At 72.0% G+C, this 57,671-nt stretch carries 34 protein-coding genes and 1 pseudogene (1 of these 35 running past the window's edge); 15 read left to right on the top strand and 20 right to left on the bottom strand.

The genetic code is table 11. The features are described 5' to 3' along the window. Positions 1–1,301, top strand: the 3' portion of a protein-coding gene (locus tag AWX74_RS13300) for a sensor histidine kinase (protein WP_165615627.1). 451 nt of this gene lie to the left of the window's left edge; 1,301 of the gene's 1,752 nt are visible here — the last part of the coding sequence; its start codon lies off the left edge, out of view; its stop codon occupies positions 1,299–1,301. Between the two features lie 337 nt (positions 1,302–1,638). Here the strand turns inward: AWX74_RS13300 and AWX74_RS13295 are convergent, their stop codons facing one another. The 7 genes from AWX74_RS13295 to AWX74_RS13260 all read right to left on the bottom strand — a co-directional run bounded on the left by AWX74_RS13295 (position 1,639) and on the right by AWX74_RS13260 (position 7,139). Then, entirely contained in the window at positions 1,639–2,220 is a 582-nt protein-coding gene (locus AWX74_RS13295; protein WP_091276749.1) for a hypothetical protein, read from the bottom strand. A gap of 63 nt (positions 2,221–2,283) precedes the next feature. After that, on the bottom strand, positions 2,284–2,568 hold the full coding sequence (locus AWX74_RS13290) for a helix-turn-helix domain-containing protein (protein WP_226930910.1): 285 nt from the start codon (positions 2,566–2,568) through the stop codon (positions 2,284–2,286). Next, positions 2,568–3,059 carry a DUF2975 domain-containing protein gene (locus AWX74_RS13285; protein ID WP_091275945.1) on the bottom strand — a complete coding sequence of 164 codons (492 nt, stop codon included), beginning with the start codon at positions 3,057–3,059 and terminating at the stop codon, positions 2,568–2,570. The genes AWX74_RS13290 and AWX74_RS13285 overlap by 1 nt, the downstream gene beginning before the upstream one ends. 287 nt (positions 3,060–3,346) lie before the next feature. Next, positions 3,347–3,748, bottom strand: coding sequence for a hypothetical protein (locus AWX74_RS13280; RefSeq protein WP_165615595.1), 402 nt, complete (start codon positions 3,746–3,748; stop codon positions 3,347–3,349). Between the two features lie 1,344 nt (positions 3,749–5,092). Then, positions 5,093–5,530, bottom strand: coding sequence for an SsgA family sporulation/cell division regulator (locus tag AWX74_RS13270; RefSeq protein WP_054570297.1), 438 nt, complete (start codon positions 5,528–5,530; stop codon positions 5,093–5,095). A gap of 238 nt (positions 5,531–5,768) precedes the next feature. Then, on the bottom strand, positions 5,769–6,020 hold the full coding sequence (locus AWX74_RS13265) for a hypothetical protein (RefSeq protein WP_091275934.1): 252 nt from the start codon (positions 6,018–6,020) through the stop codon (positions 5,769–5,771). Positions 6,021–6,215: 195 nt separating this feature from the next. Further along, the gene (locus AWX74_RS13260; RefSeq protein WP_091275930.1) at positions 6,216–7,139 is read right to left on the bottom strand and encodes an oxygenase MpaB family protein; all 924 of its coding nucleotides are present in this window, start codon (positions 7,137–7,139) and stop codon (positions 6,216–6,218) included. Positions 7,140–7,266: 127 nt separating this feature from the next. Here AWX74_RS13260 and AWX74_RS13255 point away from each other — a divergent pair, with 127 nt between their 5' ends. Beyond that, the gene (locus tag AWX74_RS13255) at positions 7,267–9,624 is read left to right on the top strand and encodes an NAD-binding protein (RefSeq protein WP_091275927.1); all 2,358 of its coding nucleotides are present in this window, start codon (positions 7,267–7,269) and stop codon (positions 9,622–9,624) included. Between the two features lie 57 nt (positions 9,625–9,681). Here AWX74_RS13255 and AWX74_RS13250 read toward each other — a convergent pair whose 3' ends face one another. Next, on the bottom strand, positions 9,682–10,446 hold the full coding sequence (locus tag AWX74_RS13250; protein ID WP_242666240.1) for a thioesterase II family protein: 765 nt from the start codon (positions 10,444–10,446) through the stop codon (positions 9,682–9,684). Positions 10,447–10,660: 214 nt separating this feature from the next. Between AWX74_RS13250 and AWX74_RS13245 the strand changes: the two genes are divergently transcribed. From AWX74_RS13245 to AWX74_RS13235, 3 genes are all read left to right on the top strand, one after another. Further along, positions 10,661–11,401: a HEAT repeat domain-containing protein gene (locus AWX74_RS13245; protein ID WP_091275924.1), complete on the top strand. Its 741-nt coding sequence runs from the start codon at positions 10,661–10,663 to the stop codon at positions 11,399–11,401. A gap of 8 nt (positions 11,402–11,409) precedes the next feature. Beyond that, on the top strand, positions 11,410–12,453 hold the full coding sequence (locus AWX74_RS13240) for a HEAT repeat domain-containing protein (RefSeq protein ID WP_242666213.1): 1,044 nt from the start codon (positions 11,410–11,412) through the stop codon (positions 12,451–12,453). 820 nt (positions 12,454–13,273) lie between these two features. Then, positions 13,274–14,455 (top strand): amidohydrolase family protein, encoded by a 1,182-nt coding sequence (locus tag AWX74_RS13235; RefSeq protein ID WP_091275918.1) that lies wholly within the window; start codon positions 13,274–13,276, stop codon positions 14,453–14,455. A 65-nt stretch (positions 14,456–14,520) separates the two neighbouring features. Here AWX74_RS13235 and AWX74_RS13230 read toward each other — a convergent pair whose 3' ends face one another. After that, positions 14,521–17,220: a sensor histidine kinase gene (locus AWX74_RS13230; protein ID WP_091275915.1), complete on the bottom strand. Its 2,700-nt coding sequence runs from the start codon at positions 17,218–17,220 to the stop codon at positions 14,521–14,523. A gap of 570 nt (positions 17,221–17,790) precedes the next feature. Between AWX74_RS13230 and AWX74_RS13220 the strand changes: the two genes are divergently transcribed. Next, positions 17,791–18,558: an SDR family NAD(P)-dependent oxidoreductase gene (locus AWX74_RS13220; protein WP_091275907.1), complete on the top strand. Its 768-nt coding sequence runs from the start codon at positions 17,791–17,793 to the stop codon at positions 18,556–18,558. 27 nt (positions 18,559–18,585) lie between these two features. Here the strand turns inward: AWX74_RS13220 and AWX74_RS13215 are convergent, their stop codons facing one another. After that, positions 18,586–18,873: a hypothetical protein gene (locus tag AWX74_RS13215; RefSeq protein ID WP_193209684.1), complete on the bottom strand. Its 288-nt coding sequence runs from the start codon at positions 18,871–18,873 to the stop codon at positions 18,586–18,588. A gap of 158 nt (positions 18,874–19,031) precedes the next feature. On the opposite strand from AWX74_RS13215, the gene AWX74_RS13210 reads away from it, so the two are divergent. The 4 genes from AWX74_RS13210 to AWX74_RS13195 all read left to right on the top strand — a co-directional run bounded on the left by AWX74_RS13210 (position 19,032) and on the right by AWX74_RS13195 (position 24,982). Further along, positions 19,032–19,811, top strand: coding sequence for a class I SAM-dependent DNA methyltransferase (locus AWX74_RS13210; RefSeq protein WP_091275904.1), 780 nt, complete (start codon positions 19,032–19,034; stop codon positions 19,809–19,811). A 644-nt stretch (positions 19,812–20,455) separates the two neighbouring features. Beyond that, complete coding sequence (locus tag AWX74_RS13205; RefSeq protein ID WP_091275902.1) at positions 20,456–21,175, top strand: haloacid dehalogenase-like hydrolase; 720 nt, start codon at positions 20,456–20,458, stop codon at positions 21,173–21,175. Positions 21,176–21,631: 456 nt separating this feature from the next. Then, positions 21,632–24,109 (top strand): hypothetical protein, encoded by a 2,478-nt coding sequence (locus AWX74_RS13200; protein ID WP_242666212.1) that lies wholly within the window; start codon positions 21,632–21,634, stop codon positions 24,107–24,109. Positions 24,110–24,127: 18 nt separating this feature from the next. After that, complete coding sequence (locus AWX74_RS13195) at positions 24,128–24,982, top strand: hypothetical protein (RefSeq protein WP_091275900.1); 855 nt, start codon at positions 24,128–24,130, stop codon at positions 24,980–24,982. 113 nt (positions 24,983–25,095) lie between these two features. Here AWX74_RS13195 and AWX74_RS13190 read toward each other — a convergent pair whose 3' ends face one another. From AWX74_RS13190 to AWX74_RS13170, 4 genes are all read right to left on the bottom strand, one after another. Next, positions 25,096–25,611, bottom strand: coding sequence for a pyridoxamine 5'-phosphate oxidase family protein (locus tag AWX74_RS13190; RefSeq protein WP_165615597.1), 516 nt, complete (start codon positions 25,609–25,611; stop codon positions 25,096–25,098). Positions 25,612–25,708: 97 nt separating this feature from the next. Next, the gene (locus tag AWX74_RS13185; protein WP_091275897.1) at positions 25,709–26,710 is read right to left on the bottom strand and encodes an aldo/keto reductase; all 1,002 of its coding nucleotides are present in this window, start codon (positions 26,708–26,710) and stop codon (positions 25,709–25,711) included. A 149-nt stretch (positions 26,711–26,859) separates the two neighbouring features. Continuing rightward, positions 26,860–28,746 (bottom strand): TerD family protein, encoded by a 1,887-nt coding sequence (locus AWX74_RS13180; RefSeq protein ID WP_091276736.1) that lies wholly within the window; start codon positions 28,744–28,746, stop codon positions 26,860–26,862. Positions 28,747–29,241: 495 nt separating this feature from the next. Further along, on the bottom strand, positions 29,242–30,168 hold the full coding sequence (locus AWX74_RS13170; RefSeq protein ID WP_091275891.1) for an alpha/beta hydrolase: 927 nt from the start codon (positions 30,166–30,168) through the stop codon (positions 29,242–29,244). A 394-nt stretch (positions 30,169–30,562) separates the two neighbouring features. Between AWX74_RS13170 and AWX74_RS13165 the strand changes: the two genes are divergently transcribed. After that, a complete protein-coding gene (locus AWX74_RS13165) occupies positions 30,563–32,137 on the top strand; it encodes an MFS transporter (protein WP_091275890.1) in 1,575 nt (524 codons plus the stop codon). 73 nt (positions 32,138–32,210) lie between these two features. Here AWX74_RS13165 and AWX74_RS13160 read toward each other — a convergent pair. After that, positions 32,211–34,592, bottom strand: a pseudogene (locus tag AWX74_RS13160) (terpene synthase family protein). Between the two features lie 111 nt (positions 34,593–34,703). Then, positions 34,704–36,110, bottom strand: a complete 1,407-nt coding sequence (locus AWX74_RS13145; RefSeq protein ID WP_207550309.1) for a family 2B encapsulin nanocompartment shell protein — start codon at positions 36,108–36,110, stop codon at positions 34,704–34,706. Between the two features lie 1,033 nt (positions 36,111–37,143). Between AWX74_RS13145 and AWX74_RS13140 the strand changes: the two genes are divergently transcribed. From AWX74_RS13140 to AWX74_RS13130, 3 genes are all read left to right on the top strand, one after another. Then, positions 37,144–38,784: an alkaline phosphatase D family protein gene (locus tag AWX74_RS13140; RefSeq protein WP_091275884.1), complete on the top strand. Its 1,641-nt coding sequence runs from the start codon at positions 37,144–37,146 to the stop codon at positions 38,782–38,784. Positions 38,785–38,986: 202 nt separating this feature from the next. Then, complete coding sequence (locus AWX74_RS13135; protein WP_091275881.1) at positions 38,987–40,054, top strand: alpha/beta hydrolase; 1,068 nt, start codon at positions 38,987–38,989, stop codon at positions 40,052–40,054. Positions 40,055–40,190: 136 nt separating this feature from the next. After that, positions 40,191–41,975: a phosphatidylglycerol lysyltransferase domain-containing protein gene (locus AWX74_RS13130; protein ID WP_165615626.1), complete on the top strand. Its 1,785-nt coding sequence runs from the start codon at positions 40,191–40,193 to the stop codon at positions 41,973–41,975. Positions 41,976–42,052: 77 nt separating this feature from the next. On the opposite strand, the gene AWX74_RS13125 is transcribed toward AWX74_RS13130, so the two are convergent. Further along, complete coding sequence (locus tag AWX74_RS13125; protein WP_091275876.1) at positions 42,053–42,895, bottom strand: alpha/beta hydrolase; 843 nt, start codon at positions 42,893–42,895, stop codon at positions 42,053–42,055. 885 nt (positions 42,896–43,780) lie between these two features. Here AWX74_RS13125 and AWX74_RS13120 point away from each other — a divergent pair. Further along, positions 43,781–44,512 (top strand): hypothetical protein, encoded by a 732-nt coding sequence (locus tag AWX74_RS13120; protein ID WP_091275872.1) that lies wholly within the window; start codon positions 43,781–43,783, stop codon positions 44,510–44,512. Between the two features lie 121 nt (positions 44,513–44,633). Here AWX74_RS13120 and AWX74_RS13115 read toward each other — a convergent pair whose 3' ends face one another. From AWX74_RS13115 to AWX74_RS13105, 3 genes are all read right to left on the bottom strand, one after another. Further along, a complete protein-coding gene (locus tag AWX74_RS13115) occupies positions 44,634–45,440 on the bottom strand; it encodes an SAM-dependent methyltransferase (protein ID WP_226931856.1) in 807 nt (268 codons plus the stop codon). 115 nt (positions 45,441–45,555) lie between these two features. Next, complete coding sequence (locus AWX74_RS13110) at positions 45,556–47,958, bottom strand: type I polyketide synthase (protein ID WP_091275867.1); 2,403 nt, start codon at positions 47,956–47,958, stop codon at positions 45,556–45,558. A 40-nt stretch (positions 47,959–47,998) separates the two neighbouring features. Next, positions 47,999–57,671 (bottom strand): type I polyketide synthase (locus AWX74_RS13105; RefSeq protein ID WP_091276731.1); only part of this gene is annotated, 9,673 nt, incomplete at its 5' end.

The raw sequence follows: 57,671 nt of genomic DNA, 5'->3' as shown, positions 1-57,671 counted from the left end.
GGAACCTGTATCTGACCGACAAGCACGACGGCATGCCGTTCACCGCCGAGGACGAGGAGCTCGCCCTCGCCCTGGCGGCCAACGCCGGGGTGGCCATCGAGAACGCCCGGCTCTACCACGAATCGCAGCAGCGGCATCTGTGGATGACCGCCTCGGCCGAGATCACCAGGCTGTTCATGGCCGGGGCCGACGACGCGCTCGACGCGCTGGCCCAGCGTGTGCTCGAAGTCGCCGACGCCTCGTTCGTCGCGCTGGCGCTGCGCGCCGAGAACGGCCCGGACGACCACGCCCGCATCGCCGTCGCCGCCGCCGGTGCACCCGGAGCGGCCGGTTCCGGGGCCGGCAACGGCACCGGTGGCGGCACCGGTGGCGGTGGCGGTGGCGGTGGCGGCGTCGCCGGCCGGGCGGGTCGGCGCATCCCGCTGGAGCACACCCTGACCGGCCGGGTCCTCACCGAGCGCCAGGCACTACGGGTCGACAACGCCCAGCTCGACGCCCTTCCCGACGAACGCACCGCAGGTACCGGGCCGCTGATGGTCGTCCCGCTCGTCGCCGGCCTCGACCAGTGCGACGGAGCCCTGCTCGTCGGGCGTGACCATGGCGCGCCGGCCTTCACCGACACCGATCTCACCCTGGCCACCAGCTTCGCCGGCCACATCGCGATCGCCCTCGAGCTCGGCCACGCCAAGGCCGACCAGGAACGCCTGCTCGTCCTCGCCGACCGCGGACGCATCGCGCGCGACCTGCACGACCATGTCATCCAGCGGCTGTTCGCCGTCGCGCTCGGCATGCAGGACCTCGCGCAGTACGAGAACCCGTCCAACTCCGACCGCATCACCAGCTACATCGAGGACATCGACGCCACCATCAAGGACATCCGGCGCACGATCTTCGAGCTCCGCAGCGCTCACCCGACAAGGGTCGCCCGGCTGCGCGGCGCGCTGGAGGAGATCTGCGACGACATCCGGCCGGCGCTCGGCTTCACCCCGACGATCACGCTGACCGGCCCTCTGGAGTCGCTGGTGGACGACCGCCTCACCGACCATCTCATCGCCGCCGCCCGGGAGGCCCTGACCAACACCGCCCGCCACGCCCGCGCCGGCGCCGCCGAGCTGCGACTCGCCGTGCAGGGCGACAGCGTGACCCTCGACGCGATCGACGACGGCGTCGGCCTCGGCAGCTCGACCCGCCGCAGCGGCCTCGACAACCTGCGCACCCGGGCGGAGATCGTCGGCGGCAGCTTCTCCCTCTCGACCCCGCCCGGCGGCGGAACCCACCTACGCTGGACCGCGCCTCTGTGACGTCGCGCACGGCCCTGGGCGCAGCCATCCGAAGTGTTGAGGATTTTCGTCGCCCCAGACTCCCAAGCTTCGGGCGTCCGCCGCCACCACTGCTCCCGAGCAAGAATTGAGGATTTTGGCTGCTACAGCGACCGAAATCCTTACTTCTTGCGGTTTGCCAATCGGTACTGTGCCCTATTCGCCCCTATTGGCAAGAATGGCCGGCGCCGTGCGGCGGCGCGGAATCCCCGGTGGGTCGCCGCACGCGGGGTAAACCCACATTCCCGCCGAGTTCGCCAGAATCGCAGGCTCCGCCGGCATCGCCCGGAGCCAACGGAGCCTCAGACCACAGATGAGATCACGCGGCCACGATCGTTGCCGCGAAGGCGACTCGGTGATCCTTCCCCCAGGGTGGCCCCAGCGTTGCCCGTGGTCCGCGCAGCACCTCATCCGTGCGCTCGCCCAGCCCACGGACCGCTTCAGCCTCAACGGTCCTCGGGTCATAGGAATGGATCACCCAGCCGCGGTTTCGCGCCACGTCGGCGAGCACCTGTCGGTACATGACGGCGTCGGCACGGCTCTCGTACGGGACGCGTCGTTGCACGGCGATGTCGGCCGGGAAGCTGGCCGGCCAGGTCCGCAGCGAGAGCGAGACGATCGGTGCGGGCAACGCCGCGACCAGCTCGTCCAAGGCCGCCGAAGCGGCCCGGAGCGCCGAGGCTCGGACCTCGGCCACCAGGGCCGCGAGTTCGGCGTCGCGCAGCGGCTCCCCCGACCGATGGAGCTGGTGCGGACCACCGCAGTGGTGGATCGGCGCCACCGGCAGGCCTGGTTCGATCAGCTCGATCCGCCGGCGGTCCACGACCTGATGGTCCTCCGTCGCCGTGACGGCCACAGCCCAGCCGAGATGATCGGCGGTGCCCAGACGCATGGCGGTCATGGTGCCACCATGCGCGGGAACGGCCACAGCGACCTCGGACGGGCCAGATGTGCAGTGGGTGGATCAGGACTCCGGCGCGGTTGCAGCAGTGCGCAGCTCAGGCTTGCCATCCAAGTCGCGCGTCCTACATCCGCCCGGGGCGTCCTCAGGCTCCCAGCGCAGCAGGTCACCCGGCTGGCAGTCGAGCGCCTCGCAGAGCGCCGCGAGGGTCGCGAAGCGCACCGCCCTGGCGCGGCCGTTCTTGAGTACCGCCAGGTTGGCGGGAGTGATCCCGACGCGGTCCGCGAGCTCGCCCACGGACATCTTCCGCCTGGCCAGCATCACGTCGATGTCGACGGCGATCGGCATCAGATCACCGTGTCCAGCTCGGCCTGCAGCCGCGACGCCTCGACGTCACGCGCGACGGCCTGAGCAAGCAGCATCCGCAGCACGAGCACGATGAGCGCGACTCCCAGGATGGCCAGGCCGACCCCGCCCATGATGACGGTGACGCCTGGATCGTCCCGCTGGCCCGGCGCGTTGAGGCCCGTGACCACGAACCACAGGAGGGCAGCTGCCACGATCGCGGCGATCACGCCGTCCACGTACCTGAAGGCGGCGTGGGAGAACACGGTCCCGCGGCGCACCATCGTCACCAGCCGCCCCACGCAGACCAGGACGACCTGGACCGACACCATGCCCAGGATCGTGATCACGCGCAGCGGGGCCAGCGGGAGCGACCCGACCTCAGGGTCGCTCCCGCCGACCAACGCCCACAGCAGCCCCGCCTGCACGAACACGGTTCCGGCGAGCACGATCACGAGCACGGCACGCAGCGCGCGAACGGTCAGCTTTCCCATGGCCCAGCCTTCCTATCGAGCTACGATAGTATTCTATCGAATATCGATAGGCGACTGTCGCACCTGCCTGAACGGGTGCTTCGTCATCCGCGGACGCCGACCTCCGCTGGGGGGCACGTACGGCATCCACGCAGCGACGAGTTGCGGAATCGCTGCACGTGTGCGTGCCCGCGAGTCAGATCATCAATCTTCCACTGGAGCCTGCTTCTCTCGCCCGCAACCAGCCGATCAACGCCTGACCAAGTCTTTCTGGCAGGCCCTCCAGTGCCACCGGGGGAGAGCCGAGGTCATCCCGTCTCGCCAGGAGCCAGCTGCTTCGGCTTGGTCGGATCCGTCTTGGTCGGATCCGTCTTGGTCGGATCCGTCTTGGTCGGATCCGTCTTGGTCGGATCCGTCTTGGTCGGATCCGTCTTGGTCGGATCCGTCTTGGTCGGATCCGGCTTGTTCGGATCCGGCTTGTTCGGATCCGGCTTCGGCTTGGGCGGGTTCTGGTTGATGTTGATGTTGATGTTCGTGTTCTTGCTCGCGCCGCCACCAGCGGGTTGGGTGACGGGGAAGCACCCGCATACAATTTTCGATCTTGGCGCGGCCATCGCCTGGTCTTGCGCAACCATCGCGGAACCAAAAAATGCCGAAGCGGAAACCGCCGCCACAGCCAACGTACGCGCAGACCTCTTCTTTACAGCCATTACCATCCCCTTCACCGCTTGGCGGATCCGCATGATCAGGGCTGCATATAGTGTTCCCATACGAGTCAAGCAAAAACACTAGAGGAGACGAAGACGGCCTAGAGCCGAAACTGCTCGGATAATTTTCCGATCTCTGGTTGAGGTCAGATGGTTGCGGGTACCGGAAACCGCCGGATGCCCCCTGAGAAGGAATTTTCTCAAGGGCCCCGCCACTATTTCGCCGGGAAGTTGCTCTTCCTGTTCCGAGACGTCCGGCCGCGCCACGCTGCGGCAGATCTGCGAGCGGCTGGAGGACGACCCCGGCCAGGCAGGCACGGCGAGTCGGGAGACGATTCCGCCCGATGCTCCCGGGTAGGGCCGTGCCGCCGCGGTGGGTGAACGTCGTCGTCGCTGCGCTCGCCGACCTGGCGGGCCGAAACCTGGGCGAGTACCGCTTCCCGGACAGGGACGACGATGAAACCGGCCTCGAGTCGCCCGACAGCTGTGGAACGACGCGATCGACACCGAACCCATCACACCGCCGCTGCCGACACCCGGCTCTGGTTACCGGCGTGCCGTCGAGGACCCTGGAGCCAGTCGTTACAGCGACGAGCCGCCTTTCTGACCGGGAGCGCCGCGGAGTGTGATGGCCGGGGGTTCTTTGTGCCAGGGGCCTCGGAGCCGAAGAGGGTGTCGAGGACGAGATGGCACCAGTGAGGGCGGCGTTGACCGCGAGGCGAGCGCGGCGGGCGCGTGGGGAATCGAGGAAGAGCTGCTCAGGATTGCATGTTCAGTTCGGTCGCGTGGGCGGTGGGTCGATGATCGGTGTGTACCGGTGTGCGCACCGCGGGGACCGAGCTGCTGCACCAGGGGCTCGCCGGTACCGCGACCTGCACGGGCGTCGACGAGATCAGGCCGCCGCCTCCCGCCGACGACGCCCGCGACGCACTCGGGGCCCTGCGCCGCCTCAGCTTCGCCGACCACATCCCCACCCGCACCGGCCGCGTACATCAGCTCCTGCAGCGCACGGTCCGCGACGCCCTCCCCGTCGACCAGGCCCCATCCTCGCCCGCGCCGCCGCCGACGTCCTCGTGCACGTCCAGCCGCGCATCTACCCCGACGGCGCCCTCACCCTCACCCAGACCCCGCGCGCCAACACCACGACTCTGCAGACGGTCGCTGGCGACCACCTCCACCGCATGCCCTGTCACCCAGGAAACAGCCTCGGCGACACCGGCATCAAACATGCAGATCCGCCGAACATCGGCGCCGACACGCTGCCGGCGCCGGACCTCTGTGCCCCAGATGTCCGTCCAGACAAGGCCCGGACGTCCGGTTGCCGGCGGGTAGATCAGCCGCCGCGGGTCAGCTGCGGCTGCGGCCACGCAGGACGCGCAGCTCCAGGTCGTGCTCGATCACCGCGTCCTCCGCCGAGACGGGCAGCAGGTCGTAGGTGTGGTTGACGAAGTCGTTCACCCGGTTGGCGGGAAGCTCGATCAGCGCGTGCCCGCCGGGGCTGGAAAGCTCGACGAGCAGCACCCGGCGGCGGTCCCGCACCATCGGCCGGACCCGGACGTCGCCCAGGCCCGCGCAGCGGCGGGAGCCGTCGACGAAGAGCCGACGGGCGAACGTCCACACGACGGCCCGCTGGTCGGTGACCCACATGCTCATGGTGATCGCGATCGGATCTGTCGGGTCGTAGCGCAGGCTTGTCGGCAGCGGTACCCGCTCACCGCTCTCGGCCAGGTACGTGGCGTTGAACTCCCAGGTCACGGCGTCTGACACGATCGGACGGCGGCTCATCAGGCCCTCCCACCCCTGGCGGCTGGCGTTGTGTGAAGACACACGACTCTGTCGTTACAGAACGGTGTCATCCAGGGCGGCCGGCATCATCCGGCCTTTGTCGCCGGGGTGAAGTACGAACGACCCGACCTGGCGGGACGCCGCCGTCAGGCCGCCCGCCCCGCCCCACCACGGCCGGGCCACCGCGTGACCTACCGCCTGGCTGCCGTCGCCTGCGGCCGGGCCGCCACCGCGGGGCTCAGTCGTCGCCGGCCCAGCGGCGGTTCTCCTCATCCCAGTCCTCATTGCGGCGGTCGAGCTCGTCCCGCCAGTTCTCGGCCGCCGCCGCGGTCGGGTACGGGCCGAGGCGCCGGTGCCCGGGGGCGTCCGGCGGGTTCTCCGCCCGCTGGTGCTGCATGCACCACCACCACCCGGACGGATTCCACGCCGAGCTGTCCACCCGCTCGCCCGCACGCCTGCCAGATGCCTGCCGCCGCAGCCAGTTCAGCATGGTCGATCACCTACCCAGCCCATCATGCGCCTATCCGAGCAGGCCCGGAAAGATCGTCGCGGGTGTGGCGGGAGCCCGGCGTACTTCTCAGGAGGACGTCCTGGCACGGGTGTGGCTGCCCGCCGAGGACGGCCCGCCAGGTCCGGGGGGCAGGCGCGTCCGTGAGGGGGACGCGCCTGCCCACCGATGAGGATGTCAGGCTGCCGGCTCCGCCTCGCCAGCTGCCCCGCCAGCCGACTCGCCAGCCGTCGTGCCACGTGCGGCTGTCGCCCAGCGGATCGTCGAGACGACTCCCCTGCCGGCGAGGCGCCCCCAGGTCGCCTCGGTGACGGGTAGGTAGGGCAGCCGCAGCGGCCAGCGGGTCCACCGCGGCATCAGCCCCACCGCCGCGCCGACGAGCGCACCGTAGGGCACCCGGGCCACCGCCGGCAGCGGGGCGCGCAACAGCAGATAGCGGGCCGCCGCGCGGGCCTCGGGGGTCCCCTCCAGCTCGTCCCGGAAGCCGGCGAGCTGGTGGGCCAGCTCCGCGCGGGTGCGCGGCGGGTCGGGCACGCCGAGCCTGCTCGCGACGAGACTGGCGTCCAGGACGTAGTCGTCGCACTCCGCCGGGCTCAGTGGCGCGGCCCCGTACCGCTGGTGGGCGGTGAGGAAGCTGTCGATCTCGGCCACGTGCACCCAGCGCAGCAGATGCGGGTCGGCCGCCGAGTAGGGCCGGCCGTCCGGCGCGGTGCCGTGGACCCGCCGGTGGACCGCCTGCACCGCGGCGACGGCCTTCTCGGCATCCTGCGCCGAGCCGAACGTCGTGACGGCCAGGAAGTAACTGGTCCGCTGCAGTCGGCCCCAGGGATCCTGCCGATAGTCGGAGTGGTCCGCCACGCCCGCCATGGCCAGTGGGTGCAGAGACTGCAGCAGCAGGGCGCGCAGCCCGCCCACGAACATCGCCGTGTCGCCGTGTACCCGCCGGATCGGGCGGTCCTCACCGAACCAGCGTTCCCCCTCGGCGCGCAGGATCCGTTCCCGCCGCGCGGGGCCGCGGGTGCCGGCGACCCGGCTGAAGACCTCGCCCGCCACGCGGGTGCGCAGGGATTCGGTGCCGATCCGCGACCTAAGTGGCGCCACCCGTCCATCATGCGCCCCGGCAAGCCAGGCGGGACCAACCGTGTGGAACCGCTCAACCCGCCGGCTGCCGCCGCCTTCCCGACGGCGGATGTCAGGCCGGCCGCGGCAGCATGCTTCAGTGACGGGTATGGGGGCCACCGGATCGGCGCACGCCGACCACGTCATCGTGTGTGGGCTCAACGACCTTGGGCTGAGCATCGTCGAGCAGCTCGACGCCGCCGGCGTGCGGGCGGTCGTCGTCGACGACCACGAAGCGCCTGGGCTGCGCCGGCGGCTGGAGCGGATGGGCGTCACGCTGGTCCCCGAAAGCGGCCGGCTGTCGGAGTCGCTGCACGACGCCGGGCTCGGCACCGCGCTGGCGCTGATCACCTGCCACGACCGGGATCTGGAGAACCTGCAGATCTGTCTCGTCGCCGCCGACAGCGCGCCGCGGACCAGGATCGTCGCCAGCATCAGCAACGTCGGGCTCGGTGAGCAGCTGCAGGACGCCTTCGCCCAGGTCCGGGTCCGCAGCGTCGGCGACCTGGCCGGGCCGGGCTTCGTCGAGGCGTGCGTGCGGTCCACGGTGATCCACGCCTTCACCCTGGACGCACCAGCCGACGGCACCGGAGCCGGAGCCGGGGAGATCTTCGCGGTGGTGGACGAGGAGGCTCCCACCGAGGCGCCCTTCCGCGCCCTCTACGGCGACCTGACGCCCGTCGCGCTGCGCCGGGCCGGTGAGCGGCTGGCCGAGCTGTGCCCGCCCCGGGACGTCATCGTGGCACCCGGGGACCGTCTCGTCGTCATGGGCCGGCTCGCCGAGCTGCGCGCCGGCGGCCTGGCGGTGGACGACGTGCACGACGCCCGCGTGTTCGCCTCCTTCACCGCCGACGGCCGGCCCTCCACGGCCGCCACGCCCACCATCTCCCCCGTCGGCGCCGCCGCCGCGGCAGCGGGTGGGACGTCCGTGGAAGCGCCCGCGGGGTTGTGGTCGGGGCTGCGGGCGGCCCGGCTGCGCCGGGCCGGGCGGGTACGGCTGCGCCGGCTGCGCGAGCTGTTCGCGACCGTGCGCGCCGAGCTCGACCGGCCGTTCCGCCGGGCGCTGGCCGTCGTCACCACTGTGATGGTGGTGAGCACCGTCGTGCTGACCCTGACGTACCAGGACAACAACCCGGCCGCGCCGGAGAGCTTCGACGCTCTCGACGCGCTCTACCTCACCGTCGAGACAATGGTGACGGTCGGCTTCGGGGACTACAACTTCGGCGCGGCCGACGCCTGGCTGCAGGCCTACGGGGTCTGTCTGATGCTGTTCGGGGCGCTGTCCGTCGCCGTGGTCTACGCCTTCATCACCAACGTCATCATCAGCCGCCGCCTGGAACGGTCGTTCGGGCTCGGGCAGGCCAGCACCGTCCGCAAGCATGTGATCCTCTGCGGTCTCGGCTCGGTCGGGCTGGCGACGATGGAGGGGCTGCTGCGTGCCGGCGAGCAGATCGTCGTCATCGAGCGGGATGTGAACAACCGCTATCTGCCGGTCGCGCGGGAACGCGGGGTCCCGGTGGTGGTCGGGGATGCGACGGTGCGCTCGACGCTGCTCGAGGCGGGCGTCGCGCACGCGGCCACCATCGCGGCGATGACGAGCGACGGGCACGCCAACCTCGAGACAGTGCTGTCCGCCCGGGAGACCCGGGCCAGTGCGCACCGGCCGCGACCGGGCCGCCGTACCAGGCGCACGGAGGGCCGCAGAAGGCTGGCACTGCGGATGAACGGCACGGCCGGCGCCACCGGCGCCACCGGCGACGCCGACGGCACCGGCGACGCCGACGGCACCGCAGGCGACCCCGGCACCGCGGCCGTCCCGGGTACCACAGCCGTCCCAGGTACCGCGGACATCCCAGGTACCACAGGCGACGCCGGCGACGCCGGCGACGCCGGCGGCGAGGTGGCGGGATCCGGTGCCCAGCTGCGCATCGTCATGCGGGTCTTCGACGCCACGATGGCCGACGAGGTCGAGCGCCGGTTCGGTATCCACACGGCCCGCAGCGCGACGGCGCTGGCCGCCCCGCACTTCCTCGCCGCGGCCATGGGCCACGAGGTGATCAGCGCGTTCTACGTGGAGGGGACGCCGTTCCTGGTGGCCCGCCTGACGATCCGGGCCGGCGGCGGCCTGGTCGGCCCGGCCCTCGCGGAGCTGGCCACCGGCACCCGGGTCCTGGCGGTGACCCGGTGCCAGAGCAGCGAGGGCCCCCAGGACGAGGCCCAGGGCACGGCAGCAGGCACAACGGACACCGCGGGCAGCGCGGGCGCCGTCGGCTCATCCGGCACCGCGGGCGTGGCCGGTGCCGCCGGCTCGGCGGATGGCGGCCCCGGCCCGACGGCGGACTACCGCCCCGGGCGGCACACCCGCCTGCAGCCCGGCGACGAGCTGCTCGTCGTCGGCCCGGTGACCAGGATCATCGGCATGGTCCGGCGCAACCAGCTCGCCGGCCACACCCCGGCGCAGCCGTGACGATCAGGACACGGCGACGTTCAGGATGCGGTGAGGTTCAGGACGACTCGATGCCGCTCAGGATGCGGTGACGCCGAGCAGTCCCGTGCGGATCCGATCGGCGACGACCTCGATCTGCTCGGTGAGGTAGAAGTGCCCACCCGGGAGAACGAGCAGGTCGAAGTCGCCGGTGGTGTGCTCCCGCCAGGCCAGCGCCTCGTCCTCGGTCACCGCCGGATCGCTGGCGCCGATCGTCACCCACATCGGCACGCTGACCGTCGCGCCCGGTTCGGGGTGGTAGGTCTCGATGGCCCGGTAGTCCGCACGGGTCGCCGGCAGGATGAGCGCGAGGAGCTCCGGATCGCCCAGCAGACGGGGGTCGGTGCCCCCCAGCGCCGCGATCGAGCCGATGACGGCCTCGTCGCCGCCGAGGTGGACGCTGCCAGGACGCCCCCTGGACGGCGCCGGCCGCGCGGAGGGGAACAGGATCAGCGGCTTCGGCGCCGCGGGGTCGGCCTCCAGCCGCCGGGTCACCTCGAACGCCACGATGGATCCCATGCTGTGCCCGAGGAAGGCTGTCGGACGGTCGTCGAGCTGCGCCACCCTGGCGACGACCTCGTCCGCGAGCGCGGCGATGCTCGTCAGCGGCGGCTCACCGAGCCGGTCCTGCCGGCCCGGGTACTGCACGGCGACGACCTGGGCGACGTCGGCGAGGGCCACCGACAGCGGATGGAAGTAGGTCGAGGCGCCGCCCGCGTGGGGGAAGCAGACCAGCCGTGGGCCGGACTCGTTACCTCGGTTGAACCGCCGGATCCACCGATCCACGTCGCCGGTCAAGGTCACCACCATCTGGACGGAGACAAACAGCGACAAGGCGGGTCAGCCTGGCGCCTTCGTCATCAGACCACTCACCAGGCACCTTCGACCAGTCATCCCGCCGCGAGTGCCGGTTACCTCACGTTGCCGCCGCGGCGCGGGTGCGACGGGGCCGGTATGCACACACCGCAGTTCGCCGGTCACGAGCTTGACCTTGACACCATGTCAAGGTGTCCACTGGGTGCAGGAGGTGGTCCCGATCAACGCGACAGACGGAACCCCGCGAAGCACCCGGGTGGCCGACGCGCTGGGCGCCCGGGACTCGTCGGTCCGGCTTCAGGCGGCCCTGGCGGCCGGCTCTGATCCCGACCCCGGCGTTCTGGAGACGCTCGTCGAGCGGTGCGCGGTCGAGCCCGACTTCTTTGTGCGAGACATGCTGTCCTGGGCGCTGACCCGCCTGCCGCCGGAGGCCACGCTGCCCCGGCTCCGCCGGGAACTCGGCTCCGAGCGCCCCGCGGCCCGCAGCCAGGCGTTGCACACGCTCAGCAAGATCGGCGACAGGAGTGCGTGGGCCTGGATCACAGCCGCGTTGCTGCACGATGCCGATGACGAGGTCGCGCGGACCGCGTGGCGCGTCGCGGTCGCCCTCGCTCCCGCGGACAGCAGGAGCGGCCTGGTCGACGAACTGATCACGGAGCTCGGCCGCGGCGGCCGCGACCTGCGGCGGAGCCTGAGCCGGGCGCTCGTCGAGCTCGGCGACGTGATCGAGCCGGCTCTGGAGAAGGCCGCCGCCGGCCCCGACCCGGCCGCGGCGGCGCACGCCCGCGCCACCGGGGTTCTTCTGCGCGCCCCGGAGACCGCATTCGACGCGGCCATCGACGAGGCGAAGCGCGTGGTCGCGCTCGGCCCCGAAGGAGCCGCTGCCACCGCCGGCACGAAGGCCGCCGAGGGGGCGGGAGCCACGGGGGCCGCGGATTGCTGATCGGGGACGTGGCCCGTCATTCGGGGGTGAGCACCCGGATGCTTCGGCACTACGACGCCCTCGGGCTGGTGCGACCGAGCGGCCGCACGGTCGGCGGCTATCGCGACTATTCCGACGAGGACATCCGCAGGATCTTCCACGTGGAGAGCCTGCGGTCCCTCGGACTTTCGCTCAGGCAGGTCGGACGTGCGCTGGAGGACCCGTCCTTCACGCCCTCCGCCCTGGTCAGTGACCTCGTCCGGTGGGCGGAAGACCGCCTGGAGCGGGAACAGGAGCTACTCGGGCGGCTCCGCACCATCGACGCGTCGGCACCCACCGGCTGGCGGGACGTCCTGCGCATCGTCGAGCTCATGCAGGAGCTTGCCTCGACCAGTGCCGCGCGCAGGCAGCAGGCCGTCCTGGCCCGGCCGGAGAGTGTGCCGGTGGCCGCCGAGCTGCTGGCCGGTGCGGTGCTGGCCGAGTCCGACCCCAACGTGGCGGGCGCGCTGCGCTGGGCGCTCGCCCGGTCGGGCGGCGACGGCGTGACGGCACTGGCCGCCGGCGTGCGCTCGGAGGACGTCGACATCCGGCGGCGCGCCGTGCGAGCGATCGCCGGGATGTCCGAGGCCCCGGGTGTGACCGCGGCGCTCACGGACGCCCTCGAGGACCCCGACCCGACGGTGCGCGGGCACGCCGCTCTGGCGTTGGGCCGGCGTGGTGTGACCGCGACCGTGCCGACCCTCGTCGGCATGGTGGTCGAGGGCTCCTACGACGTCGACGCAGCGGAGGCCCTGGGAACACTGGCCCGGGATCCCGAGTGCGCGGGCCGGATCATCACGGCCCTGGCCGACGAGCTCGCCGCGCACACCGCGGAGTCCGCGGTCCGGATACGCCTGGCCCAGGCCCTGGTCGAGCTACCGGGAGCGGCCGTGCGGGAGATCCTGCGCCAGCTGGCCCACGACAACGACCCTGCCGTCGCCCTCGTCGCCTCGGCCTTCGTCGGAGTTCTCGAGGCGCGGACCCCCGAGGACCGAACGCGCGGGGACAGCCCGCCCGGAAATCCCGACACCTGACCGGAAAATCCCAGCCGAAATCTCGCCGATCCAGCGCCCGAGCCACGTGCGCGCACAGGAAATCCACTCCTCAACCCAAAAAACTTTCGCGCAATACTTCCACAACTCCCGGGACGGTTCTAGAATCACAGCGGCGGGTGATGGCGCCGCAATCAGCAGGCCCAGCCGCCGACCGGGTCGGCCACCGCATTCCTGCACGGTGGCCACTCACGCCGCACCGGGGGGTAACGTGCGAACAATCAGCGGCCGGGCGTCCGCCGGCACTTGCCGGCGAAGACGTCTTCCGGCGGTCCCGGGCGGGGTCCACACAGTTCCCGCACCCGTCATCCCACCCGGCCATAGTGGCTCTGGCCTGCGCAGATCCGGGCCAGTCTGACCGGTTGGCGGGGAACGACGCGTGCCTGCCGCACGCCACGGCGAAGCCGGAGAGCCGGCGCCCAGCTGGCCGCCCGATATCCGCTGACAGTCAGCTCGCCTTGACGCGTTTTCTCGGCTCCACCCTTCCGGACATTCGGCGACGTTGAATCCGCGAACGGATCAGACCAGGCTTCCACGGCCGCATTTCCGCATTTCTACGGGATCGGGACGGCCGGGTGCGGTGACGCGTTTCCATCCATCACCGGAATAACTGTCCGGCATCTCCCGGTGCCCGTTACCAAACTCTTCTGCACCGTCAGGAGCGACGGTTCCGACGCGTCGAATTTCCCGAACACCAACGGGCCCTCGCCGCCGCGGCTTCCCTACGGCCCGGCGCCGCCAGGCGCCGCCTACCCGGTCCAGCCCATCCATCCACCTGCGTTCCCGCGGAGAGGACCTCGCCATGACCGACCACCAGCCACTGCTCACCCGCGGCGTACCGACCCCCGACAGCCCGGCTTCCGACAGCCAGGGTCCCGTCGGCTCGTCTGCCGGTGCATCCCGACGTGGTCTGCTCCTGGCCGCGACCGGGGTCCTCTCCAGCGCAGCCGTGGTGGCCGCGACCGCCGCCCCCGCCGCGGCGGCGACCGAACCGGCCGGCGGCCCGGTTCCTGTCGGCCGGTCGGCAGCGGGTCTTCCCCCGCTCATCGACGTCCACCATCACGCGATGATGCCGACGGCGGTCCGTGACTGGCTGGTCGGTCACGGCGTGATTCCCGCCTCCGGCGGCTTCCTGCCCACCCGGTGGGACGTCGAGACGACACTGAGCACCCTGGACGGCCATGGAATCCAGCTCGCGCTGCTCTCCGCCGCCGTGCCCGCGGCGTTCACCCCCACGCCGGCGCTCGCCGTCGAGCTGAGCACCGTCGTCAACAACAGCCTGAGCGAAATCGCGCACGGGCATCCGCAGCGGTTCGGCTGGCTCGCCACGATCCCGTTGCTGGACGCGGCGGACGCCGTCAGCGAGATCAACCGGGCCTACGACGACCTCGGCGCCGACGGGGTGCTGCTGACCACCCACGCCGGCACCCGCTACCTGGGCGATCCCGCCTGGGAACCGGTGCTGGCCGCGTTGGACGAGCGGTCCGCGGTGGTGCTGGTCCATCCGTACGACCTGCCCGGAGCCACACCGATCGCCGTGCCCGCCTTCCTGGTGGACTACGCGGCGGACACCGCGCGCGCGGCCATCCAGCTCGTCGTCTCCGGCGCCCTCGACCGCCACCCGCGCATCGAGTGGATCCTCGCCCACGGCGGCGGCGTCTTCCCCTACCTGGCCGGGCGTCTCGCACTCGGCCGCGCGCTCGGCTACGGGGCGGACCCGGGAACCATCCGCTCCGCCCTGCGCAGGTTCTGGTACGACACCGCCGGCCCGATGTCCCCCTATTCGACACCGAGCCTGCTCGCTGCCGCCGGCGCGGACCGGATCCTGTTCGGCTCCGACTACAACATGGTCCCCGCCGCCACCCTCGGCGACGGGATCGCGGCCCTGCGCTCCGACCCCGCATTGGACGGACGGACCCGGGCGGCGATCGCCCGTGGCAACGCGCTGCGCCTGTTCCCCGCCCGGGCCGCGCGCCTGCCCTGACCGGGGGGTGAGCACCGCCGGGTGAACGCTTCGGGGAGTGAGCGCCGCCGCGGGCGCCGGCCGGGTCAGTCTTCCCGGTTCTCCCAGCGCAGCTCCACGGTGAGACGTCCGTCGTCGACGTCGACCAGGGCGGCCACGGCGCCGGTCAGGGTGGGTGGCGCCCGGTCCCCGGGCCAGGCGGCGGAGACGAACACGCTGCCACCACCGGCGTCGCTCCACATGGTGAGCAGCGCCCTGCTCTCCGGCAGCATCGCGAGCGTCCGGTCGAGCAGGTCGACCAGTCCCGCGCGCAGGTCGAGCGGGACGGGGAAGCCCACCTGGCCCACTTCGGTGGCGATCTGGACCTCGACCGTCAGCCCACGGCCTTCGGCAGCGGCGACGACGGCCTCGATGTCGGCGGCCAGGGAGGCAAGAGTCGCGCTCTGGTCCTCCTGGGCGAGCTTGCGCCGGATGCCGGCCGCCTGCCGGGCGCAGAGCCAGCGCCAGCCCTGGTCCCGCGGATCGGCGTCGCCCGCGGCCAGGGTGTCGAGCATGGGCAGCACGTCGTCGCGGATGGCCCCGAGCCACCGGGCCCGCTCACGGCGGATCATCGCGTCGGAGTCCTGCCCGGCGTGCGTCTCGGCCTCGGCGCGGGTGGCCCGCGCGGTCGTGTCGGCCGTCCGCCGCAACAGCGAGCCGATGATCGCGACGAGGAGCTGAAGCCCGACGATTCCGTAGACCAGTGCCAGCAGCCGCGAGAGGGTCAGCGGATCCGTCGCCTGACGGACGATCACGGTCACCACGATCGCGGCGAGGCCCACCCCGGCGGCGGCGACCGCCTGCACGGGCGGGCGGGACGCGGTCACGAAGGCCAGCAGCAGCGCGACGACGATGACGGGCCAGTTCGTGATCCGCAGCAGATCGGCGTTGTCGACGTTGACGCTGGTCAGCACCGCGCCGACGGTCAGTATGGTCACGCCCGCGGCATCCGCGGCCGACAGCGGCCGACGCCGCACCACAGCCGCGAGGAGGACCGTCGCGGCACCGAGCGCGCACCACACCCCCACCGCAGCCAACGGCGAGCGGACCCGGCCGAGGGTGACCAGCAGCGGCACCACCATGAGGATCTGCCAGGTCAGGGCCGCCCCCGCGACAGCGACCCGCAGGCCGGCGGCATAGTCGCGGCGAAGATCCTCCGCGGTCTCCTCCCGTGCCAGCTCCGCTCCGGTGCGAATCCCGCGATCGGCCCGGTCCCGGTCCGCTCCGCCGCGGACCGCCCGGTCCCGGGCGGCACGGTCAGCGGATGCCCGCTCCGTCGGGGGCCGGGCGATCTCCGGCCAGCGCATCGTGACGACGGTCCCGCGGCCGGGCGCCGAGTCGACCGACGCCAGGCCACCCGCGTCACGGACCCGGGCGAGCACCGACTGGCACACGCCCAGGCGGTCGGGGGCGGACCGGCCGGGCTGGAACCCGCCACCGTGATCATGGACCCGGACCGTCAGCTGCCCCGATGCCCGCTCCAGCCGGACCCAGGCCTCACCGGTGCCGGCGTGCCGCTCCACGTTGGCCAGGGCCTCACCGGTGGCTCCCGTCAGCGCGGCGACCACGGCGGCCGGCGGGTCGCCGGTCGCCGTGCTGGTCGCCGTGTCACCCGCAGCGGTCCCCGTGTCACCAGCGACGATCGCCGTGCCGCCCGCGGCGATCGTCGTGCCGCCCGCTGCGACCGTGGCCGGTGGGTCAGTGAGGGGCGCGATCCCCTGAAGGTGCACGACAAGACCACGTTCACGAGCCTGCGTCACCGCCGCGGTCAGGGCGGCGTCCAACCCGACCGCCGGCGGGCCGATGTCATGGGCGAGCAGCTGCCGGATGGCGTCCGCGCCCGCCGCGCAGCGCCGCCGCGCGAGCACCAGGTCCTCACCGCCGCCCCAGGCCAGCCCGGTCAGCGTGTTCAGGACCGTGTCGTGAAGGACCCGCTGCCGCTCACGGCGGTCACGGTCCAGGGTGAGCACGAGCACCCGGGCCCGATGCCCGAGCATCGCCGAGGTGAGACGGTCGTCGGCCCGGCGGGCGGTGGCCCGCAGCCGCCTTGTGGCCAACGCGAACAGGACCGGCACCACCAGGGTCAGCACCACCGCCGTGAAAACCTGTGGACGGCCCTGGTGACCGCCGATCGCGACGGCGGCCAGCAGCGCGGCCTCGGCGACCGCGAAGCCACGCCGCGGCAGCACCCACGCCGCGGTGAGGCCACCGTGCAGCACGCTGAGCGTCACCCAGCTCCCGGTGTCACCGACCGACTCGGGCGGCAGGCAGTGCGGGCTCAGCGCCGCCGCCACCACGGCCAGCGCGACGGTGCCGAGCACGAGCCGCGCCCCGGCTCCGTGGCGGTAGATCCGGACCACGAGGAAGGCACCCCACGCGGCCGTGAACGCGACGAATCCCAGCGCGACCGGTTTGTCGCGATACCAGTCCCACCACAGCACGACGTAGATCAGGGTGATGGCGCAGGTGGCCATCCGCAGGACCGCGAGCGCCCAGAGCACCGATCGTTCGAGAGCCTGGCCCGCCCGTGACGACGACGCGAGCGGCTGATCACCTGGCACCCGATCTCCGGGCAGCCGATCCTCCGGCACCCGGCGCCCGATGGCGCCCGAACGGCCCGCGAGGCCTTGCCCCAGCACCCGCCGGCGCGGCACCGGCAGGCAGCCCGACGACTCGGCGCGCCGGTCGACGGCCTCCGGGCCGAGTGGATGCCGGCCGTCAGCCACGCCCCCGTAGCGTGCTCTCATGATTCCAGCCTGCCATGTCGGCCGGCCGGCATTCCGGATGTGTCACCTCCCGCCGTGCAGTGGTGGCGCCGGGCAGTGACCTGACGGTCACTCTCGCCTACGCTCACAGCGCCGGACGGATCAGCGGGTCGGCGCATCCGGACCCGGGCCGACCGCGGACGCACGTTCGATCGATGTGTTGATCAGGTGACGCGGGCGGGCTCGCCGTCCGGACTGGCTGCGCGGGCGGCTCGCGTCAGCGCCGGGCCGCTCCCGCGCCGAGGAGGACCGGACCGAACGCCATCCCGCCGCGACGAGTCCCAGCCCGGCGGACGCCAGGCCGCGCTCCGGCGACGACACCGCCACCGACACCGACGCGGACACCGCTGCGGACGCGGACCAGGCGGACCAGTTGGAGACCGCAGCCGCGCCGGGCACGGCGCGTTGAGCACATGCACCTGCCCGGCCAGGTGCACCGTGGCAGGACAGCGCGTCGGCGGACCACCACGCTGTGTCCGGACCCGCGAAGCCGCACAACCGGCACGGCACACGACCGGCACGGCAGACGACCGCAAGGCAAGGAGGACTCGCATGAGCAACAGCACCGGGCTTCGGGACAGGAGCGTCATCGTGACCGGCGCCGGCTCGGGGATCGGGCGGGCCGCGGCCCTTCTCTTCGCGGCCGAGCACGCCAAGGTCGTCGTGTCGGACATCGACGAGAAGGCGGCCGAGGGGGTCGTCGCCGAAATCGACGCGGCCGGCGGCACCGCTGTCGCGGTGGTCGGCGATCTCAGCGAGCAGCCCGTGGTCGACGAGGTGACCACCACCGCTCTTTCCGCGTTCGGCGGCCTCGACGTCCTGGTCAACAACGCCGGAATCATGGACCGCATGTCCGCCGCGGGCGAAACCTCCGACGCCGAGTGGGAGCGGGTCATCCGGGTCAACCTGACCGCGCCTTTCCTGCTCTGCCGCGCCGCCCTGCCGCACATGCTGGCGGCCGGGAAGGGATCGATCGTCAACACCGCGTCCGAGGCGTCGTTGCGGGGCAGCGCCGCCGGCACCGCCTACACCGTCTCCAAGCACGGCATAGCCGGGCTGACCAGATCCCTCGCCGTGATGTACCGGGACCGGGGCATCCGCGCGAACGCGATCGCGCCCGGCGGCACAGCCACCGGAATCACTGTCGACCAGTCCGCCGGGGCCGTCGGCCCGACCGTGGTGCGCGGGTACGCGGCCAATGCCGGTCGCTGCTCCACGGCGGAGGAACAGGCAGCGGCCATTGTCTTCCTGGCGTCGGATGCCGCCAGCAACATCAGCGGCGTCATCCTGCCGGTCGACAACGGCTGGTCCGCCGTCTGAAGCTGGTCCGCCGTCCGCCAGCGCCCGCTATCCGCCCAGGTCAACCCGAGCGATGCCGGCGGGAAGGGCAGTGATCAGCCGGAGTGCGCCGACGAAGGTCGGTTGCCGGCGCAGCTCGCCGTACCGGTCCTCCCAGGCACCGGACTCCAGATCCGACCGTAGCCGCGCGAGCCCCCGGTCGACCGCCACCGGGTCGACGAAGCCCCAGGCGGACTGACAGCCCCGCATGGACGGGTCGAGAAATCGCTCAGGCCTGTTGTGGAAGGCCTCGGTGAACCCATCCACGCAGTCGGCGGGCACGGGCACCGGGCTCACTGTCGTGGCACCGCCCAGGACGGCATTACGGGCACTCCCACCGAGCAGCATATACCGATATGACTCTCCTGCCCGGCCCACCCGAGACCCGTTCGGACGGTAACTGGTCACCGGAAAAATGGGATGCGTGAACAGTGCCTCGGCGCCAGAATCACGACATGGTCAGCACAGGTTCCGAGGACGCTGTTCTCGGCGCGGCGCTTTACGGTGAGCAGATCGCCGGTGTCTATGACGACTGGTTTTCCCTTCCCGGTGGCAGGCCGGAAAGTGCTGCGGCCGTCGACTTCCTGGGTACGAGGGCCGGGCACGGGCCGACGTTGGAACTGGGTGTCGGGACGGGCCGGATGGCATTGCCGCTCGCCGCGCGGGGAACAACCGTCGTCGGAATCGACGCCTCGCCACGAATGCTCGCCCAGCTGGCGGAGAAACCCGGCGGGAAGGATCTCGAGGTCGTCGTCGGCGACTTCGCCGACGTCACCGCTCCGGGCGGCCCCTTCAGCCTCGTTTACGTCGTGTTCAACACCTTTTTCATGCTCCGCGACCAGGAGACCCAGCTGCGCTGTTTCGCCAACGTCGCCGGGGCGCTGCGCCCGGGTGGACTGTTCGTTCTGGAGGCGTTCGTCCCAGACCAGACGCGGTACCACCGCGGCCAGGATGTCCTCGTCGACAGCCTGGCCGAGGATGCGGTCAGGCTCACCCTCGCCATCCACGACCCGGTCGAGCAGCGGGTACAGGCCCGGCATCTGGCTCTCGGCCCGGAGGGAATGCGTACCTATCCGATCGAGCTGCGCTACGCCTGGCCGAGCGAGCTGGACCTGATGGGCCGTCTCGCCGGCCTGGAGCTCACCGAACGGTGGGGCGGCTGGTCCGGTCAGCCCTTCACCGCCGCCAGCCCCACCCATGTCTCCGTCTGGCGAAAGCCGGACCCGCGGCGATGATTTCGGGCCGGGCCGCGGGGGCTGGAACGGGCAGCGAGATGCCGAGCTTCGTGCTGCCACTGCCACTGCCAGTGCCGGCGAGCAATCCCTGACGGTTTTGTCCGACGGAGATCGCATCGCAGGATCCCGAGATGTGGTGGATCCGAGACCACCGATACTGACCTGGTGGCCGGGTGCCCATTAGCCGAACGCCGACCCACCGGGGATCCCGCGCCATCAGAGCGTGTATCAAAATCGTGAAAAGCGGCGGGGATCCGGGGTCCCCGGCTGGGCCAAGCGGCCCGTGCCCAGTCGCCGCCCGACCCAAGGGATCCGGCACCGACGCGCCACCCTCGACAATTCACCTCAATAGAGAGAATGGGGGCGTAAAGTCGTTTGACGATCCGCAAGAGTTGCGGATTTTTGTTGCCGGAACGACCAAAATCCTCAACTCTTGCTTGACAACAGCCAAAGTCCGAGGATCGGGTTCTACTACAGTCTCCGCAGGAGCGGAAATCCTCGTTTCTTACTCAGGGGCGGCGGCGAAGAGGGAGGCAGCGGAAGCCCGGGCTCGGCATTCTGCGGCAGTTCCGGTCCCGGGTGCGCACGGTGACGGCTGCCAGGCTTGCCGGTGTCCGTCCGCGGCGGCGTGGAATCATGGCGCGGTGCCTGAGCCTGCCCTCGTCCTGTGGGACATCGACGCGACCCTGCTGACGATCCGGCCGCTGGGCCGGGAGATCCATGCGGCGGCCTTCACCGAGACGATCGGACGTCCGCTGCGGGAACGGGCCGTGACGACGGGCCGCACCGAGCAGGCCATCGTGCGGGACACGCTGCGGGCCAACGACGCTCCCACCGACGACGACACCATCAGCGCGCTGTTCGAGGCGATGGGGCGGGCGGCCGTCACGATCGAGGACCGGATGCGGGAGTTCGGCCGGCAGATGCCCGGTGCGGCGGCAGCCATCGGGAGCCTCGCGGTCGCGGGGGTGATCCAGTCGGTGGTGACCGGCAACCTGCGGTCGGTGACCGGCTCGAAGCTACGCGCCCTCGGGCTGACCGACCACCTCGACCTCTCCGTCGGAGGCTACGGAGACGACGGCCTGGATCGTGCGGATCTCGTCCGCCGCGCGCTCGAGCGCACGCAGGCCGCCTACGGCCGGACGTTCGCGCCCGCCCGCGTCATTGTCATCGGTGACACCCCGCATGACGTGCGGGGAGCATTGGACGTCGGCGTGCGGGCGGTTGCGGTGGCGAGCGGTGAGACCACAGCCGAGGATCTCGCCGCCGCGGGTGCGGACGCCGTCCTCGCCGATCTGACCGACCTCGACGCCCTGTGGCAGGCGATGTTCGGCGGTGCCCAGACCCGCGGTCTGCCGGTCTGAGCCCCGGCCGGCACAGGCAGCACAGGCAGCACGGTCCGCGCGGCCGGCACGGGCAGCACGGGCAGCAGGCGTCCTGAGAGGAACAGGGAGATGCAGGGATTCCAGGGCCCGGCAGGGCGGAGTCAGGGGCCGGGAGACGGACAGCCGCCGAGACAATCGCAGCCAGGCCCGGGGCCTGCGCCAGCGGGTCCGGGGCCTGCGCCAGCGGGTCCGGGGCCGAGCGATCCAGGGCTGATGGCTCGGGGTCCGGCGGGTCCGGCGGGTCACGGGCAGGCACAGCCAGGGCACGGTCCGGGGCAGGGACAGGCGGGACTGGGGGCGCTCGCCGGGAGGGCGGCGCGGCTGGCCGGCCGGCAACCTGGCGGTCCGGCGCCCGTACCCGGACCGGTCCAGGGCCGGATCGTGTTCGACAGCGCGTGGTTCCCGATCCGCGAACACGGGTCCAGCGGATTCTCCATGATGGGCAGTCGCCGGCTGCTGCTGACCGACCGTCCAGCTGTCTACGTCCACGAGACGAACGTGCTCGGCGCCGGGGTCTTCTCCGCCCTGGAACCTGCCGTCGACCCGGATGCGTCCGTCGAGCTCGTTGAGAGCAGCACCCGCCTTTTCGTCAACGCGCGACTGCCCGGCGACCGGACACTGAGCGCGTCCACAGTGGCGCCGCTGCCACCCGACGCTCTGGCGGTGCTGACCAGCTTGCAGGGCCGCCTGCTCGCGGACGCCGCCTCGACCTCGTTCGTCAGCCCGTGCGCGGTGTCGGTGACGCTGCTGTTCGAGGACGACCCGGCGGCCGGGGCTGCCGAGTCCGGAGCTGTCGGCGGGGCTGGAGCGGAAGCAGCCATCCCGGGCGTCGATCCGACGGCGCAGAGTGGCTCGGCGGCGGGGATCGGGCCCGTGGAAGCAGGTGCTACCGCGCCGGGGATCGGGGGCGCCGGCAGACCGCACTCGTCGACGTTCCCGTTCCCCGCGGCGCCGGCGCCGCCGGCCGCTCCCGCACCTCCGGTACCGCCAGTACCTCCGGTACCACCGTTACCGCCGGTGGCTCCGGCACTTCCGGAGCTGACCGCGTATGTCGTGGTGCGAGGAGGGCGGCTGGAGCTGCGTTCCCGTGGGCGCACGCTCGTCGACTGGCCCCGCAACCGGATCGAGCTGACCGCCATGGGGCCGACGGCCGCACGGCTGCGAGGCGGCGCCGTCCTGGAGGGACGTTTCCTCACCGGCGTGATCCTGCACCTTGTCACCCCGCAGGTGCTGCACGCTTTCCTCACCGCGGCAGCCACGGCCACAGCCACCGGGTCCCACCGGGTGGCCGGCGCGGCGAGGCCGGCGGGATCGCCGGAGGCAGTAGGTGTCGCCGCGGCGCGCGGCGACGGTGCGACAGCCGCGGACGAAGCCGGCAGGGACCACTCCGGAGAACACCCCACGCCACTGCGGACAGGACCGGCACAGTTCGGGACGTCCGCTGCCGTCGCCGCGCGGGGGGTGGCAGGCAGCGCCGACGTCGCCCGGCTGGACTGCGTCCTTCATGACACCACCCTTGAACTGCAGGAAGTACACAGCTCCCAGGTCGTGGCACGTTTCGATCTGACGGACTCGCGGCTTCGGGTCGCCGGTTCCGCCGAGCGGTTCGTTCTGTTCGACCCGGAGCACGGTCCGGTTACGGTGCAGTGTGAGTCGGCGGCGTTCGGCCGGCGCCTACAGGAGCATCCAGGCGTGCGGACCGCGGCCGAGCGGACATTGGCCACCGGCCCCTACCCGGCCGAGCTCGCCGATGGACGTCCGGTGGCCTGCGCCGTTTCCACGGACGCGTTGCGGGTCCGTGGGCCTGGAGTGGACCTGTACCTGCCGTTCTCCGCCCTGCGGGAGGTGGCGGGGACATCCACCCAGGCGCGGGCGGAACTGCGGGTGACCGCGGCGGCAGCCGCGGCGACCGGAACGGCCAAGGCGGCCGAGGCCGCTGACGCGACGATCGTGGGGCAGCTCGAGCTGGTGCGGGCGGTGCACACCGACATCGTCGCCGGCCGCAACGCGCTCACCGACCCTCGGCACATCGCGGACATGCTGCGCGCCGCCGCGGGCCTTGAGGAAGATTACTTCCTCTATACGATCTTCGGTCCGTTCTACGAGCTACATGCGGTGTTGCTCGGCGACGGGATCGGCGCCAGGCTGGGCGGCCAGGTGCCGTTGCCGGGCGATGACGAGGGGCGTGCGCGCACCGCCGCGACCCTCGCCGAGGGGCTGGTCGAGCTGCAGCGCCACCTGGACCAGGTCGGTTCGGTGCTGCCGGCGTTCGTCCGGCATCGCGACGCACGGCTGCTGGAGCCACTCACCGGGGGCCGCGAGCCGGCCTGGCTGAAAGCGCAGGAGGGTCGGCTGCGGGCCGCGCTCGCTCCCGCGCAACGTGCCGCAGCCGAGACCGGTCAGCTCGCCGCGCAGGTGTCGCGGCTGCTCGACCTCGACCCGGCGGCTCTGCCACGACCGGACTACACCAGCGCCGCCGTGTCTCTCGGGGTCGCCGCGTTGCTCAATCCGGTCTTCCTCGTCTCCGGTGCGAGCCAGGTCTACAGCCGGTACGCCCAGGGCGAGAAGCGCGTCGCGGCGGTCGGGGCGCAGTCCGCCCGCGGCTGGGCGACGGTGATCGACCGGTGGAACACTCTTGTCACCACCACGCTTCCGGTGCTGGGCTATGTACTCACCGAGAACCTGTTCGCGCCACGCTGGGAGACCACTCGTCAGATGGCCCTCGAACTGCGCGGAGCGCCGGTCGACGCCCGCCACGAGGTGCTGCGGGCCGTCGCGCGACGCCTCGCCCGGCTGGACGTACTGCGGCGCTATCCCGCGAACTCCGGGATCCGGGTGGGTCGCGGCGCCATCGCCGACCATCTGCGCGCAGCCCGGGACGCCGTCAGCACCCCTCGGTTCGCCGACTTCTGAAAGGCGCAGGCCGCGGATATGCCCCTTTTCAGCAGCCAGTTCGACCGGACACGCCCCCACGTCGCCACCTACGCCGGGCGACACAACGACCCAGGTCTGCCGCCCCTGCTCGCCTCGGCCGCCGGCGGCGCGGTCGTCGGCGCCACGGTGGTCGCCACTGCGCTTCTTGCGGGCACGGTGGCCGACACGGACCACCACACCCACGACCTGGACCACGACACGCCACACGACCAGGAGCCGGCCCACGAACTGGACCCGGACTCGACGGCCCACCACGACGGCCGAGCCGACCAACACGACGGCAGTGTGGCCCACGCGGACAGCGATGGCGATAGCGGAGCGAAGACACCGGAGGACGACAGCCTCGCCAAGCACGCGGACGAGTCCTCCGGGTTCCAGCTCACCGGTCACGACAGTGACGGTGCCGCTGCCGGAAGCGGTGCCGCTGCCGGAAGCGGTGGCGGTGGTGAGGCCGAGTGGGGCCATGGATGGGACACCGGCTGGGATCTCGACCCGCACGCCGGCCGGCCGGAGATGTCCAACGCCGCGGCGGCACTGGCCGACAGCCGCACAGCAGCCGATCACAACGACGACCAGGCCGGCGCCAAGCAGGTCGTCGGGCCGGACGCCCACGAGTTCCAGCACGCCTCCCATGAACACGAAGGCGGCTTCGGTGACGGGTTGGATGACCACGGGCCCAAGGAGCACGCCGACGACACCCACGACTGGAAAGGTCCCGCCGATCATGGCGATCACGTCGATCATCTCGACCCGACCGCCGACTCGGTTCTCGGGCACGACGTCACGTTCGACGAACACCCCCTGACGCACCCGGACGATTTCACCGGCGGCCCGGATCTCCTGCATGGCTGAGGAGGCGAGCAGCAGCGCCCTCGACCACGGCAATAGTGCTCACCCGTGGTGAAAACGCCAGGCCAGGCCCGGCCCGTGGCCGAACTGGCAGAAAGGCCACCGGCGCAGAGGTCCTAGGGCGCCGGGGGCTGCGGGTAGTGGGGTGCCGTCGTCCCGCCCATCGGGATCGGAGGCAGGCCGAGCTTCTGGTGATCCCAGGAACGGACGCGCTCGACATCGACCCGCACGGCGACCCGCTTGTGCAGCATGTTCTCCACAAGCGGCTTCATCTCGTCGCTGTACGGGCCGTGATAACGCTCCCAGACGTTGACCCCGACCTTCCACAGCGCCTCGGCGTCATCGACGATCTCGGCCCGGCCTTCCAGGGACACGCCGCGCAGCGCGTCATAGGTCAGGCCATCCTCCATCAGGACGGTCACCCGCGGGTCGCGGCGAATGTTCTGCGCCTTCTGCGCCTTCGCCTTCGTCTCGAACCACAGGACCCCGTCGAGGACGGCGAACCACATCGCGACGGCATGTGGATGCCCGCCCGGGCCGAGCGAGACGAGCGTCGCGGTGCGACGCGTCGCCACGTAGGCCGAGACCTCCTCCGCCGTCATCTCGACCTGGGATCGCTGGTTGACACCCACCGTTCAGTCCCCTCTCCGGGAGGAACACCCGCTGACGAGCCGAGGTACGCGGCTCTGGAACACCTGGCCGGCACGGGGCCGATCCCACGACGCGGTGTCAGCGGCTGGCCACGGCGCGACGGGGCGGGACGGAGATGCCGGCGACCGGGCGGGTCCGGTAGGGGGCTTCGAGGCGGGCGGCCTCGTCGTCGGTGAGCACCAGGTCGAGCGCGGCGACAGCCTCGTCGAGATGCTCGGGCTTGGTCGCGCCGACAATCGGGGCGACGACGACCGGATTACGTACCAGCCACGCCAGTGCCACCTGGGCCCGGCTGACTCCGCGCTCCGCGGCGATCTTGGCGACCTCGTCGACGATCAGCCGGTCGTCGTCGTGGTAGAGGCTCCGGGCGAAGGCGTCGGTCTCGGTGCGGGTGGTGGTGGTGTCCCAGTCCCGGGTGAGGCGGCCGCGGGCGAGCGGGCTCCACGGGATGACACCGATCCCCTGGTCCGCGCACAGCGGGAGCATCTCCCGCTCCTCCTCGCGATAGAGGAGGTTGTAGTGGTTCTGCATCGAGACGAAGCGTGTCCAGCCGTGGCGTTCCGCGACGAACAGGGCCTTGGCGAACTGCCAGGCGGCCATCGACGAGGCGCCGATGTACCGGGCCTTGCCGGCGCGGACGACGTCGTGCAGCGCTTCCAGGGTCTCCTCGATCGGCGTCGAGTCGTCCCAGCGGTGGATCTGGTACAGGTCGATGTAGTCGGTGCCGAGGCGACGCAGGCTGGCGTCGATCTCGGTCATGATGACCTTGCGGGAAAGTCCCGCGCCGTTGGCGCCGCGCCGCATCCGGCCCTGCACCTTGGTGGCGATCACGACCTCGTCACGCCGGGCGAAGTCACGCAGGGCTCGGCCGGTGATCTCCTCGCTGCGGCCCAGCGAGTAGACGTTCGCGGTGTCGAAGAAGGTGACGCCCGCCTCGACCGCCCGCTCGAAGAACGGCCGGGACGCCTCCTCGTCCAGCGACCACGGATGCGTCCCCTGCCCAGGCGTGCCATAGCTCATGCAGCCCAGGCAGACACGGGAGACCTCCAGACCGGTCGACCCCAGCTTCACGTACTCCACGAGAACAGCACCCACTTCCACGGTGAGGAGCCTGCGACGATCCGCCAACCGGTAACTCTCCCACGGACCGGTCGCCGGGGATGTCCCACCATCACCGCCGCCGACGCCCCTGATCACCCCGGCCGGTGGCTCAGGCGGTGGCGTCTGGCTCAGTCGGTGGCGTCGACGCCGTAGCCGCGGGCCAGGTCGACCAGGCCGTGGTTGTGGCCCTGGCCGACCGCGCGGAACCGCCACATGCCGTTGCGGCGGTACACCTCGGCAAGCACCATGGTTCGCTCGGTGGTCGCCGCGTCCAGGGTCGCGTGCAGCCACGGCTGCCCGTCCGGGGTGCGGGCCGCCACGTTGACGGGCCCGATGTCACCGAAGGTCCGGCCGTCACCGAGTGCCGCCGCGACGACAACCCGATGCACCGAGCTTGGCAGGGTCATGAGATCGAGAGTGATCGCCTGCTCCGACGGGCCGTCCACGCTGAGGCTGGCGGCACCGTCGTCGGTGTGCGGCTGGTTGAAGAAGACGAAGTCGTCGTCGTCACCGACCAGCTCGTTCACGCCCACCAGGAACGCGACCAGGTCGATCTCCGCCGTGCTGTCCCAGGCCCAGGTGGCGGCGACGGTCCAGCGCGCGCCTGCCGTCGCGACCGGGAGGTCCACGACGGCGCCCCGCGCCAGCGGCTTCGGCGCGCCGCCACCCAACTGGACGGGCGCTCGGCGCCCGGTGGCGAGCAGGTCGTCGAGCAGCCGCAGGAACGTGTCGGCGGTGGTCACCGGGAGTCCGAGGGTATGGATCCGCGCCATCCTGCGGTCAGTTTCCCCGCCGGGAAGGCACACCACGTCCGTCACGCTGGCGGTCAGGTTCACCGCCGCCAGGCCACCGGCGGTGATGACCCGTTCCCGCAGAGCGGCAGCCTCGGCGTGCGGCCCGCCGAGGACGAGGACGCGCCGCACGGCGAACGGTCGCCGCGCCGCCGGCCCGCCACCGCCCCGCGCGGCCGGAACGTGCCCAGCCGTGGGACCAGCCGACGTCGCCGACGCGGCCGACGTCGCCGACGTCGCCGACGTCGCCGTGGGAGCAGCCGGAGCAGCCGACACGGGCTGAGTGACCGGCGCAGGTTCACCTGTCGGCGTGGGCGCCGCGACGGGAGCAGGGGTGGGAACCAGCGCCGGAGCGCGAACCAGCGCGGGTGCGGGGAGGTCGCGGGGGCTGCCAGCGGCGACGTTGGCGGCCAGCCGCAGGAAGGTTGCCTCGTCGATGACGGGAACGCCGTGCGCCAGGGCAGCCTTCGCCTTGCCGCTGCCGGAGCCGACGTGGTTCGTCACGAGCACGCTCGTGCGGCGGCTCACCGAGGTCGCGACGGCGAGTCCGGCGTCGATGGCGAGCTGTTCCAAACGATCTCTGGGAGTGTCTGTCTCCCCGGTGAAGGCGATCCGCATGCCCTGGATCAGGCCGGCGTCGGCGAGCGGGCCCGGGTTGACGAACGCGCAGCGGGCTCGCGGCGCCGAGGTCGGCCGTGGTGCGGGCGTCCGGTCACCGGCAGTGATGGGCAGCTCCAGGTCCTGCTCCCCGGCCAGGGCGAGCATGCGCGGCAGGACCTCGGCGACCACCAGGGCGTCGGCCAGTGCGTCGTGCTGGCGCTCGAAGGGCACCGCCCAGAAGTCGGCGATGGTCGCCAGCCTGAAGTCGGGGACCGGCAGGTCCAGCCGCCGAGCCAGCACACAGGAGCACATCCGTCGTTCGATCGGCAGCTCCCGGCCGGCCCGCGCGGCCTCCGCGGTGAGGAAACGCCAGTCGAAGGACGCGTTGTGCGCGACCATCACCCGCCCGGCGAGGCGGGAGGCCAGCTCGTCGACGACGTCGGCGAATGTGGGGCTTCCGGCCAGCAGCTCCCGGGTGAGGCCGTGGATGTGTACCGGGCCGGGGTCGCAGCCGGGGTCCAACAGCGTGGTCCACCGCTCACCGACCGAACCGTCCGTGCCGACCTGCACGACTGCGATCGACAGGATCCGGTCCCGGTCCGCGGCCAGCCCGGACGTCTCCACATCGACCACCGCGAACGGGTGCGAGTGCGCTGCCGGACGGTCCGTGGGCAAGATGGTAGGAGCGGTCACAAGGTGCACTGTGGACGATTGCGCCCAACAAGGTACACACAAACGAAACACCACTTGAACAAATAAGCGTTCATGGGTGACGCCAGAACACCCGCTCCGGCCCGCGGGCCGGCCGGCCGCGATCGGCCCACAGCCGGCCGTGCCGGATCAGAAACCGATGGTCTCCCGCACAAGAATGACCGTCCCAACCGAGCCGGATCGTGGCGTAGACGTCGGTTCCCGGCGCCGGCTCCGCGGCACGAACAGACTGATATTTTCCGGATTCGCCAATATCGGCCTGGATGCCGGACTCACGCAGGGTCTCACTCGACCACGGCGGCTCGTTGGCCCGGATCAAATTCTTGTGACCGCGCGGAGTCTGAGGAAGAAGGCACTCTTTTCTGCGGGCTGCGTCACCGTGCCACGGTGGGTTGTCTCGTTCCGCGCTCAGGCTTCTTCGCCGAGCACGTGGCGCAACCAGTCTCGCGCCGCGGCCAGATAGGCGCGGCTCAGGTCGGTGTCCGGGGCCCAGGTCTCGAATCCGTGCGGTGCGCCGGGCACGACGTGGAAGGTCGTCGGTACTTCGGCGGCGCTCAGCCGCTGCGCGTAGTCCCTGTTCTCGTCGAGAAAGAGATCGACATCGCCCACCCCGACCCAGGCGGGCGGAAGTCCTCGCAGGTCCGCGCGGCGGGCCGCGACGGCGAACTCCGGCAGGGCCGGGGCTCCGGGATCGGTGGCCAGGTAGGAACGCCAGCCGAAGCGGTTGAGCCGGTTGTCCCACACCGGGTGACGGGCCGCGTCCAGCTCACGTCGCGCAGCGGTGCGATCGTCGAGCATCGGGGCGTGCAACCACTGGGCGGCCGGCGCGGGCCCATCGGTGTCGCACAGCCGCTGGACCAGGCAGGCAGCCAGCCCGCCACCGGCGCTCTGGCCTCCGATCGCCACTCGCGACGGGTCCACGCCCAGCTCACCGGCCTGCCGTACGAGCCATTCCCACCCCGCCTGACAGTCGTCGAGCGCCGCGGGAAACGGAAAGGCCGGGGCGAGCCGGTAGTTGACGGACAGGACGACGATGCCGAGCTCGAGCGCGGTCTGACCACATTGACGATCATCCTGGACCGCCGACCCCATGATCATTCCACCGCCGTGGATCCACAGCAGCGCGGCGCCCGAATGCCGGACGTCCGGGCGGTAGAGCCGGGCATCGTGGCCCGCGACAGACACGGTCTCCACGGTGACACCGGTGGTTGCCACCGTGGGCATCCGACGGATCGCGAGCCGGACCAGGCCGCGAACCCAGGCACGGTCGACGCGTACCCGCGGTGACCTGCGCAGCCCGGCACGCAGCTGCGGCGCGACCACGCCGGACGTCATCAGCGTCCTCCCATTTACCCACGGTAGCCCGCATTCGCCCACACCGGCCACGGAACCGTGTGCAGGTGCGGCCGGGCCCGGCCACGGGCTTCACCAGAAGTGCCGCGAGGAGTCGCCGGGGGTGTGTCCGGGCTCACTTCCCCACCGGAAGGCCGTCTCGCTCGTACCGCTGACCTGCACATATGCGATTTCGATCGGACGGCTCGCCGCGCGTCACGGGCCCGCTGGCCCCGACGCGGCGGCCTCGGCCGGGAATTCCGAATCCGCGCGTGGACTTCTGCAGTGTCGATCGGCCGGCAGTGTCGATCAGCTGGTGGGCCCGCTCGCGTCGAAGGCGCAGGTAGGCGGGACTGTCCGGCTCTACAGACTCGGTTGTGGAAGGAGCCCGGTGCGTATGTCGGGCGGTGTCGACACAGCGGCGCGTCAGGCCGGGAGCGAACACGGCGGGGCCGGCGAACACGGCGGGGCCGGGAAACACGGCGGCGTCGGCGTCGGCGTCAGCCGGGCCGCAGGCAACCCCGGGCCACCGGCCGCGGTGGTGGATTCGCGACGGTGGCGGGCGCTCCCGGTGATCCTCATCGCCAGCTTCATGAGCCTTTTCGACGTCTTCGTCGTCAACGTGGCGGCACCGAGCATCGAGAGTGACCTGGGCGCGTCCAATGCCGGCCTCGAGCTCATCGTGGGCGGCTACTCGTTCACCTACGCCGCCGGTCTGGTCACCAGCGGTCGGCTCGGTGACCGGTTCGGACGCCGTCGCCTGTACCTGATCGGCATGGCCGTCTTCACGGCCGCGTCGGCGCTGTGCGGTGTCGCGCCGAACGAGGCGACGCTCATCGGTGGCCGGCTGCTGCAGGGTGCCGGCGCGGCCGCCATGGTCCCCCAGGTCCTCGCGCTGATCACCGTGACCTTCCCGCCGGCGGAGCGGGCGCGGGCCTTCGCCTTCTTCGGCGTCACGATCGGGCTCGGCGGCGTCTGCGGCCAGGTCCTCGGCGGAGTGCTGCTCGACCTGGACATCCTCGGTCTCGGCTGGCGTCCGATCTTCCTGGTCAACGTCCCGATCGGGCTGGCGGCGCTGGTCGGCGCGCGGCGGCTGGTCACCGAGTCGCGGGCCGCGCGCCCGGAGCGCCTCGACCCGGTGGGGCTCGGCGCGTTGACGCTCGGTATCGGCCTGGTGCTCGTCCCGCTCACCCTGGGCCGCGACGAAGGATGGCCGCTGTGGACGTGGCTCGCGCTCACCGCCGGCCTTCTCGTTCTCGGCGGGTTCGCCGGCTGGGAGGCACGCCTGGCCCGCGGCGGCGGACACCCGATCATCCCGCCGGCGGTGGTGCGGTCCCGGCCGGTGGTCGGCGGCATGGTGATGAGCGCGGGCTACTTCCTGTTCTTCGGCGGTTTCCTGCTCTCGCTCACGATCTTCCTGCAGGCCGGCCAGCACCGCTCACCGTTGAACGCCGGGCTGATGTTCGCACCGCTCGGTGTCGTGTTCGCGCTGGCGTCGCTGTGCGCCCGGCCGCTGGCCGGCCGGTTCGGGCCTCGCGTGCTCAGTGCCGGTGCGCTGGCCACCTCGTTGTCGCTGGTCGGCTTCGCGGTGGCGGTCGCGGTGGAGGGCACCGGTGTCTCGGCCTGGGAACTGACCCCGCTGCTGATGGTCGCCGGTCTCGGCAACGGTCTGGTGATCCCGGCGTTGGCGGCGACCGTGATGGCCGCCGCCCCGGCGGACATCAGCGGGACGGTCAGCGGCGTCCTCACCACCACCCAGCAGTTCGCTTCGGCGCTGGGGGTCTCCGGCGGCGGCGCGCTCTTCTTCGCGCAGAGCGCCCGGCACGGCCCGGACGCCGGACTGCTCGCCACCGTCCTCGTCGGCCTGGTCTCGGTCGCCGTCGCCTTCCTCGGCTCGCTCGTCCTCCCCCGCGCAACGGTCGCCACACCGTCGGTTCCGACGCCTGCTCCCGGCCCCGCGAAAGTGGCCTGACCAGGGCGTGCACCGGACGTCCGAGCGGTAGGGGGGCGTCCGGGCTGTCAGGGGGCGTCCGGGCTGTCAGTGGTCAGGGCCGAGCCGCCAGGCCGCCTGTGCCGGTGCGCGCGATGCCGGCGGCGAGACGCGCGGCGGACGTCCCGAGCCCGGTCGGTGAGCCGAACGGCGGGACACCGGCCGCCGGATGCCGGCGCAGCTCCGACTCGTCGTAGCGGCGGGTCCCCTCGTGCCAGCGGAGCACGCCCGCCATCCAGTTCCGCAGCTCACCCACGTGACGCCCGACCGCGGCCCGGGCGTCCTCGGCGAGGCCGAAGGCGTCGAACATGGCGGGCAGCTCACGGTCCACGATGTGCTCGAACTGCCGCATCCGGGCGGTCATCAGGTCGTTGACCACCGCCATGGCCCGCTCGGTGGGGCAGTCGAGGAAGTTGCGCACCACCAGAACACCGTTGTTGAGCTCGCCTTCGAACTGGATCTCCTTCTGGTACGAGTAGATGTCGTTGAGCAGGGCGGCGTAGTCAGCGGCCGAGTTCTCCAGCGCGCGGATCGGGCCCGCCGCAGCGACCTCGGCCGGCAGGTTCGATTCGGAGCCGATCCGGGTGAGGGTGATGGTCAGATCGGCGCCGAAGGTCGCCCGCCGCATCTCCAGGTAGTCCACCGGATCGGGTATCCGGTTGCCGGCGTGGTTCGCCAGCTCCCACAGCCAGCTGTCGAGCATCCTGTCGACCGCGCCGCGGAAGGCGCGGCGGGCGTCGCGGTCCAGCGGCGGCGCGGTGTTCGCCCACAGGTCGGCCAGCGCCTTTTCCAGGGGGATCACCGGTGGGGGTGCCGCCTCCGTGCCCGCCCCGAACTCCAGGGGGAGGAATTCCTTCAGCCGCTCCGTACATGCCCGCGCGCCGGCGAGGTCCCGGGTTCTTCCGAAGACCACCGGATAGTAGTCGTCCGCGTAGGTTCCCCAGGTGAGCCAGCGCGCGGCCAGGAAAAGCGCGTCCCGGTCCGCCGCGGGGTGGATGCAGGCGGCGCAGAGCGGGAAGTCGTAGGAGACGAGCTTGTGCTCGTCCCAGATGCCGGGGACCGGGTCGAGCAGGCCCGTCGCCCGAGACCATCGGACGGTGTCGCGCCGGGCGCTCGCCAGGTGGGGGTTCTCGCCCGTCTCGAAGGGCATGTAGGGAGCCGGAACAGGCATGGATCCGACGGCCTGGAAGGGCACGTGGCTGAAGGCCCGCAGGCGCTGCGGTGCCGTGGCGAGGATCGATTCCAGCACTCGGGCGGTGGACGTGCCCAGGCCACTCGGGCCGGGCGGCAGCAGGCTCGGCGTGGCCGCGCTGTCGTTCATGTAGCGGCTGGAGCGAAGATGCCATTCGTGGCCGCCGGACTGCCAGTCCTGCAGGCCCTTGACGTAGGCGAGAACGGCGGCGCGGGCAGGCAGATCAGCGCCGTTCTCGTCCAGCAGCGGCGCGACCTCGACGACCGCCGTGTGCTCGAACTGGTGCAGCCGGGACGTGAGCAGGTCGTTCACGAGCTCGGCCGCGCTCTGGGTGTCGCAGCCGAGGAACCGCTCAAGCACCAGGACCCCGTTGCTCAGCTCGCCTTCGACCTCGACCTCGCGCTGGTAGGAGAACAGGTCGTTCCGCAGGTGGATGGCGTCGGCGAAGGTGTCGAGCAGCACGCGCATCGGACGCCGGTCCGCGACGGACGCCGGCACCTCGGCGTCGGCGGCATGCTCGACAAGGTTCGCCGACCAGGGCGCTCCCCCGACCTTGCGCCGCATCTCGATTTACTCGATCGGGTTCGACACCCTGTTGTCGTTGATGTTGGCGAGTTCCCACAGGGATTCGTCCAGCAGGTTGCGGGTGTTCGCGACGAACCGCTGCCGCCATGCCGCGGTGCGGTCGGGAACGGTACGCGACCACAGGTCGACCAGGCCGCGTTCGACCGGGTTCACCGGCGCCGACGCCGGTGCGCTACCGGAAGAGCCTTCGGCGGCTTCGCCGGCGGCTTTGTCGGCTGTCTTGTCGGCTGTCTTGTCGGCTGTCTTGTCGGCTGTCTTGTCGGCAGCCCTGTCCGCCGCGTTTCCGGTGGCCCGCTCGGCAACGCCGTCGACCGGCATGAAGGCATGCAGCCGGTCCAGGTATTCGCGGGCGCCGGCCATGTCGCCGGTTCGCTTGAAAAGCTCGAGAAAATGGTCATCGAAGTAGAACACCCACACGTACCAGTCCGTGATGAGCGCGAGCCGCTCGGCGGTGGCGTCGGGATGGGTGTACGCGCACAACAGGGCGTAGTCGTGCGCCTCGAAGTCACGCTGCGTCCAGATCGCGGGCCCTCCGTCGGCCGGGTCGATCATTCCCATCTCGCCGGCCCAGACCAGACTGTGCGCGCGGGCGGCCTCCAGGTTCGGGTTGAGCCGCGCCGGATACGGTACGTAAAACCGGGGTAGCGTGAACGGTTGCATAACGCGCTGCACACCTTCCTCTGTGCTCGGATCACCGACGAGAAACATCCCGGGAAACCGCGCCGCCGCGCCAGGGTCTCCGCCGCGGCGGCGCCGGTCGGAGGTGCGCGGCTAGTGCCGCCCGATCTCCACGTTCTCCAGGATCCCGAGGGCGTCGGGCACCAGAACGGCGGCGGAGTAGTAGGTCGTCACCAGATAGGAGATGATTGCTTTCTCGCTGATCCCCATGAACCGGACGGAAAGCCCCGGCTCCAGCTCGTCGGGAAGACCGACGTGGTGCAGCCCGATGACGCCCTGGCTCTCCTCACCGGTGCGCAGCGCGAGGATCGACGTCTTCCCGGCCACGCTGACCGGGATCTTGTTCACCGGCAGCAGGGGAACACCACGCCAGGCCGGCACATGCTGGTCATGGAACAGCACCGTCGCCGGGTAGATGCCGCGCGCCGTGCACTCCCGGCCGAACGCCGCGATGGCGCGCGGATGGGCGAGCAGAACATGCGTGCTCCGCCGGCGGCTCAGCAGTTCGTCGAGGTCGTCCGGGGTCGGTGGCCCCGTCCGGGTGTGAATGCGCTGGCGCAGGTCCGCGTTGTGCAGCAGGCCGAAGTCGGCGTTGTTCACCAGCTCCTGCTCCTGGCGCTCACGCAACGCCTCGACGGTCAGCCGCAGCTGCTGCTCGAGCTGGTTCATCGGCTCGTTGTAGAGGTCGACGACCCGGCTGTGCACCCGCAGCACGGTCTGGGCGACGCTCAGCTCGTACTCGCGGGGCGCCAGCTCGTAGTCGACGAACGTGCCGGGCAGCACCGGCTCGCCGACGTGGCCGGCCGAGATCGCGATCTCGGCCTCGCCGTACCGGTTCTGCACGGGCACGACACGGGCGCGGTAGTCCTCCACCCAGGCCCGCAGCGTGTCGGAGGCGTCCAGAAGCTGCTGGTACCGCTGGCGGGGCAGGACGAGCACCGTCGTGCCGGTGAGGGCACGGGCCGTGTAACCCCAGGTCGCGTCCGCCTCGATCAGGACCTCGTCACCGAAGTACTCGCCGCTGCTGAGGATTCCCAGCGACCGCTCGTCGTCGTAGGCTCCGGGCCCGAACCTGCCGACCTTGCCGTGCGCGATGAGGAAGACGGCGTCCGCGGCGTCTCCACTGGTGACGAGGACGTCGCCCGCGGAGTACTCCCGCTGGACGAAGCCGTCGGCGAGCGCGGCGAGCTCGTCACCCTCGAAACCCCGCAGCGGGGGGAGCTCGGTGAGCTCCGCGGGGACGACCTGGATCTGCGAGCCGGTGCTGGTGAAGGTGAGCAGGCCGTCGCCGGCGATGTACGTGAGGCGCCGGTTCACCCGGTACACGCCACCGGCCGTGTGCACCCAGGGCAGGATCCGCAGCAGCCAGCGGGAGGAGATCTCCTGCATCTGCGGGACGGACTTGGTCGTGGTCGCGAGATTTCGCGCCGCGGCGGAGCCAAGACTCAACGGCTGCGCGGAAAGGTCGACATCAGCGGATACGCTGACCGGCTCGGTCATGGCGTGCATCACCCCTCTGTGGACTGCGGAAGATCACCCTGGACGGGCGGTGGATCGGCGAACAGGCGACCAGAGGACCGCAAGCCGGACAGACGGGTACCAGCGGCGCAATATTCCCTGCATTTTTTCTGCGGATCACCGCAGATACTCCCCCGTCGTACAGCTCGACGGCGGAAACCACCGGTCGAGTTCAAGGCGCGCCGTCGGGCGCAGTGCGAGCTTCCCGTATCCCGGCGATCCGGGATACGGGAAGCTCGCACAATTAGTCAGAAGTGGCCCGCCACCGTGGTCCCCCCTAGCCCTGTCCTTTTCCTGTTACGAACACAGACCGTGAGGATTCTCCACCGCCCAACCAAACCGGAGACCACAGTGATCCAGCTGGCGACCCAGCATTGGTCTGATTAATTTTTCCGTGGTCTCACGGTGGCTTCCGCCGACTTCCTTCCTCTCGTCGACCGGGCCGCCCTGCTAGCAGCGTCCGTCACCACATCGCCGACCCGGCGCGGCGGACGGTTCGACGTCGCCCCGGCGCGGCCTCCGACATCGCCATCCCATCCGGCGTCCCACCGCGAGTTCCGCTACACCATCGCACCGTCAGTAGCGGAGCCAGACTGGACACTAGTACGTAATGACGATCCGTCGAGAAAATAATGACTCTTTGTGCCCACCATAGGCGGGCCGGACGCCCCGGCACCGTCGGGACGTTGTCCCTCGACAGCACGTCAGGATGCGGGATCGACCCTGCCTCCAGGCCGGCACAGATCGCTCCTCACAGCACGCGCAGTGAGGGCCCGAGACCTCTCGCGGGCACGCACGACAGGATCACCCCGGCACCGAATACGACCACTGACCAGCAGTTTCATCTGTTCGGCGAGGCAGTTTCACACCGGATGCCCGCGGCGAAGCGTGATCACCCGATTTTTCGCTTTGACAAATCGGTTCCAGTCGGACGTTCCGCGTTTCCCAGGCGGCCACCTCTCGTTGAGAGGCTGACACGCCGTCAGCCCCTCAACGAGGAAGGCATCGCGTGACGATGAGTTCTGAGTACTCCGCCGAACTGCGGGCAGCTGCTCGTGGCCTGGAACGGCGTAGGTTCCTCACCCTGTCCGGCGCGGCCGCGACACTCGCGTTCACCGTCGGGCTTCCCGGCATGGCCTCGGCCAGTGCGCCCGAGCTCGCGGCGACCCAGGTGACGAGCAACCCGTTCACGCTCGGCGTGGCTTCCGGCGACCCGCAGCACAACTCGACGCTGCTGTGGACCCGGCTGGCACCGGAACCGCTCGTCGCCGACGGCGGGCTGCCCGCGGCCCGGATCTCCGTCAGCTGGGAGCTCGCCTCCGACGAACAGTTCCGTCGCGTCGTGCGCCGCGGCCAGGAATGGGCGCACCCCGAGTTCGGCCACTCCGTGCACGTGGACGTCCAGGGCCTGTCGCCGGACCGTGAGTACTACTACCGGTTCCGCGTGGGCACCTGGGTGAGCCCGGTCGGCCGGACCCGGACCGCGCCCGCCCCGGGCGCCCCGGTGCGCTCGATGAGGTTCGCGAACGTCTCCTGCCAGCGCTACGACCAGGGCTACTACACCGCCCACCGGTACCTGGCGCAGGAGGACGTGCACGCCGTCTTCCACACCGGCGACTACCTCTACGAGTACGCGGTCAGCGCCGTCGGTGGCGCCCGTGCCTACACCGACCGGGTGCTGCCCGCCACGGTCAGCCTCGAGACGGCCACCCTGGACGACTACCGGATCCGCTACGGCCTGTACAAGTCGGACCCGGATCTGATGGCCGCGCACGCCGCCCACCCGTTCGTCGTCACCTGGGACGACCATGAGGTCGAGAACAACTACGCCGACGAGACCTCCGAGACCAACGGGCCGGTGGCGGACTTCCTGCTCCGGCGCGCCGCCGCCTACCGCGCGTACTGGGAGAACCAGCCGCTGCGCAGGCCGCAGTTCCCGAACGGGCCGGACATGCAGCTCTACCGGCGCCTCAACTGGGGCAGGCTGGCGCAGTTCGACGTCCTCGACACCCGTCAGTACCGCACCGACCAGGCCAACGGCGACGGCTGGAAGCTGCCGACCGCGGCGTCCGAGGCCGAGTCCCAGACGCTGCCAGGCCTCGACCAGGAGAAGTGGCTCACCGACGGATGGGCGAGGTCGAAGGCGCAGTGGAACGTCGTCGCTCAGCAGGTCACCTTCTCCCGCCGGGCGAACCCCAACGGCGACGGGACCCTGTCGATGGACTCCTGGGACGGCTACCCGGCGTCGCGGCAGCGGCTGATCGACGGCTGGAAGAACAGTCTGCCCGGCAGGGGGAACTCCGGCAGGGAACTGATGGTCCTCACCGGTGACGTGCACGTGGCGTACGGATTCGACATCCTCGACGACTGGGCCGACCCGGCGTCGAAGGTCCTCGGCACCGAGATCGTCGCCACTTCGATCACCAGTGGTGGCAACGGTTCCGCCCAGCCGTCGAACTGGGCCAACTACCTGGCCCGCAACCCGCATCTGAAGTTCTACAACGGCCTGCGCGGTTACGTCCTTGTCAACCTCGGCCGCGAGTCCGCCGACGTCGACTGGAAGACCGTCAGTAGGGTCACCACCCCCGACGGCACCCTTGTGACCGCCGGCTCCTTCACCACCGAGGCGGGCAACCCCGGCCTGGTCACGCGCTGACCGGTCGTGCGCTGACAGGTCGTGCGCTGACAGCCCGCTGACGGCATCACGCCCAGGGTGTCCTCCCACCCCCACCGGGAGGACACCCACCCGGATCCGCTGGAACGGACCGGAACCACGCGCCATCGTGGGCCATAGTGGTGGCAGAGCGCGGGCCGTACGTACCGGAGCCCACGCGCCGGGAGTGGGACGGGCTCGTGCGGTGGGCTCTGTGGTCATCATCAGCGGGTGGTTCCTGTCGGCCCTGGTGGCGCTGACGGTGATCTGCTGGGCGGTCTGCGCCCTGCTCGCGGTGCGCCGGCGCGGCCGGGCCGGCCCGATCGCGGCCGGGTGCCTGGCGTTCCTGCTCACCGTGGCGACGGCCGGTGACCTCGTCAACGCCCACTACGGCTACCTGCCGCGCCTCGACGACGTCCTCGGGGTGAAGTCCTGGCCGACGGCGCCGGCGGACGAGGCCCTGGCCCCGGGATCGGGGCGGCGCTATCCCGACGGGGTTGTCGTCGAGCTGCCGATCGCCGGCACGCGCAGCGGTTTCGGTACCCGCGACGCCATGGTCTACCTGCCGCCGCAGTACTTCACCGAGCCGCGGGCCCGCTTCCCCGTCGTCTACCTCCTGCATGGATCCCCGGGGGTGCCCACCGACTGGTTCCGCGGCGGCGAGGCCGCCCAGATCGGCGCGGATGAGGCGGCGGGCGGCTCGCCTGGGCGCGTGCCCCGGCCCGCGATCCTCGTCGCGCCGCGGGTGAGCCGCGGCTGGCTGGATGACAGCGAATGCGTCGACGGGGCCACCGAGCACGTCGAGACGTACGTGATCCAGGATGTGATCCCCGCGATCGACACCCGGCTGCGGTCGATCCCGGACCGGACCGACCGGGTGCTGGCCGGTATGTCGGCGGGCGGGTTCTGCGCGCTGAACCTCGGCCTGCGCCACCGCGACCTCGTCGCGACCATTATCGACCTCTCCGGCCTGGCCAGACCCACCTTCGACCCGGGAATGGCGAAGCTCTTCGGCCCTCGTCCGGATCTCGCGCAGGTCGTCGCCGCGAACACACCCGCGCGCTACGCCTCGACGCTGCCGCCCAACCCGCCGATGCGGGTCTGGCTCGACTGCGGCCGCGATGATCACGAGCCGCTGGGCGACATCCGGGAGATGGCGCGTGTCCTCTCCGGGCGCCGCGGCTTCACCGTCACGCTGTGGTTGCGACCGGGCGGGCACGACTTCGGCGTGTGGCGGCCGGCGCTGCGCGACGCCCTGCACTGGGCGATGTGACAGCCCTCGTGCCGCACGCAACGCGACGGCCTCCATACTCGGGAGTTCACGTCGGGCTGGCATGTCCGTGAAGCAGGGAGAGCTGTTGCCGAAGTGCCGTGGGTCCGCTCAGGCGGCCCGGGAGAAGCGGCGGTGGATCCCGCGTGTCGCCGCTCTGCTGACACTCGCCATCGGTCTGCTGGACATGGCCTCGGCCGTGACCCCGGGGTGGCGCTCGCGCCTCGACGACCTGAGGGCACTGCTGCCCATGGCGGTGTCACGGCAGGCGTCTGCGTTCACCGTCGTCGTCGGGATGCTGCTGGTGCTGCTCTCCGCGGGGCTGCGCCGGCGGAAGCGGCGGGCCTGGCGGGCCACGGTGGTCCTGTTGGCCGTCAGCGTCGTCCTGCACGTGCTCAAGGGCCTGGACTACGAGGAGGCCACCGGGTCGGCGGCCCTGCTGGCGGCCCTCGTGGTGACCCGCGGGGAGTTCCGCGCCAAGGGTGACCCGACGACACGCTGGCGCGCGATCGGCGTCGGGTCGTTCCTCGCCGTGGTCTCCATCGTGGTCGGCCTGGTTCTGCTGCGGCTGCGCCACGACCGGATCGTCGGCCCGCATCCGCTGTCGGCCCAGCTGGAACAGGTCGTCCTGGGGATGGTCGGAATCCAGGGCCCGCTGACGTTCGCCTCGGCCCGGTTCGCCGATCTCGTCTTCCGGATCCTGCTGACCATGGGCGTGCTGACCATCGTCAGCACCGGCTACCTCGCGCTGCGGCCGCCCGAGCCCCGTCCGATGCTGACCGAGGAGGACGTGGCCCGGGTGCGTGCCCTGCTGGCCCGGCGCGGAGCGGACGACTCGCTCGGCTACTTCGTCCTGCGCTCGGACAAGTCCGTTGTCTGGTCGCCGAGCGGAAAGGCCTGCGTGGCCTACCGCGTGGTCTCAGGTGTGATGCTCGCCAGCGGTGACCCGCTCGGAGACCGGGAGGCCTGGCCCGGGGCTCTCACCGAGTTCCTTCGTGAGGCGGCCGATCATGCCTGGGTCCCCGCGGTCATCGGATGCTCCGAGGCGGGCGGCCTGGCCTGGACCCGCGTCGGCCTGTCGGTGTTGGAGATCGGGGACGAGGCCATCCTCGACACCGCGGCCTTCAGCCTGGAAGGCCGGTCGATGCGCAACGTCCGCCAGGCCGTCGCCCGCGTCGAGCGCGCCGGCTACACCGCGGTCGTCCAACGGGTCAGCGAACTGACCCCGCAGGATCTGGCACTGCTGCGCAACCAGGTGGCCCGCTGGCGCGGCAGTGAGACCGAACGTGGGTTCTCCATGGCGCTGGGCCGCATCGGTGATCCCGCCGATGGCAACTGCGTCGTCGTCACGGCCTACTCGGCCGGGGCACCGCCGCCCGACCGGGAAGCACCCGGCACCGCGGCACCGCAGGACGCGGCCCTGCCCCCGGAGGAGGCGAAGCCGGACGAGACCGCCGAGCCCAGACCGCGCGCGGTGCTCCACTTCGTTCCCTGGGGGCGCGACGGGCTGTCGCTGGACGTCATGACACGCGACCGCACCGCCGACAACGGCGTCAACGAGTTCCTCATCGTCCAGGCCGTGCGCCAGGCCCAGCAGCTCGGTGTACGGCGGATCTCGCTGAACTTCGCGGTCTTCCGATCCGCGATCGAACGCGGCGAACGCCTCGGCGCCGGCCCGATGATCCGCTGGTGGCGCGGGCTGCTGATCTTCCTTTCCCGCTGGTTCCAGATCGACAGCCTCTACCGGTTCAACGCCAAGTTCTCCCCGACCTGGTCGCCACGCTATGTCTGTTATCCCAACACCGTTGACCTGCCCCGGATCGCCCTGGCCATGCTCGAGGCCGAGGCGTTCCTGGTCTGGCCACGCTGGCGGGAACACCTCCCGCTCCCCCGCCGCCACCGCGGCAGGCGCTGCGAGGGCTAGCGACCGGTCAGCGGCGCGAGTGCGCGGTCTCCTCCGCCGTGTGACTGTCCCGGAGCCGGCGGTGATCCCCTTGGGTATCAGGAACCGCCCACTCGCCGCATCGTGCCGCTGATCTGCCGTGGGACGCCGGGGGCCCACGTCACCGTACCGGCGATCCCCGCGACACCGGCGTCGGAGCGGGCCGCGGCACCGGCGCCGACACGCGAACCCGCGCCGGCACCAGCCCTGGCGCCAGCACCATCACCAGCACCGAGGCGATCCGCCGGAAGGCCGCCCCGAGACCCCGGATGATTGCCCTGTAGCAGCGACTCGACGAACAGCACGGTGAGCGCCGCGGCCAGCCGCGCACCAGGCCCGGACAGGACCCGGTGGCCACCCGGTACCGACTCCAGCCGGGCGGTCCGCACCGTCCGGGTGATGATCCGCGCGAGGTGGTGCGGGCTGACCTCGTCGTGACGGCCGTGGATGAGCAGAGCGGGAAGATCGGGAAGCGCCCGCGGCGGCAGGCCCTCGGGCATCTCGCCCGCGAACGCCCGGTGCAGCAGCGGCAGGCCGAGCAGGACGAGCGCGTCCGGCCGCAGCGCCGGTGAACCAGCCAGCTCCAGCGCGCGCAACGCCCCGGTGTCGGAACCGAACAGGACGAACGGGGCCCCGGGCCGCCGGGCTTCGGCAAGCGCGACGTCGGCATGTTCGGCCGACCCAAGGAACGTCACGTCGTAGCCGTCGACAGCCAGCCGCAGCGCGACCCGTTCGAAGTGGGTGACGTCCTCGCCGCGGCCGGGCATGAGCACGATCGACGCGCGGGGCGGGCTGTTCCCGTCCATCGCGGGCCAGAAGCGGGTAGCGGCGCGACCGAGATAGCCGCGAAGATGGCGGTTGGAGCGCGCCGGGGTCTGTCGGCTGTCAGTGACGGAGGACATCTGTTGCTCCTGGAAACGGGGACACCGGCGCCGAACACGCCGTTTGTCCCGGACGGGAGGGACGGGCCCGGTTTCTTCGCCAATGAGCTCGGAAACCGGTGTGAGAACCGCCGGAAAACCGGCAACGGAAACGTCGACACAACAGTGCCGTAGAACTGTACGGGAAACCGTTCAGGATGTCGGTGACTGCACCGGGCCCGCGCGTCGTCCACCCGACGGAAAGCACCCCAGCCAGGGCCGGAACGCTCGGTGGGAGAAACTGTCAGGCGGGTACGGAAAACACCATGATCAGGCCACCGCGAGCAACGGGGCGACCCAAGCGACGGCCGGCAACCTCAGTACGCGGATGACCGTCAACAGGCCGCGGAGGAAACCAGCAGAAAGTCGATGTGGCAGCGGGTCACGAGGCGCGTCGCACGCAAAACCCTGGTTGTTGGCGAACCCAGTGTTGGCGAACCCAGCCGCGACATACGACGACTCTGCGCCGCCGCGGCCCGGATGTCAACAGTTTCGCGGTAGGCCGCTGTAATTCTGACGCCGCCCCACCGACGCAATGCCCGGAAAGCGGCCGTCATCGGCTTCCGAACCGGGCCGGGCGGGCAGCCGGGGCGGGAGGCCGGGCACGCAGCCAGGGCAGGAGGCCGGACGCGCGGCTGGACCGGTGCGTGTGCGCACGAGGTCGCGCTCCCGCCCCTGCTCCGCGGACGCACCTGATGCGACGCACGCGGGCTGGCACTCCACCCCAGGGCGCGTCGCTGTCCCGCCGCCGGTCCGGGCCGAGCCCCTGAGCTCAGCAGTTCCGGCGTCCATCTGTGGCCGGCCAGCGGCCGAGCCAGGCATTCCCGGCGCCGCCCCTCATTGGCCGACTCACTACATAATGGTGAGGTGGACGGTCTTGAGGCTGCCTGGCGTGAACTGCGGACAACCTCGAAGCCCGGTGTCAGCCTGCCGCATCTCGCGGCGGACGCATTGGCGAGCGGTTTCGACAGCCCGAGCCTGCGAGAGCTTGCCGGGCTCGGTTTCCGAGATGAGCTCGAGGCACGCCGTCTGCTCCCGGTGGTGTTGCAGGAACTGGGCCGCGATCCAGATCTCGCGGTGGATCCGGCTGACCCCCGGAGCAAGGTTGTGCCCTGGGCCGCGGCGCGCACGCAACTCGCACCCGATCTCGTCCACCGCGCCGAGCAGGCGCTGGCGGTGGTGCGGCGAGATCTGGCACCGATCGAGAGCCGGGTCGGCCGGCTGACGCTCTTCTGGTCGGGCCGATCCGACGACGACGGCGATCCGATTCTTGAGGTCGGCTTCGACGACGAGCCGTTCCTGGGCTCGTGGTGCGCGGACCCACAGGAGTTCTCGAGCGGAGCGGACCTGCCCCACCTGGTCCGGTCGATCGCGGCGAGCACGCAGGAATGCATTATGGAAACATTCCAGTCCTACTGGCCGACCTGTTCGCTTCATCGCCGCGGCCTGCATCTGCCCGACCGGGACTCGGGGCCGGGCGATTCGGGGCCGGGCGATTCGGGGCCGGGCGATTCGGGATGGCCGGCCTGGCACTGCCGGGCCGCACCCGGGCATGATGTCGCCCTCGTCGGAGGACTGGCCGAGGCGCAGCTGGGCTGACTGGTGATGCTGTGCTGACCACGGAGCGGGCGCGCACCGAGCTCGCGATACGCGGGTTGTTGTCGTGGCGAGCTTCGGGTTCAGGGGAGCTCGCGCACGGCCGATCCGCGCCGAGAGCGGGCTACGGCTTGCGGCCAACACCACCGAAGATGTGGAGCGACTGCGGCTCCTGCCCGGGCACGGGCCGCCAGAACGGCGTCGAGACCACGCCCGGCTCGACGATCTCGAGCCCGTCGAAGAAGGATGTGACCTGCTCCGGGGTGCGCAGGTTGTAGGGGTGACCGTCGGCCTGGGTGATCTCGATCGCCTTGTCGACGTCCTCGCCGTGGGTGCCGTCGTTGAGCGCCAAATAGCTGCCCGACGGCACCTCGCCGAGCAGGTGCCTCACGATTGCCCGTGCCTCATCGGTGTCGGCGACATTCCCCATGATGCCGAACATGACGAGCGCGACCGGCCTGGTGAAGTCCAGGAGCTCGGCCGCCCCGGTGAGAATTCCGGCGGGGTCACGAACGTCGGAGTCGACATAGGCGGTGGCGCCGCCGGGTGCGCTGGTCAGCAGTGCGCGGGCATGCACCAGCACCAGCGGATCGTTGTCGACATAGACGACGCGGGACTCCGGGGCGATTCGCTGCGCGACCTCATGGGTGTTGTCCGCCGTCGGCAGGCCGGTGCCGATGTCCAGGAACTGGCGAATACCGACCTCGCCGGCGAGAAACGTGACCGCGCGGACCAGGAACTCCCGCTGCGCGCGGGCGACCCGGACAATGTCCGGGTAGACCTCGTAGACCTTGTCGCCCAACTCCCGGTCGGCGGGAAAGTTGTCCTTGCCTCCGAGCCAGTAGTTCCAGACCCGCGCGGAGTGCGGCACATCCGTGTCCACCCGGGACCATGCGCTCTGCGCCAACTCGTCAGCACCCATGTTGACCATCATGCACACCCTGGTGCATCCCGCAGCGGGATGGTCACGATCGGAGACTCCCGACCCGGCGTCTGTTGGGCGTAAGTCGTTGTCTTCCACCGGCAACCCGCCGGGCCGTGTGTGCTCAGGTCTTCCGCGCCGCACCGGCCTCCAGCCAGAAACGTCTGCGCTGGAAGGCGTAGGTGGGCAGGTCCACCCTGCGGGCGCCGGTTCCGGTGAGGAATGCCTGCCAGTTCACCACGACGCCGCGGATGTGCAGCGCGGCCAGCAGATCCGTGACGCCCCGGACCGCTGTGCGGCCAGCGGGTAGCAACACCAGGTCGGCTGCGCCGTTCGACCTGCCGCCATCCGCCGCGGACGTCCCGATGACCACCGCCGTGGCGGTGGAGGGAACCCGGCGGTCGTCAGGGGACGACGGGACCGACGACGGATGCGTCGCGATCAGAGCGCGTACGTCGTCGGCGGTCAGGGTGCCGTTCACATATGCGGCGGCCAGTTCGCCCGTGCCGACGCCGAGAACCATGTCCGCGCGCACTCCGCAGGATTCCAACAGCCGGCAGAGCGCGACCTGCGAGGCGAAACCCGCCCAGGCCTCCGGGGCGGTGTTCCCGCCCGCGCGTTCGAGCCCTGGTTCGTCGAACGCAGTGCCGATGGCCCGCAGTGCGGCCGCGAAGGCGGCGAAGCGCTCCGCCAGCGCGCTGCCATGGCCCGGAAGCCTGCCGGGCCGGTCGGGGAAGACGAAGGCGAGCGGAACGCCGGCAGCCGCGAAGCCGGATGTCGTGCCGACCGGAGCGGCCCGGTCGGCGTGCCCCGCGCTGACGACACCTCGCGTCACGGTCACCGGCTCCGCCGAACCGACGGCGCGCGAACCGTCGGCGGGTGCGACCTCCGTCTCGGCTGTGTGGGTTCCCGCGGCGACGGCGGCGAGTCCCCGACTGAGCTGGGCGACGTCGGCGGCGACGAGTACCGCCCGGTGCTCGAAGGCGGAGCGGCCGGTCGCCAGCGTGTACGCGACATCGGCCGGGGCGAGGTCGGGGTTTTCGTTCAGGTGCGCGAGCAGTCGCTCGGCCTGACCGCGCAGGCCGGCCGCGGATCGCGCCGAGAGCAGCCAGGGCACGACGGCAAGGCCCCCGTCGCTGCCTTCGCCCGCGCGGCGGGCCGTGGGTTCCTCGTTCTCCCGCGGAACCTGTTCGAGGACGGCGTGGGCCAGGGTGCCGTTGGCTCCGAAGGAGGAGACACCGATCCGCCTGGGGCGGCCTTCGGTGGCCGGCCAGGGGACGGATTCCCGCAACAGCGCCACACCGCCGTGTGCCCAGTCGGCGTGCGGGGTCGGCGCGTCCACGTGCAGGGTGCGCGGGAGAACCCCGTGCCGCATCGCCATCACGGCCTTGATCACGGCACCGGCACCGCCGGCGGCCTGGGTGTGCCCGAGGTTCGACTTCAGCGATCCGAGCCACAGCGGCCGGCCGGTGGGCCGGCCACGGCCGTAGGTCGCGAGCAGCGCGGCGAGCTCGATCGGGTCGCCGACCGGGGTGCCGGTGCCGTGGCCCTCGACCGCGTCGACGTCGCCCGGTTCGAGGCGGGCGTCCGCGAGCGCGCGGGTGATCAGCCGTTCCTGGGATGCCGCGCTGGGCGCGGTGAAGCCGTTGGTGGCACCGCTCTGGTCGACCGCGCTGCCGCGCACCACCGCGAGCACCGGGTGACCGTTGCGCCGGGCGACGCTGAGGCGTTCCACCAGCAGGACGCCGACGCCTTCGGAGATGCCGGTGCCGTCGGCGGCGGCGGCGAACGACTTGCAGCGGCTGTCCGCGGCCAGGCCCTGGCCCGTCCTGGTGGTCTCCTCCCACAGCTCGGTGGTGGCGAGCACGGACACCCCGCCGACCAGCGCCAGGGAGCACTCACCACGCCGCAGGGCCTGGCTGGCCAGGTGCAGGCCGACGAGCGACGAGGCGCAGGCGGCGTCCAGGGTGACGCACGGTCCTTCGAGGCCGAGGGTGTAGGCGACCCGGCCGGACGCGATGCTGCCTGCGCTGCCGAAGTAGGTGTAGCCGTCGATTCCCGGAGGGGGCGGGCGCAACCGGTAACCATAGTCGTGAAAGATCACGCCGAAGAACACACCGGTACTGCTGCCGCGGGCGGTGAGCGGGTCGATGCCCGCGTGCTCGAACGCCTCCCACGAGGTCTCCAGCAGCAGGCGCTGCTGCGGGTCGGTCGCCAGCGCCTCGTTCTCCGTAAGGCCGAAGAACTCCGGGTCGAAGTCGGCCGCGTCGTGCAGGAACCCGCCACCGAAGCACGGCAGGGCGGACGTGTCCCACCCGCGGTTCGACGGGAACGGGGAGATCGCGTCGCCGCCGGCGGCGACGAACCGCCACAGCTCGTCCGGGGAACGCAGACCGCCCGGGAAACGGCAGGCCATCCCGATCACGGCGATGGGTTCGGTCGTCGCGGCGAGCTGCCGACGCAGGCGCTCGTTCTCCTTCATCGTCGCCCGCAGCGCCTCGACGAGTCTGTCGGCGGTGTTGGTCACCCTTGCCTCCGGCGGTCGGTGTCGCACACAGGTCGGTCGATCAGGAGTCGTCGCCGAGCGCCAGCCGGATCAGGGCCTCGGCATCCATCTCGTCGAACGCGGTGTCGATGTGCTCGTCCGGTTCCCCGCCGTGAGCGGCCACGGCCACCGGCGGTCCCGCCGCCACGTCGCCGGGCCCCGAGCCGGGCCCCGAGCCGGGCCCCGAGCTGGGCGCGGTGCGGGGCGAGGTGTCGTCGCTCCCGGTGGCTGGATCGGGGGCATGCAGCTGATCCCGCAGGTGGCCGGCAATCGCGGCGGGCGTCGGAAAGTCGAAGACGAGCGTCGGCCGCAGACGCACCCCGGTCGCGGCCGCCAGTCGGTTGCGGAACTGCAGTGACGCCAGTGAGTCGAACCCCAGTTCCTTGAACGGCCGGTGTGGGGCCACCTCGTCGGCGGACGCGTGGCCCAGCGCCGCCGCGGCCGTGGCGCACACGGCATCCAGCAGGAGCCTGTCCCGCTCGGTGGCGCTCAGCCCGGCCAGCCGCTGGGTCAGGGTGCGGGCCGAGACCCCGGTGGCGCTGTCGACCGTCCGCCGGACCGGACGGCGGACGAGGCCGCGCAGCAGTGGCGTGACAGCGTCGGCCGGCAGCGAGCGCGGATCCAGCCGCATCGGCAGCAGGACGGGACGATCGTCGGCGAGCGCGGCGTCCAGCAGTGCCATCCCATCGGCCGCGGAGATCGGGAGCAGTCCGCCCGCGGCCATCCGGCGCGCCAGTGCGGCTGGCTCGAGATGGCCGGCCATCGCGCTGCGAGGAGCCCAGTATCCCCAGCCGAGGGCGACCGCGGGCAGCCCGGCGAGGCGGCGGTGGCGGGCCAGCGCCTCCAGGAAGGTGTTGGCGGCGGCGTAGTTGCCCTGCCCGGGGCTGCCGAACGTCGCCGCGGACGACGAGAACATCACGAACGCGTGCAGGTCGTGGCCCTGGGTCAGCTCGTGCAGGTGCAGCGCGGCGTCCATCTTCGGGCGCAGCACGCGCTCCAGGCGGTCAGGGGTGAGGGAGCCGAGCACGCCGTCGTCGAGCACACCGGCGGTGTGGACGACCGCGGTCAGCGGATGATCGGCGGGGATCGCGGCCAGCAGGTCGGCCACCGCGGCCCGGTCCGCGACATCGCAGGCCGCCACCGTGACCCGGGCGCCCAGCGCGGCCAGCTCGTCGGCCAGCGCGGTGGCGCCGGGGGCGTGCGGGCCGCCGCGGCTGGCCAGCAACAGGTGCCGGACTCCGTGCGTGGTGACCAGATGCCGCGCGACCAGCCCGCCGAGCGTTCCGGTGCCTCCGGTGATCAGCGTCGTCCCGTCGCGCCTCCACCCGGCGGGCGCCTCCGTCGTCGCCTCGGCACCCGTCGACGTCGCCGTCGACCTGGCGGTTGCTCTGGCTGTCGATCTGGCCGTCGACGCGCGGACGAGCCGCTGGCCCAACACGGCACCGGCCCGGATCACGACCCGGGGCTCCGGGCAGCTGACCGCGGCCGGCAGAGCTCGGGACGACTCCGGGGCGGCATCGACATCCACGAGCAGGAAACGATCCGGGTTCTCGGACGCGGCGGAGGCGACGAGCCCCCAGACCGGTGCGGTGACGAGATCGACACCGCCATCGCCGGGCGCGTCCGCGACCGCGTCTCTGGTGACGACGACGAACCTGGTGGCGGCGAAACGCTCGTCGGCGAGCCAGTCCCGCGCCAGTGTCAGGATCCGCCGCAGGGCCGCGCGCGCCGCCAGCGCGATGTCACCACCGGATTCGGTGGCCTCCGTCGGCCGCGGCGGGCAGGTGACCAGGAGGACGTCGGGAACAGGATGCCCCGTGCCGTCCCCGGCCGCCTCGGCCAGATCGGCGCAGCCGTGGATGTCCACGCCGGCCAGCGCGAGCGCGGTGCGCAGCCCGAACGGATCCGGCCCCACGACCGCCCACCGCCGTGCCGCCGGCGCCGGAACCACCTGGCCCGACCCGGGCTGGGCCTGGCCCGTCGCCGGTACCCATTCGACCGCGAACATCGCGTCCGTGAGCTGCCCGGGCCGCGCGCGCAGCCGAGTGGGCTCCACCTCCCGGAACACGATCGAGCCGACCGACGCCACCGGCGCGCCGGTATGGTCGGCGATCCGCACGGCGACCGCGTCCGGCCCGGCGCCGACGGCGTGGACGCGGAGGGTCCGCGCCCCGGTCGCGTGCAGGCACACCTCGTGATATTCGGCGGAGGTGACGACCGGTGCGCCGGCGGCCGTCGGGACCGAGCCGGTGAGCCCTCCCGCCCCGGGAACGGGCGACCCACGACCTGGTCGGGAGGCCTGCCCGGCCCCATCGGCCTCCAGATGGTGCCAGAGAGCAAGCTGACCGGCTGCCGCGAGCAGCGCCGGGTGGAGCCCGAACCGGCTCCCGTCGTCGTCGGCGTCCGTGTCGGCGTCCGTGTCGGCGCCACCGTCGTGATCAGCGTCGAGGCTGTGGTCATGGCCGGGCCCGTGAGCACCGGATCCGAGGGTGATCTCGGCGAACAGCCCGGTCGGTGCCCGCCAGACGGAGGTCAGCCGGGGCCCCTCCTGCGGATCTCCGTGGCCCGCGGCGCGAAGGCCCGCGTAGAGGACGTCGATGTCCAGCGGCGAGGCGCCCGCGGGAGGCCAGACGTCCAGGTCGACGGTGGGCGCGGCCGTGTCGGCCAGCACCGCAGGGGTGCCGGTCAGCACCGCGGTCGCGTGGGCCGTCCAGGTCGCGTCAGCCGGGGCGTCGTCCGGGCAGGCGTGCACCGTCAGCGGACGGCGCCCGGTACCGTCCGGCGGGCCGATCCGCGCCTGGATGCGAAGCCCACCGGATTCGGGCAGAACCAGCGGTTCGGTCACGGCAAGCTCGGTCACCGTCGTCGCGCCGACCTCGTCACCGGCGCGGATGGCCAGTTCCACCAGAACGGAGTCCGGCGCGACCGGGATCCCGGCGAGGGTGCGCCCGACCAGCCACGGCTGCGTCGCGATGGCGATCCGGCCCGTCAACAGCTGGCCGCCGTCGGCGAGCGGCACCACCTCGGTGAGCAGCGGATGGTCCAGCGCCTCACCAGCCGCGGTCACGCCGCTCGCGGGGCGCGGCGCGGCGGCCCGTGGCCAGAATCGTCGGCGTTGGAAGGCGTAGGTCGGCAGCGCGGCCGGGCGGGCCGGGGTGCCGGCGAACGCCGCCCGCCAGTCGACGTCGACGCCGCGGACATGCAGCTGCGCGAGCGCGTGGAGCAGGCGGTCCGCCCCTCCCCCGCCTCGTTGCAGCGTGCCGACGACGGCGGCGTCGCGACCGGCCTGCTCCACCGTCTCCGCGAGCGCGAACCCGACCACCGGGTGCGGGCTGACCTCGACGAACGTGTCGAAGCCGGCTGCCAGCAGCGCGGTGGTGGCCGCTTCGAGCAGCACCGGTTCGCGGGTGTTGGAGTACCAGTACTCGGCGCCGGGCGGCGTCCCGTCCAGCAGCCCGCCGGTCACCGTCGAGTAGAACGGGATCCGCGCCCGGCTGCCCGTCACCGGCCGGAGGATCTCCATCAGCTCGGGACGGATGCCGTCCACCTGGGCGCAGTGCGTCGCGACCGACGCCGCCACACTCCGCGCGCGAACGCCCTCGTCGGTGAGTTCGGCGAGCAGCTCCGTCAGGGCGGCGGTCTCCCCCGCGACGGTGACCTGGCGTGGACCGTTGACACCGCCGATGGCGAGCCGGCCGCCGAAGCGGGCGAGCCGGGCCCGCACGTCGGCGGCGGGCAGTGCGACGGAGGCCAACGCTCCGCGGCCGCGCAGGCGCTCGGCCAGCAGCCGGCTGCGCAGCGCGATGACCCGGGCGGCGTCGGCGAGGGAGAGGATCCCGGCGACGTGCGCGGCGGCGACCTCGCCCTGGCTGGTCCCGACCACCGCGGCCGGGGTCACTCCGTAGGCCTCCCAGGCCGCCGCGAGCGACACCATCATCGACATCAGGGCGGGCTGGATCACCTCGATGTCGTCGAGCCCGGGAGCGTGCTCGGCACCGCTGACAACGTCCAGCAGGGACCAGCCGAAGTAGGGGGCGAACGCCTCGGCGCAGGCGGTCATCCGCTCGCGGAACGGTGGGCAGGACCTGAGCAGCTCCCGGCCCATGCCGGCCCACTGGGAGCCCTGCCCGGGGAAGACGAAGGCGACCCGTGGGTCAGGTCGCGCCAGACCCCGCGCGACCAGCGCACCCGCCGGGTCGTCGGTGAAGGTGACGGAGGTGATCGCGGGGTCGGCGACGAGCCCGTCGGCGGGACCCGGCTCGGCGGCGAGCCGCGCGAGCCCGGCGCCCAGCCCCGCGCGGTCCGCGCCGACGACGACGGCCCGGTGGTCGAACGTGCCGCGTGTGGTCACCGTGGCCAGGCCGACATCCGGCACGGCCGCGTCGGGATGGTCGGCGAGATGGGCGGCCAGTCGCCGAGCCTGGGCACGCAGAGCCCGCTCGCTGCGCGCCGAGACGAGCAACGGCACCGGGAGTGGCTCCGCCCGGGGCGCCTGGCCACCGTCGGCCCCGGTCGGGACGTCCGGCCCGCCAGCCGCGGGGTCGTCTGCCGCGGGGTCGCCCTCCACCGGGTCGTCGGGTGCCTCACGGACGATCACGTGAGCGTTGGTGCCGCTGATCCCGAAGGCGGAGACCCCGGCCCGGCGCGGGCCTCGCCCGTTCGAGTCGGGTCCGTCCGGGCCGGGCCCGTTCCGCGGGTCCGCGCCGGCGGGGCGGTCCGGCCAGGGGATCCGTTCGGTCAGCAGCCGGACGGTGCCCGCGTCCCAGTCGACGTGCGGGGTGGGCTCGGTGGCGTGCAGTGTGCGCGGCAGCTGGCCGTGCCGCATCGCCAGGACCATTTTGATCACTCCGGCGACCCCGGCGGCGGCCTGGGTGTGCCCGATGTTGGACTTCAGCGATCCCAGCCACAGCGGTTGCCGCGCCGGCCGGTCCCGGCCGTAGGTGGCGATGAGCGCCTGGGCCTCGATGGGATCACCCAGCTTCGTCCCGGTTCCGTGTGCCTCCACCGCGTCGACGTCGGACGCGGACAGCCCGGCGGCGGCGAGCGCCTGGCGGATCACCCGTTGCTGCGCCGGGCCGTTCGGCGCGCTGAGCCCGTTCGACGCGCCGTCGGAGTTGACCGCGCTGCCCTCGACCAGGGCGAGCACCGGATGACCGTTGCGGCGGGCGTCACCGAGCCGTTCCAGGACCAGGATCCCGACGCCCTCGGACAGCCCCGTTCCGTTGCCGCCCGCGCCGAAGGCCTGACAGCGACCGTCCGGCGACAGCGCGCGCTGCCGGCTGAACTCGACGTACATCAGCGGCGAGGACATCACCACCGCGGCTCCGGCCAGGGCCAGTGAGCACTCCCCCTGCCGCAGTGCCGCGACCGCCTGGTGCAGGGCCACCAGCGAGGACGAACAGGCGGTGTCCACCGTGACGGCCGGCCCCTGCAGTCCGAGGGCGTAGGAGATGCGGCCGGACATCACGCTGGCGGCGTTGCCGATGCCGATGTAGCCCTCCATCGGCTCGGCGGCGGCCATCGCCCGCGGTCCGTAGTCCTGGACGTTGGTGCCGACGAACACGCCCCCGGAGGTTCCGTGCAGACTGGCCGGGTCGATGCCGGCGCGTTCGAGCGCCTCCCAGGACACCTCGAGCAGCAGGCGCTGCTGGGGGTCCATCGCCAAGGCCTCGCGGGGGCCGATACCGAAGAACTCGGCGTCGAACTCCGCGACGTCGGCGAGGAAGCCGCCGTGGCGCACATAGGAGGTGCCGGGGCGCTCGGGGTCCGGGTCGTAGAGGTCATCGAGGTTCCAGCCCCGGTCGGCCGGGAACTCGGTGATCGCGTCCTGTCCGTCGGCCACCAGCCGCCACAGGTCCTCGGGTGAGCGGACCCCGCCGGGCAGCCGGCAGGCCATGGCGACGATCGCGACCGGTTCGGCCTCGGAGAGAGCGCCGAGGCCCGCGACCGCCCCGCCGGCGGTAGGGCCGGGGACCGGGTTCGCGTCGGTGCTCGTGCCGAGGCTCGCGGCGAGCTCCGTGCCGAGGAACTCCGCGAGCGCGGCCGGGGTCGGATAGTCGAACACCAGCGTGGCCGGCAGCCGCAGGCCGAACACCTCGCCGATCCGGTTCCGCAGGTCGACGGAGGTGAGTGAGTCGAAGCCGAGGTCCCGGAAGGCACGCTGCGCACCCACCGTCGCCGCGTCGGCGTGCCCGAGCACGGCCGCGGCCCTGGCCCGGACCTCGTCGACAAGCGCGCGGTCACGCTCGCCGTCGGGCAGGGCGGCGAGCCGGCGGACCAGCGGCGGCATCTCCTGCGCTGACGTCGTCCCGCCCCCGGTGCGACGATCGGCCAGCTCACGTGCCTCGGGCAGCGTGTCGAGCAGCGGACGGGGGCCGGCCGAGGTGAAGACGGGGATGAAACGACTCCAGTCGATCTCGGCGACCACCACCTCGGTCTCGTCGTGGTCGAGTGCCTGCCCCATGGCTTCCAGCGCCAGGTCCGGGTCGAGAAAGCCCAGTCCGCGCGCCCGCTGCCGCCGTGCCGTCGGATCGTCGCCGGCGCCGTCGCCGTCGCCGTAACTGTCGTTGTCGCCGTAACTGTCGTTGTCGCCGTAACCGTCGTTGTCGCTGCCGCCAGGCGCGACGCCGACGGAATCGGTGGCGGGCGCGGTGCCGTCCGCCCGCAGCGGTCGCCACAGGCCCCAGGCGATCGAGGTCGCGGGCAGGCCCCGGGCCCGGCGCCGCTGCGCCAGCGCGTCCAGGTAGGCGTTCGCGGCGGCGTAGGCCGCGTGATCCGCGCTGCCCCACACTCCGGTGACCGAGGAGAACAGCACGAACGCGTCGAGCGTGTCGGTGTCGAACAGCTCGTCGAGGACCTGCGCGGCACCCGCCTTCGTGGCGAGGACAGCGGCGAGCTCGCCGGGAGTGACGTCGTCCAGGGGGCGCAGCCCCAGCAGCGCGGCGGCGTGCACGACCGCGCGGATCGGCTCGTCAGCGGTGCCGTGCGCGCCGACGACCGCGGCCAGCGCGTCGGGATCGGCCGGGTCACAGGTGGCGACGGTCAGTCGTGTCAGCTGCCGCGGGTGCTGCTCAGGCCGCGGATGCTGGGACCGCCCATGCAGCGGGGCGAGGTCGGGGTCGTCGGCCCGGTGCGGCCCGACGAGCACGACATTGTCGGCGCCGTGGTCGAACAGCCAGCTGACCAGATACGGGCCGAGCGGGCCACCACCGCTCGTGACCAGGACCGTCCCTCGCGGACGCCACCGACGGGGCGCGACAGCACCGAGCGGAGCCCGTGACAGCCTGCGGGCGAACACGGCCTGGGCCCGGATCGCGAGCTGGTCCTCGCCGGAGCTTCCTCGCAGGATGTCCCTCAGCCGCCCCCGTGCGCCTTCGTCGAGTGACGCGGGCAGGTCGACCAGTCCGCCCCAGCTGGCCGGGTGCTCCAGCGCCGCCACCCGGGCCAGGCCCCAGATCTGCGCCTGGCTCGGGTCAACCACAGGGCCATCGGCATCGGCATCGGCGGCTCCGGTGGACACCGCACCGCGGGTGAGGCACCACAACGGCGTGTCGGTCCCCAGGTCGCCCATCGCCTGCGTGAGCGCCAGCGTCGCGGCCACCCCGACTCCCAGGCCGGGCAGCTCGGGATGTGCGGCGTCCGTCAGCGCGAGCAGCGAGACCACGCCGCGGACGGCACCGTCACGGCCCGCCCCGGCCGAGCGCAGGCGGCTGGCGAACGCGTCCCGCGAGACGTCCTCGGCGCCGACCGGCAGGCTCACCACGTCGGAGCCGTCCTCGGCCAGGGCACGTGCCACGTCCGCACACACGGCGGTGACCTCGCCGGGCGCCGCCGACGGAACGAGCAACAGCCAGGTACCGGCGGCCTCGCCGCCCGTGGGCAGGCTGATCGGCTGCCAGCCGACGCGGTAGCGCAGGTCGTCGAGGGCGGCCCGGTGTCGGTGGCCGCGGCGCCACGCGGACAGCGCCGGCAGGATGTCGTGCAGCGAAGCGGTGGGGCCCAGGTCGAGGGCACCGGCGAGCGCGGGGACGTCGGCCTGTTCGACCATGTCCCAGAACGCCGCCTCCGACCCGTCGCCGCGGTCGGCGGACCGGGTGGGGGCGGTGGCCGAAAGCCAGTAGCGCCGGTGCTCGAACGGGTAGGTGGGCAGGTCGACCAGCCGCCCCCCGGCCACCAGCGGACCCCAGTCCACCGCCACGCCGCGGACCCACAGTTCCGCCGCGCTGGTGGCGAGCCGCCGCGGCCCACCGTCGTCACGCCGCAGCGACCCGACGACGACCGCGTCGTGGACGCCGGCGGCCTCCGCCGTGCCCGCGACCGCCGCGGTGAGCACCGGATGCGGGCTGACCTCCAGGAAGACCCGGCAGCCGTCCGCGACAAGCCCCTCGATGACGGTCCCGAAGCGCACCGTCGACCGCAGGTTCCGGTACCAGTAGTCACCGTCCATCACGGCCGGGTCCAGCGGGCCGCCGGTCACCGTCGACCACACCGGCACCGTGCCCGCGGCGGGCACCAGATCCGCGAGCTCCGCGGCGAGCGGCTCGCGGACCCGCTCCACCTGGGCGGTGTGGGAGGCGTAGTCCACCGGCAGCCGCCGGGCCCGTACGCCCTCGTGCTCCCAGCGGGCCAGCAGGTCCGCCAGCGCCTCCGGCGGCCCGGCCACCGTGGTCGCCGACGGCCCGTTCACCGCCGCGACCTCCAGCCCGCCGGCCTGGGCCGCCAGCAGCGCCTCGACCTCACCGGCCGGCAGTGCCACCGACGCCATGCCGCCCGCACCCGCCAGCACCCGTGCGATCACCCGCGACCGGACCGCCACCACCCGCGCCGCGTCCTGCACCGACAGCACGCCCGCGACGCACGCCGCCGCGATCTCCCCCTGTGAATGCCCCACGACCACGTCGGGCCGTACCCCCCACGACTCCCACACCGCCGCCAGACCCACCATCACCGCCCACGACACCGGCTGCACCACGTCCACCCGCTCGAGCGACGGCGCCCCCGCCACATCCCGCAGCACATCCACCACCGACCAGCCCACCAGCGGCCGCAACGCCTGATCACACTCCGCCACCCGCCGCGCGAACACCGCCGACGACTCCAGCAGCTCCACGCCCATCCCCGCCCACTGCGCCCCCTGCCCCGGAAACACCCACACCACCCGGTCATCACCACCGCGCACGGCCCCGCGGACCAGGTTCGTCACCGGCTCGCCGTCACCGGCGGCCAGGATCCGCAGGGCTTCGGAGTGCCCGTTCTCGTCGCCGTCCGCGAGAGCCCGTACCACCACCGCTCGGTGGTCGAGCGCCGCCCGCCCGCGGGCCAGGGACCAGCCGACGTCCAGCGCGGACGGAGCACCGTCACCGTGCGGTGGCGCACCGACGCCGGTGCCCGCCAGGCAGGCCGCCAGCCGCTCGGCCTGGGCCCGAAGAGCCGTCGCCGTCCGCGCCGACAGAACCCAGGGCACGACCCCGAAGCCACCGGCCACGACGGCGCTTTTCGCCGAGTCGCCGCCGGAGGTGCCCGCAGCGCTCGGCTCCGAGCCGGAATCCGCGGGCGCCGCTTCCGCCGGGGGCTCTTCGAGGATGACGTGCGCGTTCGTCCCCGACATCCCGAACGACGACACCCCCGCCCGCCGCACCCGACCCACCACCTCAGGCCACGCCACCGACTCCCGCACCACCTCCACACCCCCCACC

Source organism: Parafrankia irregularis (assembly GCF_001536285.1).
GTDB classification, from domain to species: domain Bacteria; phylum Actinomycetota; class Actinomycetes; order Frankiales; family Frankiaceae; genus Parafrankia; species Parafrankia irregularis.
The sequence above is the reverse complement of the archived record's forward strand: the minus strand, read 5'-3'. Positions and strand labels throughout refer to the sequence as shown.

Excerpts from the sequence above, each read along its gene's own strand:
- AWX74_RS13280 (WP_165615595.1), bottom strand. The coding sequence starts at position 3,748 with ATGGCTGTAAAGAAGAGGTCTGCGCGTACGTTGGCTGTGGCGGCGGTT.
- AWX74_RS13210 (WP_091275904.1), top strand. The coding sequence starts at position 19,032 with ATGGTCAGCACAGGTTCCGAGGACGCTGTTCTCGGCGCGGCGCTTTAC.
- AWX74_RS13165 (WP_091275890.1), top strand. The coding sequence starts at position 30,563 with ATGTCGGGCGGTGTCGACACAGCGGCGCGTCAGGCCGGGAGCGAACAC.
- AWX74_RS13220 (WP_091275907.1), top strand. The coding sequence starts at position 17,791 with ATGAGCAACAGCACCGGGCTTCGGGACAGGAGCGTCATCGTGACCGGC.
- AWX74_RS13295 (WP_091276749.1), bottom strand. The coding sequence starts at position 2,220 with ATGACCGCCATGCGTCTGGGCACCGCCGATCATCTCGGCTGGGCTGTG.
- AWX74_RS13235 (WP_091275918.1), top strand. The coding sequence starts at position 13,274 with ATGACCGACCACCAGCCACTGCTCACCCGCGGCGTACCGACCCCCGAC.
- AWX74_RS13265 (WP_091275934.1), bottom strand. The coding sequence starts at position 6,020 with ATGCTGAACTGGCTGCGGCGGCAGGCATCTGGCAGGCGTGCGGGCGAG.
- AWX74_RS13255 (WP_091275927.1), top strand. The coding sequence starts at position 7,267 with ATGGGGGCCACCGGATCGGCGCACGCCGACCACGTCATCGTGTGTGGG.
- AWX74_RS13140 (WP_091275884.1), top strand. The coding sequence starts at position 37,144 with ATGAGTTCTGAGTACTCCGCCGAACTGCGGGCAGCTGCTCGTGGCCTG.
- AWX74_RS13115 (WP_226931856.1), bottom strand. The coding sequence starts at position 45,440 with ATGGTCAACATGGGTGCTGACGAGTTGGCGCAGAGCGCATGGTCCCGG.
- AWX74_RS13125 (WP_091275876.1), bottom strand. The coding sequence starts at position 42,895 with ATGTCCTCCGTCACTGACAGCCGACAGACCCCGGCGCGCTCCAACCGC.
- AWX74_RS13290 (WP_226930910.1), bottom strand. The coding sequence starts at position 2,568 with ATGCCGATCGCCGTCGACATCGACGTGATGCTGGCCAGGCGGAAGATG.
- AWX74_RS13170 (WP_091275891.1), bottom strand. The coding sequence starts at position 30,168 with ATGACGTCCGGCGTGGTCGCGCCGCAGCTGCGTGCCGGGCTGCGCAGG.
- AWX74_RS13145 (WP_207550309.1), bottom strand. The coding sequence starts at position 36,110 with ATGACCGAGCCGGTCAGCGTATCCGCTGATGTCGACCTTTCCGCGCAG.
- AWX74_RS13195 (WP_091275900.1), top strand. The coding sequence starts at position 24,128 with ATGCCCCTTTTCAGCAGCCAGTTCGACCGGACACGCCCCCACGTCGCC.
- AWX74_RS13270 (WP_054570297.1), bottom strand. The coding sequence starts at position 5,530 with ATGAGCCGCCGTCCGATCGTGTCAGACGCCGTGACCTGGGAGTTCAAC.
- AWX74_RS13200 (WP_242666212.1), top strand. The coding sequence starts at position 21,632 with ATGATGGGCAGTCGCCGGCTGCTGCTGACCGACCGTCCAGCTGTCTAC.
- AWX74_RS13230 (WP_091275915.1), bottom strand. The coding sequence starts at position 17,220 with ATGAGAGCACGCTACGGGGGCGTGGCTGACGGCCGGCATCCACTCGGC.
- AWX74_RS13285 (WP_091275945.1), bottom strand. The coding sequence starts at position 3,059 with ATGGGAAAGCTGACCGTTCGCGCGCTGCGTGCCGTGCTCGTGATCGTG.